The organism is Blastococcus sp. SYSU DS0510 (assembly GCF_054050835.1).
Map to the genome: position 1 here is coordinate 1 of NZ_JBJHAC010000030.1, position 48,288 is coordinate 48,288.

Sequence of the window (48,288 nt, forward strand, 5' to 3'; positions counted from 1 at the left end):
CCCCCCCCCCCCCCCCCCCCGCCCCGCCCCCCCCCCCCCCCCCCCCCCGCCCCCCCCCCCCCCCCCCCCCCCCCCCCCCCCCGCGCTCTGTGGTGCAGTACGGGGAGGTTCAGCGCGGGTTCTCGGCGCGCCGCGCGAGCAGCCGGCCGAGCACCGCGCCCAGGTCGTACCCGGCTGCCTCCACCGCCATGGGGAACATGGAGGTCTCGGTGAGACCGGGCGAGACGTTCACCTCGAGGAAGTGCACCTCGCCGTCCGGGGTGATGATCGCGTCGGTGCGCGAGAGGTCGGCCAGGCCGAGGACCTCGTGCACCCGGACGGCGACCTCGGCGGCGCGGGCTGCCGTCTGGTCGGGGATGCGGGCCGGTGCGTGGTACTCGGTGAGGCCCGGGGAGTAGCGGGAGCTGTAGTCGAAGACGCCGGACTCCGGCTCGATCTCGACGGCCGGCAACGCGATCGGCCCGTCGCCCAGGTCGACGACGGCGAGCGCCACCTCGACCCCCTCGACGTAGCGCTCGACCATCACGGTGTCGCCGTAGGCGAAGCAGCTGACCATCGCGGCCGGGAGGTCCTCGACGCGGCTGACTTTCTGCACGCCGAGCGCGGAGCCGCCCGAGGCGGGCTTGACCATCAGCGGCAGACCGAGGCGGGCCACCATCAGGTCCAGCACCGCGCCGGCCCCCAGCTCGCGGAACGTGCTGTGCGGGAGGGCGACCCAGTCCGGCGTGGTCACGCCCGCCGTGCGCACGACGGACTTGGCGGCCGGCTTGTCCCAGGCCAGCCGGCACGCGGCCGCCGGGGAGCCGACGTAGGGGACGCCGGCCAGGTCCAGCACCGCGCGGAGGGCCCCGTCCTCACCGGTGGCGCCGTGCAGCGCGATGAACACCGCGTCCGCCGGCGCGGCGGCGAGGCCGGGCAGCAGCTCGGCGTCGGCGTCACGGAGTTCGGCGTCCAGGCCGGCCCGGGTGAGCTCCTCCACCACCTGGGTGCCCGAGGAGAGGCTGACCTCCCGCTCGAAGGTCAGCCCGCCGGCGAGGACGATGGCCCGCAGCGGGTGGCGCTCCTGCGCTGCGCCGGGTTCTGCGGTGGGCGCGGTCTCGCTCATCGGCCGTCCTCGTACGTGTCGCTGTTCGCCGGACCGACCATCGACTCGGCGTCGTGGCCGGAGCCGGGGCGGATCGCCCGGAAGGTACCGGTGTCCACCTTGTCGAAGGTGGAGTGCAGGTCCAGCTCCGCCTCGACGACGCGGGACAGCCGGCGCACCCCCTCACGGATCTGGTCCGGCTCCGGGTAGCAGTAGGAGAGACGCATGTACTCCTGGCCGCTGCCATCGGCGTAGAAGCCGATGCCGGGGACGTAGGCGACGTGCGCGCCGACCGCTCGGGGCTGCATCAGCTTGGCGTCCAGGCCGGACGGCAGCCTCAGCCACACGTAGAAACCGCCGTCCGGGCGGGTCCACGTGGTGCCCGGCGGCATGAGCGCCGCCAGGGACTCCAGCGTGGCGTCGCGGCGCTCCCGGTAGAGCTCGGTGAAGAGCTTGATCTGCTCCCGCCACGGCTGGGTGTCCAGGTAGCGGGCGACCGCGTACTGGGTGAGCGACGGCGGGCAGAGCACCTGCGCCTCGGTGGCCAGGACCAGCTTCTCCCGGACGGCGAGGGGCGCGAGGACCCAACCCACCCGCAGCCCCGGCGAGAAGGTCTTGGAGAACGAGCCCAGGTAGATGACCCGCCGGGAGTCCCGGGCGCGCAGCGCGCGCATCGGCTCCCGGTCGAAGCCGAGGAGGCCGTAGGGGTTGTCCTCGATGATCAGCAGGTCCCAGCGCTCGGCGATCGCCATGATGGCCTCGCGGCGCGGTTCGGAGAGGGTGACACCGGCCGGGTTGTGGAAGTTCGGGACGGTGTAGAGGAACTTCACCCGGTCGCCGTTCGCCCGGCAGGCGGCCAGCGCCTCCTCGAGCGCCTCGGGGATCAGCCCGTCGTCGTCCATGGCGACGTGCCGGACCCGCGCCTCGGCGGACTGGAACACCCCGAGGGCGCCCACGTAGGACGGCGCCTCGGCGAGGATCACGTCACCAGGGTCGACGAAGACGCGGGTGACCAGGTCCAGCCCCTGCTGCGAGCCGACCGTCACCACGACCTCGCTCGGCGAGGCGTCGGTGATGCCTTCGAGCGCCATGACGTCGCAGATCCGCTCCCGGAGCCGCGGGTCCCCCTGGCCGGAGCCGTACTGGAGCGTCTGCGCGCCCATGCCGGAGACCAGGTCGCCGATCATCGAGCCGACGGCGTCCAGCGGGAGGGCGGTCACGGCCGGCATGCCACCGGCGAGCGAGACGACCTCGGGCCGGCTGACCACGGAGAAGAGCGCGCGGATCTCCGAGGTCTTCATCCCGTGGGTGCGTGCTGCGTAGCGGTCGGCCAGCGGGTCGAGCCGCGGATGACGCGGCGCGGGATGGGGGTGCGCACCCGGGTGCGCCCCCTGCTGTCCGGGACCGGCGGGGGAGCCGGGCGGGATGGTGGCCACCCCAGGAGTGTAGGCGCGGGCAGAACGGCGTTCGGGGAGACCACCGGAGTCGAGTGGACCGATCGGTCGCCTGCCCGCCAGGTGCTCTAGGCCTTCTCGGGGAGCACGAAGGTACCGGTCGCCGGGTCGGCCTCCGCCGGGAGGTAGAGCCGCTGCACGGCCGCCAGGACGCCGTGGGCGATGGCGCTGCGGACGCGGGCGTCCAGCAGCAGCAGCCGGTCCACGGGGTGGGAGAGGTAGCCGCAGTCGAGCCGGACGGCGGGCATGCGCGTCATGCGGAGCAGCTCCCACGTCTTCGGGTGGGAGCCGAGGTCGAGCATGCCGGTGCGGGCGACGGTCTCGCGGCGGACCAGGTTGGCGAACTGCTCGCCCACCGTGGAGGAGGCGCCGGACCCGGTGCCGTAGTAGTAGCTGGCCACCCCGCGGGCGTGCTCCGAGCCGTGGGCGTCCAGGTGCAGCGAGAGGAAGAGGTCGCCGCGGGCGTCGTTGGCGAAGGCGGTCCGCTCGGCGAGCGCCGGCCCCTGCCCGCGGCCCCGGGTGAGGTAGACGGTGGCGCCGGCCGCGGCCAGCCGCCCCTCGATGCGCGAGGCGAGATCGAAGACCAGGTCGGCCTCGGTGGTCTCGCCCACGGTGAAACCGGTGTCCTCGCCGCCGTGGCCGGCGTCGACGACGATGCGGCGGCCGATGAGGTGGGGACCGCTCTCGACGAAGGAGGCGCTCTGCCGCAGGAGCTGCGGGCGGCCGCCGGTGACCTTGCGGCCCAGCTGGCGCAGCGCGCGCAGCGTCGCCGGGCCGCAGGTGCCGTCGGAGGTGAGCCCGTAGTCGCGCTGGAAGGCCCGGAGCCCGAGCTCGGTCTCCGGGCCGAGGATCCCGTCGGCCCGTCCGGCGTCGTAGCCGAGCTCGAGCAGGCGCTCCTGCAGGTTGGTGACGTCGTCGCCCCGCATGGGCCGCTCGGGGTCGTAGCGCAGCAACCGGTCCCCCAGCGACCACCGGGCCTCGCTGAGCGCCCGGTAGGTCTCGTCCCCCACCCGGCCGTCGACCGAGAGGCCGCGGACCTGCTGGAAGTGGCGCACGGCGAGCTCGGTGGCGGAGTCGTACTCCGCCGACTCCAGCCCGGGGTCGAGGCCGTCCGGTGAGGCGGGGAGGAGACCCAGGCTGCGGAGCGCGGCGTGCACGTCGGCCACGGCCGGCCCGGAGTCCCCGCGCCTCAAGGGCTGCATGCGGCTGTCGGTTCCCATCACAGCTCCGCTGGGGAACTGGAAGGCTTCGCCGTTCTCATCATCGTGTCGCCGATTGTGGTCCCTCCCCGCCGGGACGGCGCACCGGGGGCGGGGGCGCGCCCTCCGGTACGACGCAGGCCCACCCGTCCGGTGGGACGGGTGGGCCTGGTGACGTGCTGGAACGGCTGGTGACGTGCTGGAACCGGCCTCTCTGCAGGGCCCCGCCGCGAGGGTGCGAGTGGTGGGGGGCCGAGAGGTCCTCTCAGAGGTAGTCGGCGAGGTCGTTCAGGATCGCGCCCTTGGGCTTGGCGCCGATGATGCTCTTGACCGGCTTGCCGCCCTGGAAGACCGTCATCGTCGGGATCGACATGACCTGGTAGTCACGGGCGATCTGCGGGTTCTCGTCGATGTTCAGCTTCGCGATGGTGAGCTTGTCGCCGTGCTCGGCGGCGATCTCCTCCAGCACGGGGGCGACCATCTTGCACGGCCCGCACCACTCCGCCCAGAAGTCGACGAGCACGGGCTTGTCGCTGCCCAGCACGTCGGTGGCGAAGCTGGAATCGGTGACCGTCACGGTGTTGCCTGCCATGGTCGTTCTCCCTCTCGGTCGACTGGCTCGTCGCTGGCGCTGACGAGATTGCCTGCCGGGACAACCGGCCGGACGGGCGGGTTATGCCCGGATCCGGCGCGCTCCCTGCAGGGCCTTGATCAGCGCTCGTCGAAGGTCTCGGCGAGCCACCGCTCGGCGTCGATCGCGGCGGCGGCACCCGTGCCGGCCGACGTGATCGCCTGGCGGTAGATGTGGTCGACGACGTCGCCGCAGGCGAAGACGCCGTCGATGTTGGTGCGCGTGGTGGGGTGGTCCACCTGGATGTAGCCCTCGTCGTCCAGCTTGAGCTGGCCGGCGAAGAGCTCGCTGCGCGGGTCGTGGCCGATGGCCACGAAGAGCCCGGTGACCGGCATCGTCTCGGTCGCGCCGGTGGTCGTGTCGGTGAGCTGCACCGCCGAGACGGTGGTGTCGCCCAGGACGTCGGTGACCTGCTTGCCGAGGGCCCAGCGGATCTTCTCGTTGTCCTGCGCCCGCTTCTGCATGATCTTCGAGGCGCGCAGCTCCTCGCGGCGGTGGACGACGGTGACGCTCTTGGCGAACCGGGTGAGGAAGGTGGCCTCCTCCATCGCCGAGTCACCGCCGCCGACGACGACGATGTCCTGGTCGCGGAAGAAGAAGCCGTCGCAGGTGGCGCAGGCGGAGACGCCCCGGCCGAGCAGCCGCTGCTCGTTGTCCAGGCCGAGGTAGCGGTACTTGGAGCCGGTGGCCACGATGACCGCGTGCGCGAGGTGCACCTCGTCGCCGACCTTGACGATCTTCGGCTCGGCGGTCAGGTCGACCTCGGTCACGTCCGACGGCACCAGCTCCGCCCCGAAGCGCTCCGCCTGGGTGCGCATGTCGTCCATGAGCTGGGGGCCCTGGATGCCCTCGGGGAACCCGGGGAAGTTCTCGACCTCGGTGGTGGTCATGAGGGCGCCACCGAACTGCGAGCCCTCGAACACCAGCGGGTGGAGGTTGGCCCGCGCGGCGTAGGTGGCCGCGGTGTACCCGGCGGGCCCGGAGCCGATGATGATCAGGTCACGGACGCCGTCGTGCTCGGCGGGCGGGATCACCGGCTGCGTCACCTCGCCGGTGGTCACGGCGGGGCCGGGGGTCGGCTGGTCTGCAGTCACGGGCGGCACAACCACGATCCTAGGGGCGCCATTCCCCGCGGCCCGTCCCGGCGGGGAGCAGGGTCCGCTCAGCCGGCGGTGCTGATCCCCACCTCGGCCAGCTGCGCGGAGAAGCCGTCCGGGCTGTCGGCCAGGCCGGTGATCCAGACGAGGACGTACCGGGCCGTCACGGGTTCGTCGAACGCGAGCTCGGTGCTCGGCTCGAGCGTCCCGGCGGCGGCGACGGCGAAGTCGTCGAGCGCGCCACCCTCGGCCTCGGCGGTGCGGATCTCGACGGTCGGGCCGGGCAGCGCCGTCTGGACGGTGACGCCGGAGAGGTCCTGGACGGAGCCCAGGTCGTAGAGGACACCGACGCCGGGCTTGAGGTTCCCGAAGGCAGGGGTGCCGCGGTAGGTGACGGTGGACCAGTTGGTGGCGGGGTCGCCGTCGTAGGAGAGCGGGACGTCGCCGTCGTTCTCCGGCTCGCCGTCGCCGAACGGGTCGAACACCTCCGCGGCGGTGATCGGGGCGACCGCTCCCGGTGCGGCGGCCGGGTCCTCGGCCGGCTCCCCGTCCGCGGCGGGGGCGCTGCTGGCCGGCGGGGTGGAGCCGCCGAGGTCCTCGTCCACCGCGTCGGTCACCGACAGGACGCTCGACCCGAACCACCACGCCAGTGCGATCACCACGAGCAGGGCGAGCAGCGGCAGGCCCACGACGACCAGCCGGTGCTTGCGGGCGCCGTCCTCCTCGTCGTACAGGGAGGCCGGCTCGGCGTACGGGTCGTCGTCGGAGCCCCCGCGGGCGCGCAGCACGCCGAAGGGCTCCTCCTCCTCGCCGGTGGGCCGGGCCGGGGGGAGCGCGTGGCCGGCCGCGATCGTGTCGCGGGCCGTGGGGGCCGCCGATGCGCCGTCGTCGGCGACCGGGCGCATCGGAGGGACCGGGGGCAGCGTGCCGGGCTCGCGCCGCACGGGTGCGGCGCCCTCTCCGCGGCGGTCCCGCGCGCGGCGGGAGCGCCGCCCGCCGTCGGGCTCCTCACCGCGGAGCGGGGCAGCCGAGGAGGTGGGCCCCGTCCGCGGCCGCTCGGCGAGCAGCGAGGCCATGGCGGCGACGCTGGACAGCCCCTGGCCCGGCTCGGTCGAGCGGGCCCGGCGGGCGAGCGCCACGAGGTCGGAGGGGCCGGTGACCGGCCGGGCGCCGGGACCGACGCCGGTGAGGCAGGCCTCGAGGAGCTCGCCGAGCGCGGTGATGTCGCCGTGCACCGTGCCGGAGGCCGCGGGCACCGCCCGCAGGCCGACCAGCCCGTTCGGGCGGAGGACGACGTTCTCCAGCGTCAGGCCGCCGACGGCCAGGCCCACGCGGTGCGCCTCGGCGACGCCCTCGGCGAGCCGGCGGAGCACCAGTCGCACGTCGCGCTCGGGCATCGGCCCCGAGCGCAGCCGCTCGGCCAGCGTCTCGCCGTCGATCCACTCGTTGACGACGTAGGCCGCGCCGCCCGGGGCGGCGTCCTCCCCCACCCGACCCACGCTGCCCTCGGAGGCGTCGTAGACCATCGCCAGCGCCGGGGTGGCCAGGCCGCCCGCGGTGAGCGCCCGGGTGATCCAGGCGTGCGCGGCGGGCCCGGCGGGGACGTGCACGCGGATGGCGACGTCGCGGTTCAGGACGCGGTCCTTGGCCCGCCAGCTCTGGATGACGCCGGTCGGCGTGGTCTCGTCGGGGCCGATCTGGTCCAGCGGGCGGTAGCGGTCGGGCAGTCCGGTGGTCGTGGACGCCATCGACACTGTCGACTCCCTGTGCTGCTCCGGCCGCCGAGGCGGACGCTCCGGCACGGTCGGCCCACCTGGCCGGTGCTCGGTCACCTGCGCCCCAGCCGGGCCCGCAGCGCAGCGACGGGCTCCCGGACCTCCGGAACGCGGGCCACCACCAGACCGGTCAGTGCGACGCCGCCGACGACCACGGTACCGATGACGACTTCGGCGAGCGAGCCTGCCGTCGAGCCTTCGCCCAGGTCGCCGGTCACGATCCGGACAAGACCGCCGGCCAGCCCGGCCACGATCGCGACCGCGGCGATCCGGGCCAGCGGCAGGAAGGTCTCGCGGGTGCGCAGCCCACCGAGCCGGCGGCGCAGCGCCAGGTCGCCGATGACCCACCCGGCGACGTAGGTGAGGCTGGTGGCGAGCATCAGCCCGGCCAGCACCAGGTCCGGGTCGACGACGACCGGGACGAGCAGGAGCAGCGGCACCCGGACGGCGACCATGCCGAGCTGGATGAGCGTCGGCGTGCGGGCGTCCTTCATCGCGTAGAAGACCCGCAGCTGCAGCAGGGTCACCGCCATCGGCAGCAGGCCGAAGGCGCCGACGGCCAGCGCGGTGCCGATGGCCCGGGCCTCGTCGGCCGACGTGTTGCCCCAGGCGAAGACCAGGACCCCCAGGGGAGGGCCGAGGACGGTCAGCGCGGCGGTCACGGGGAGCAGGCCGAGGGCCGAGAGCCGCGTGCCGAGGGACAGGTCCTGGACGACGCCCGGGACGTCGGAGCGCGCGGCGGCGCGGCTCATCCGCGGGACGAGGGCGGTCAGCAGCGCGACGCCGATGATCCCGTAGGGCATCTGGAAGAGCAGGCTCGCGTAGCCGAAGGCGGCAGAACCCAGGCCACCTTCGCGACCGGCCTCGTTGGCCACCCGGAGGGCCACCAGCACACCGGCCTGGCTCACGGCCACGTAGGCGATCACCCAGAGCCCGAGGGTGCCCGCCTCGCGCAGCCCGGTGTCGCGCAGGCCCCAGCGGGGTCGCAGCGGCACCCCGGCACGGCGCATGAGGGGCAGCAGCACGACCGCCTGCACGGCGATGCCCAGCACCGTGCCGACGCCGAGCAGCCACACGAGGCCGGCGGGGATGGTCGCCGGCGCCAGGGCGCCCGGACCGCTGGCCGCGAGGAACAGCAGCCCGGTGGCGATGACGACGACGTTGTTGAGCACCGGCGCCCAGGCCGGCGGGCCGAAGACCCCGCGGGAGTTCAGCACCGCCTGGGCGAAGGCGCCGAGCCCGTAGAAGACGATCTCGACCAGCAGGATGCGGGCCAGCCAGTTGGCCAGCCGGTACTGCTCCGGGTCCTCGTCGAGCCCGTACAGCGCGGTCAGCAGCGGTGCGGCGAGCACGGCCAGCACGGTCATCACCAGCAGGCCCGACAGCGCGATCGTGGCCAGCCGCTGGGCGTAGGCGACGCCGTCGTCGCGGTCCCGCTCCTGCGCGTGCACGAGCAGCGGGACGATCACCGACGTCAGCACGCCGCCCAGGAGCAGCTCGTAGACGATGTTGGGCAGCGTGTTCGCGGTGTTGTAGGCGTCGGCGACCAGCCCGACGCCGAGCGCCGCGGCGAGCACGATGGTGCGCAGCAGGCCGGTGATCCGGGAGACCAGGGTGGCGATCGCCATGGTCCCGGCGGCCCGCAGGATGCCCCCGCTGGCGCCGGGTGCGCCCTCGCGCCGCTCGACGTCCTCGTCGGTGTCCTGCTCGGCGCGGGGCACCGGCGGCAGGAGCGGCATGGGGAAGACCTGGGTGTCGTCCGCGGCCGGCACCCAGCGGTGCCGCAGCGGCGGCAGCGGCGGCACGGGGGCGGCCGGGCGCGCCGGCCGTGCGGGGGGCACGGGTGGCAACCGGGGCGGCGACGCCGGGGGGACGGCGCTGTCGACGACGGCCTCCGCGGGCCCCCCCTCGGCGGTGGGGGGCGCGGCGAAGACGGCGTCGCTCGGCGGCGTCGCCAGGTAGGGGGCCGGTGGCAGCGGCGCGGGCGACCCCCAGCTGCGGCGGCCCGGCGTCGCGCGGGTGGGCGCGGGCGGCGGGGGCAGCGGCAGCGGGCGGGGACGCTCGCCGTCCTCCGCGGCCTCGGGGCCGCCCTCGGTGGTGCCGGGTCGATCGCTCACACCGGGCTCCGGGTGGGTGCCGCGGAGAGACCGGGCGACGACGGGCCGGCGCCGGTGTCAGCCGGGACCGCGCCCCGCCGCCGGCGGAGCAGGAAGTGCACGAGCCGGCGCAGGAACAGCAGCGCGAGCAGCGACGCGGCACCGATGGTGATCGACAGCGAGATCGGCCCGTAGGCGGTGCTCTTCACCTGCATCTCCACGCGGTCCCCGAGGGGGCTGCCGGACGGGGTGGTGACCTGCGCGGTCACCCGGAACCCGCCCGAGCGCCGCAGCTCCGTCGGCACCTGGAGCGTCGTGCGCTGCTCGGGCGCCAGCGTCTGCACCCCGATGTCGCCGACGGTGAGGCCGCCGTTGGCCGGGGGGGCCACCTCCAGCCGGACGTCGACCGGGAACGGCAGGGGGTTGTCCACCGTCAGCACCAGCGGGGCGTCGCTCGAGGCGAGGCTGTAGGTGCCGTCCGCCGGGGCGACCACGCTGACCCGGTCCCGCAGGCGGTCGAAGGTGTCCTGCGCGTCGGCGGCGGCCGCCAGGAACTCCTCGGGGTCGTCGCGGTGCAGGACCGACGCGGCTCGGGCGATGCCGGCGTCGTAGGACTGCAGCGCCAGGTCGGCGTCCGCGGGGATCGCGCCGGCGAGATCCTCCCGGGCGGCCACGGCCTGGGAGAGGACCGCCAGCCCCGCGGGGTCCAGCGCGGTGTCCCGGTCCGGCTCGGCGAGCGTGCCGGCGTCGGCCGGCGGCGCGTCGCCGAGCGCGGCCACGCTGCCCGCCTGGAGCCAGGGCAGACCGGCCGTGTCGGCGATCATCGCGCCGGCGCCCTCCACCCCCACGTCGAGGTCGCGGGGCGGCGCGACGAGGACGGTCTGCCCGCTGCCGGGCGGCGCCTGCAGGGTCAGGGCGGCCAGCTCCGCCAGGTAGCGCTGCTCGGCGATCCGCGGACCGCCCTCCACCACCTCGGCGGTGCCGACGACGGCGCTCAGCGTCGGGTCGGCGACGAGCACGTCCAGCGCGCCGTCGCCGACCGGGACCGAGCTGCGGGCGATCGCGTCGGAGCCGTCCAGGCCCACGGCGGAGGCGCCGTCGGTGAGTGCGCCGCTGCCGAGGACGACCTGGTCGACGCCCCCGGCGCGCAGGGTGTCGAGGGTGGCGGCGTCGTAGGAGCCGTCCGGGGACCAGGCCAGGTCGGTGATCGGGGTGACGTCCAGGACGTCGGCGAGGATCGCCGCGCCGGCTCCGGTGCCGGAGGCGCCGGCCGGCTCGGCGGGTGCTGCCGGTGCGTCGACGGCCGGGTCGCCGGTGACCGGCGGGGGGCCGGGCGGGTCGTGCGCCGTGCCCTCCGGGGTGCCCGGCAGGCTGCGGGTGACGACGGCGGGCAGGCCTGCGGCGTGGAGGCTGTCGGCGTCGACGTCGCCGTAGGGCAGCGCCACCACCGGGCGCGTCGCCACCACCGCGCGCAGCCGGTCGAGGAACGCCCGCGCCGCCTCGGTGCCCGTTCCCGCGCCGGCCACCCCGTCGACGGCGTAGGGCCCGTCGGCCATGCGGGCCAGCTCCTCGACCAGGGCAGGGTCGATCGCCAGCGTGACCGGCAGCGGTGCGGTGGGCGCCGCCCCCGGCTGGGCCGCGGGCTGCCCGCCGGGCAGCCGCTCGATGACGGCCAGCGCGCGGTCGAGCCGGCCGCCCTCGCGCACGGCGTCGGCGAGCCCGTCGTCGAGGAAGGCGCCGGAGGCGTCGCGGTGGCTCGGCTCGGAGAGCGGCCACAGCCAGGCGACCGTCGTGCGCGAGGAGGGGACGACCGGCTGCTGGACCAGGAAGGTGGCCAGTTCGCCGACCCGGCGCTCCTGGTCGCCGTCCACGGTGCCGTTGACGTTGAAGAGGACCGGGTAGACGCCGTCCTGGTCCAGGCGCAGCTCGGCGGAGTCGACGGTGTAGCTGAACTCCACGCTGCCGCCGGGGGCGAGGACGCCGTCCACGGGGGCGAACTCCGGCTGCACGGTGGTCGCGGTGCCGGGGTCGCTGACCGCGGCGGCGAGGTCGGGGCGGTCGGTGAGCACGTCGCCGCGCTGCAGCCGGGCCCGGAGGCCGGTGATCGGGTCCGGGCCGGTGTTGGTCAGCGTGCCCGTGACCGTGATCAGCGAGCCCGGGGTCACCGTGCGGGGCTCGAAGCGGGCCACGTCGATGCGGACGGGCCGGTCGGCGGAGGTGGCCGCGTCCGAGGCGGTCGGGGCGGGGGCCGCCGCCGCGGGGGGAAGGGTGGTCGCGGGGGCGAGGAGCGGTCCGCCGAGCACCAGGGCGCCCGACAGCAGGGGGACGAGCGCGGCCGCACGCCGGACGGCGCCCTGCCGGGCGGGGGCGGCGGGGCGGCCACCGGCTCGGGTGGCAGCCGGCCGGGTCACGCGCTGTCGGCCAGGAGTCCGGGGGCGCGCTCGACCAGGGCGCGCTCGTCGGCGTACGCCAGCCGGGTGCTCAGCTCCTCCAGTGGCACCCAGGCGACCTCGGTGACCTCGACGTCGGCGTCCGAGAGCGCACCGCCGACCGCACGGAGCAGGAAGTGGTGCACGGTCTTGTGCACGCGGCGGCCCTCGGCGACGAACCAGAAATCGATGATCCCGAGCGGGGCGACGACCTCGCCGATGATGCCGGTCTCCTCGGCGACCTCCCGGACGGCGGTGTCCTCGGGGGTCTCGCCCGCCTCGATGTGCCCCTTCGGGAGCGACCAGAGCAGCCGGCCGCGGCGGTCGGTGCGGCCGATGAGGGCGGCACGGGGCCCGGTCACGCCGTCGTCGGCCACCACCAGGCCCCCGGCGGAGGTCTCGTCGACCCGGCGCAGCCGGCGGCCCGGGCGCCCTCGCCCGCCCGTCCCAGCCATGTCAGGAGGGTAGCGCGCCCCCGGCGTCGACTCCGGGAGCATCGCACCGTGAGGGCCCCGACGGGACGGAGCCCGGCCGGGTCGCTCCTCCGCCCGCACTACGCTGGCTCGTCGTGTCCGCCACCTCGCCGAGCCGGCCCGAGCCCGGGCCGGTGCCCCCGGCCGTCCAGGAGACCGTCCGCACGCTGGTGGACGTCTCGCCCGTGCTGATCGAGCTCGGGCAGCGGTTCGCCGCCGCCGGCTTCGAGGCCCACCTGGTCGGCGGCTCGGTGCGCGACGCCCTGCTGGCCGCCGCGGCCGGGGGCGGCCAGGTGGCCGGCGTGGTCCCCGGCGACCTCGACGTCACCACGGACGCCCGCCCGGAGCAGGTGCTCGACGTGCTGCGCGGGTGGGCGCGTTCCACGTGGAACACGGGCATCGCCTTCGGGACGGTGGGCGCCGATCTCGGCGGCGCGCGGGTCGAGATCACCACCTTCCGGGCGGACCGGTACGACCGCACCTCCCGCAACCCGGAGGTCGCGTGGGGCGACTCGCTCACCGACGACCTGGCCCGCCGGGACTTCACGGTCAACGCGATGGCGGTCTCCCTCGGCCCGGACCGCACGGTGACCGACCCCTTCGGTGGGCTGGGTGACCTGCTGGCGAAGCGGTTGCGCACCCCGGGCCCCGCGGTCGAGTCCTTCGCCGACGACCCGCTGCGCATGCTGCGCGCGGTCCGCTTCGTCGCCCAGCTCGGGCTGACGCCGGACGAGGAGGTGCTCGCCGCGATGTCCTCCCTCGCCGGCGAGCTCGCCCGGATCACCCCCGAGCGCGTGCAGGTGGAGCTGTCCAAGACGCTGCTGCAGGACGCGCCGCGGGCGGCGCTGGAGCTGTTCACCGCCACCGGCCTGGCCGACGTCGTGCTGCCGGAGCTCTCGGCGCTGCGCATGGAGATCGACGAGCACCACCAGCACAAGGACGTCTACGCCCACTCGCTGACCGTCCTCGATCAGGCGATCGCCCTGGAGAAGGCGGAGGGGCGGGCGGGGGAGGACGGAGCCCCGTCGCCCGACCTGGTCCTCCGGTTGGCCGCGCTGCTGCACGACATCGGCAAGCCCGCGACCCGCCGGCACGAGCCCGGCGGGCGGGTCTCCTTCCACCACCACGAGGTGGTCGGCGCCAAGCTGGTGCGCAAGCGGCTGATGGCGCTGCGGTACTCCAAGGAGGTCGTCGAGGCGGTCTCCCGGCTCACCTTCCTGCACCTGCGCTTCCACGGCTACGGGGACGGGCAGTGGACCGACTCCGCCGTCCGGCGCTACGTCACGGACGCCGGCGACCTGCTCCCCCGGCTGCACAAGCTCGTGCGGTCGGACTCGACGACCCGCAACAAGCGGCGCGCCGCCGCGCTGTCGGCGACCTACGACTCCCTGGAGCAGCGGATCGCCGAGCTCGCCGCGCAGGAGGACCTGGCGCGCGTGCGCCCCGACCTCGACGGCAACGCGATCATGGAGATCCTGGGTCTCGGGCCCGGTCCCGAGGTCGGTGCGGCGTGGCGCTTCCTGAAGGACCTGCGGCTCGAGCGGGGACCGCTGGACCGTGACGACGCCGAGGCCGCGCTGCGCGCGTGGTGGGCCGCCCGGCAGGGCTGACCGCCCCTCCGCTCAGCACCGGGCCATGCGGGCGTGCAGCAGCGCGGTGCCGACGTACCCCGCGCCGACGACGGTGAGCAGCGGCGGTGAGACCCCCGACTCGGGGAGGGTGAACGCCGCGGCGACGAGTGCGGCGACGTAGCCCACGTTGACGACGGTGTCGTAGACGGAGAAGACCCGGCCGCGGTGGTCGTCGTCGATCGACTCCTGCAGGGTCGCGTCGACGCAGATCTTCACGCCCTGACCCATGAGCCCGAGGACGAACCCGGCGAGCACGGCGGCCCAGGGCTGGAACAGCAGCCCGAGGCCGGCCTGGAGCAGCCCGCCCGTGGTCAGCAGGATGCCGATCCACGGCACCGTGCCGATGCGGCGCACGACGGGCGGGGTGGCGACGGCGGCAGTGAGCGTGCCGGCGGCGATCGCGGCGACGACCACGCCGAGCCCCACCAGGCCCCCGGGCAGCGGGCCGCTCCCGTCGACGAACGTGTTGCGGTAGAGCAGCAGGGTCATGAGCGTCAGCAGGCCGAACCAGACGCGGTGCAGGCCGATGGCGGTGAGCGCGGCGGCGGCCTGCCGGTGCGCCCACGCGTGCCGGGCACCGGAGGCCATGCCGGTCAGCACCTGCGCCGCCGACGTCCGCGCGGTGCGGGCCATGTGGTCGGGCCCGAGGTAGGCCCGCGTGAAGCCGGCGACGACCGCCGCGGCCGCGAGGTAGGGCACGGCGGAGGCGAGGGCCAGCGTGGCGTACCCGGCGTCGCCGGACCCGGTCAGCTGCAGCAGCGACAGCGCGGCTCCACCCCCGGCCACCGTGGCGACGGCGCCCGACGTCGTCGACAGGGCGTTCGCCGGGACGAGCGAGGACTCGTCGGTGGTGTGCGGGAGCCCGGCCGAGAGCGCGGAGAGCACGAACCGGTTCACCGAGAAGACGGCGAGCCCCGCGAGGTAGAAGGCCGGCCCCTGCACGCCGGCGAGCACGAGGGCGGCCACCACGGCCACGAGACCGGCGCGCAGCACGTTGGCGCGCAGGAGCACCTGCCGCCGGCTCCAGCGGTCCAGCCAGACGCCGGCGAACGGCCCGACGAACGAGTAGGGCAGCAGCAGGACGGCGAAGCCCGCGGCGACGTCGACGGGATCGGCGGCCCGCTGCGGGTTGAACAGCACCGTGCCCGCCAGCGCGGCCTGGAAGACGCCGTCCCCGAACTGGGAGAGCAACCGGGTGCCCAGCAGTCGGCGGAAGTCCCCGCGCACCAGAAGGCCGCGCACGGTCGTCCCCGCCCCCGCCACACGGCCAGCCTAGAGAAAGGACCCCGTGCCCCCCGCCACTCGCGAGCTCGCGGCGGGACCCTGCACGGGGCCGCCCGCGCCCCCCGCCACTCGCGAGCTCGCGGCGGGACCCTGCACGGGGCCGCCCGTGCCCCCGCCACTCGCGAGCTCGCGGCGGGACCCTGCACGGGGCCGCCCGTGCCCCCGCCACTCGCGAGCTCGCGGCGGGACCCTGCACGGGGCGCCCGCGCCCTCCGCGCGCAGGGCGGGCGGCCACCGGCGCCGACGTGGGGCACACTGAGAAGGATGTCGCCGGTGCCTCCCCCGCCCGAGCCCGAGTCCGGTCCGCCTGCACGGCCCGCGACCGGTCGCCGCCGTGCCGGCGCGGTCCCCCAGCTGTCGGTCGGCAGCCTGGACGACGTGCGGGCGGGCGCTCTCCTCGTGGCGATGCCGGCGCTCACCGAGCCCACGTTCGCCGGGGCGGTCGTCTACGTCCTGGACCACTCCGACACCGGCACGCTCGGCGTGGTGCTGGGTCAGCCCAGCCAGGTCCAGATCCGCGACGTGCTGCCCGGCTGGTGCGATCTGGCGGTGGAGCCGGGCGTCTTCCACGTGGGCGGGCCCTGCGAGACCGACACCGCGCTCTGCCTGGCGACGGCGGCGGTCGACGCCAGCGAACCCGGCCTGCGGTCCGTGGCCGGGGACGTCCACCTCGTCGACCTCGACGGGGACCCGGAGGCGCTCACCGGTCGCCTCTCGGGCCTGCGGGTGTTCGCGGGCTACGCGGGTTGGTCGCCCGGTCAGCTGGCCGGTGAGATCGCCGAAGGGGCGTGGGCCTGCGTGCCGAGCCGACCCGGCGACGTCCTCAGCGAGCTGTCCGGCCCCGAGCTGTGGCGGCGGGTGGTGGGCCGGCAGACCGGTCGCCTGGCCGTCCTCTCCTCCGCCACGCTGGACCCCACGGCCAACTGACGTCCCTCCCGGCTCGTGTCGGGCAGCGCGATCCGGCGTCGTCTGGTAGGAAAGAGCCCGGGAAGGGGCGGTCTGGGGAAGAGGCCGCCCCTTCCCGCTTCTCTGCGGTGACGACTCCCCGCCTCAGACCCCGAACGCCGCGGCGATCTCCGGGTGGTCCGTCGCCGCCGCCGTCTCCTCCGCCGTGGGGAGTGCCAGCCGGCGGGTGCCGTGCTCGGCGAGCGTGACCGTCACCTCGACGCCGCCCAGCGGGGTCCGGTACTGCACCAGCGTCCGGTCGGAGTCGTCCACCGCCACCGTGCGCTCCTCGCGGAGCCGGTACACCGTCGTCGGCCGGCCGTCGAGCGCCTGCTCCCCGTCCCACCGGTACGGGCCGTCCAGGAATGCCGACGGCGGGTCGGCCCGCTCCGCGGCGAGGTTCTGCAGCACCCGGACGAGCACGTCGAGCAGCGGCGGGTCCGCGGCGCCGGCCGGCAGGGTGCGGCGCAGGTAGGTCGCGTCCGGGGCGCCGTCGGCGGCGAGCGCCTCGGTCAGCCCGGGCACGTCGCCGGCCCAGAGGTCGTCGCGGTCGAAGAACAGGGTGCGGGTGTCCCGGTCCTCGCCCCCGACCGTCGTCACCGCCTGCGCCTGGCCGACCCCGCGGCGGAAATCGATCTGCCCGGTGAGGGTGAGCACCGCGTCGTCGGCGAAAGGGGCGGTGACGACGAAGTCCGCGCCGCCCTCCTGGTGGTTGCGGTGGAGCAGCTCGGCCAGGACGGCGGCGTCGTCCTCGGTGACCGGCTCACCGGCCTGCCGCTGGTCGCTGGTGCACCCGGCGAGGAGCAGGAGGGCCAGCCCGGCCGCGCCCGCCCGGGGGACGAGCTGTCGGCGGGCACGCATGCGGTGCAGCGTAGGCAGCCGATCGCCCCGGATCGGCGACGACGCGGCGGGGGCAAAGGAGGCTTTACCTGCGTCCTGGCCCCCAGGGACGTAGGTAAAGCCTCCTATGCCCGGTGGGGGCCTCAGCGCTCGATGTCGCCCCGGATGAACGCCTCGACGGCGTCACGGGCCTCGCTGTCGTCGTACTGCACCGGCGGGCTCTTCATGAAGTAGGAGGACGCCGACAGGATCGGGCCGCCGATGCCGCGGTCCTTGGCGATCTTCGCGGCGCGGACGGCGTCGATGATGATGCCGGCCGAGTTCGGGCTGTCCCAGACCTCGAGCTTGTACTCCAGGTTCAGCGGGACGTCGCCGAACGCGCGGCCCTCCAGGCGGACGTAGGCCCACTTGCGGTCGCTCAGCCACGGCACGTGGTCCGACGGGCCGATGTGCACGTTGCCCACGCCCATGTCGCGGTCGACCTGGCTGGTGACGGACTGGGTCTTGGAGATCTTCTTGGACTCCAGACGCTCGCGCTCGAGCATGTTCTTGAAGTCCATGTTGCCGCCGACGTTCAGCTGCATCGTGCGGTCGAGCTGCACGCCGCGGTCCTCGAACAGCTTGGCGAGCACCCGGTGGGTGATCGTGGCGCCGACCTGGCTCTTGATGTCGTCACCGACGATCGGCACGCCGGCGGCGGTGAACCTGTCCGCCCACTCCTTGGTGCCGGCGATGAAGACGGGGAGGGCGTTGACGAAGGCGACACCGGCGTCGAGCGCGGCCTGCGCGTAGAACTCGGCGGCCTGCTGGGAGCCGACGGGGAGGTAGCAGACGAGGACGTCGGCACCGGACTCGCGCAGGGCGGCGACGACGTCGACCGGCTGCTCGTCGGACTCCTCGATGGTCTCCCGGTAGTACTTGCCCAGGCCGTCGAGTGTGGTGCCGCGCTGCACCGTCACGCCCAGCGGCGGCACGTCGCAGATCGTGATGGTGTTGTTCTCGCTGGCCACGATGGCCTCGGAGAGGTCCCGGCCGACCTTCTTGGCGTCGACGTCGAACGCGGCGACGAACTCGATGTCGGAGACGTGGTACTCGCCGAACCGGACGTGCATCAGCCCCGGCACGGACGTCGTCTCGTCGGCGTCCCGGTAGTAGTGGACGCCCTGCACCAGCGAGGCGGCGCAGTTACCGACGCCGACGATGGCGACCTTGACTGACCCCATGACTCTCCTTCTCCCTGGACCGTTGGGCCCGTGTACGTGAACCGCGTGCGGTCCGGTGATGGCTGCGCCCGGGCGCGGAGGCCCCGGCGTGTTCAGGTGGTGATCGGCGGTGGCTTCGCCGCGATCGGGTCGGGCCGCGCGGTTCCGCCCGTCTCCTGTCGTGTCGTTCCTGGCTCCTGCGCCTCCGAGGACGCAGCTCCCGGCTCCGTCGCCTCCCGGCGCACCGCTCCCGGCTCCGTCGCCTCCCGGCGCACCGCTCCCGGCTCCGTCGCCTCCCGGCGCACCGCTCCCGGCTCCGTCGCCTCCCGGCGCACCGCTCCCGGCTCCGTCGCCTCCCGGCGCACCGCTCCTGGCTCCGTCGCCTCCCGGCGCTCGCTGTCGATGAGCTCCGACAGCCAGCGGACCTCCCTGTCCACCGACTCCAGGCCGTGCCGCTGGAGTTCGAGCGTGTAGCGGTCGAGCCGCTCGCGGGTCCGCGCCAGCGATGACCGCAGCCCCTCGCGCTGCCGCTCCACGGTGCGCCGGCGGCCCTCCAGGATCCGCAGCCGCACGTCGTGCGCCGTGTGCCGGAAGAAGGCCAGGCGGACGCCGAAGAACCCGCCGTCGTCGTAGGCCTCCGGGCCGGTCTGGCTGACCAGCTCGTGGAACCGCTCCTTGCCTTCCGCGGTGATCGTGTAGACCACCTTCCCGCGACGGCCGGTGAGCGGCGGTGCATCGGCCGGGAGCAGGGCGCGCGGGGTGGGCTCATCGGTGGAGATCAGCCCGGCGGCCTGCATCCGCCGGAGCGCGGGGTACAGCGATCCGTAGGAGATGCTGCGCAACCCACCGAGCACCGCGGCGAGCTGCTTGCGCAGCTCGTACCCGTGCATCGAGGCCTGGTGCAGCAGGCCGAGGATGGCGAACTCGAGCACGTCGCCCTCCCCGGGTGGTCCCTGTCGATCGATGTATCGGCACGATACATCGGGCAGTGCGCCCGTTCTACATGGAGGCGTGGGGCAGGTGGGTCACCCGGGGTGGGGAGGGCGCTCGGCGACCCCACGGACGCGGGCGCGGTGCGTACATTGGCCGCCGTGCCCGGACGTCGTTCCGTCGTGGACTACTCGCTGCAGCGGCGAGCCGTCCTGGCGGGAGTACATGCGGGCCGCACCGGGTTGTTCGAGGTGTGCGACGCGAGCCCGTACCTCTCACGGGCGGCGAAGTACCACGGAGAGCCGACCGACGCCGCGTGCCCGGTCTGCCGACGTGAGCGTCTCACCCTGGTGAACTACGTGTACGGCGAGCACCTCGGGCCGGTGGCCGGCCAGGCCAAGACCGAGGCCGAGCTCGCCCGCATGGACGCCGCCCAGGACGAGTTCTCCGTGTACCGGGTCGAGGTCTGCCGCGCCTGCGGCTGGAACCACCTCGACTGCTCGTACGTCCTCGGTGCCGAGCCCGAGCCGGGGCGCAAGCCCCGCGGCAGGCGCCGGACCGCTCCCGAGCGGTGACGGACGGGCCGGCTACCGGCCCCGACCGTGCCACCGGGCCCGCGACGGAGCGGGCCCGCTGCGCTGCCACAAGCTGAAGACGAAACGCTGCGTCCGGGCAGGTGCCCGGCGTCGCCCAGGACAGTCCAGGAAAGGGGTGTGCTCGTGCCCAGCCACGACGAGACCTCGCCCGTCGCACCGCGGGCCGGGTCGGTGCGCCGGCCGCCGGCCACCCGTAGCCGCAGCACCGGCGGCGGAGGCGGCGACGGGCGTCCCCCGGGCGGGCGCCCGTCGGGCGGCGGCCGCCCGCCCGTCTCGCGCGGCGGCACCACGGCGTCCCGTGGCGGTTCCGGCCGTCCCGCCGCGCGACCGGCCGCGGCCAAGGGCAAGGCGGCGCGCAGCAAGAAGCAGCGCCGCCAGCGCCGGCTGAAGATCACCGCCGCGCTGATGGGCGGGCTGATGGCCTTGCTGTTCGTCTTCGTCGGCGTCGTCTACGCCAGCACCCAGGTGCCCAGCCCCGACTCGGTCTCCACGAAGCAGACCACGGTCATCTACTACTCCGACGGCGTGACCGAGATGGCGCGGCTGGGCGACGAGAACCGCACCAACGTGCCCCTGTCGGCCATCAGCGAGCCGGCGCAGCGCGCGGTGCTCGCGGCCGAGAACCGCAGCTTCTACTCCGACCCGGGCATCTCCTTCACCGGCATCGTGCGCGCCGCCTGGAACAACCTGACCGGTGGCTCCACGCAGGGCGGCTCGACGATCACGCAGCAGTACGTGAAGAACGCCTTCCTGACGCACGACCAGACGTTCAGCCGCAAGTTCCAGGAGCTGTTCCTGGCGATCAAGTTGGACAACAACTTCTCGAAGGAGCAGATCCTCGAGAACTACCTCAACACCATCTACTACGGCCGCGGCGCCTACGGCATCGAGGCGGCGGCGAACACCTACTTCGGCATCCCGGCCGCCGAGCTGACCGCGCAGCAGGCCGCGGTGCTCGCCGTCCTCATCCGGAGCCCCTCGAACTACGACCCGGAGACCAACCCCGAGGGCGCGCAGGACCGCTGGGGTCTGGTGCTCGACGCGATGGTCGAGGAGGGCTGGCTGACGGCGGAGGAGCGCGAGGCCTCGGTGTACCCGCCGGTGCTCCCGAAGACCGACTCCACCCTGGGCATGCCGGAGGGGCCCGAGGGCCACATCGTCCGCCAGGTCACCCAGGAGATGCAGGAGCGGTACCGCTACGACGAGCAGCAGGTCAACGCCGGTGGCCTGCAGATCACGACCACGATCAGCAAGCCGGCGCAGGACGCCGCCGTCGCCGCCGTCCGCGAGGTCACGGCGCCGCCGGAGCCGCAGGAGCTGCGGGAGGCCCTCGTGGCCGTCGACCCGCGCAGCGGCGGGGTCGTCGCCTACTACGGCGGCGAGAACGGGGTCGGCACCGACTACGCGCAGGCCAAGCGCCAGCCCGGGTCGTCGGTCAAGCCCTACGTGCTGGCCACCGCCCTGGAGCAGGGCATCGGCATCCAGGCCCGGCGCGACGGCAGCGACGACCAGGAGTTCCCCGACCGGCCGGGGCTGCCGGTGACCAACTCCGGCGGCGCCAGCTGCTCCGCGTGCACGCTCACCGAGGCGATCACGCGCTCGCTCAACACGACCTTCTACGGCCTGGCCTACGAGGTCGGCCCGGAGAACGTGCGCGACACGATCCTCGCGGCCACCGGCCTGCCCGACACGTGGGGCGGCAGCGACTTCTTCGCGGGCAAGACCGTCCTGGCCAACTCCGACGGCCTCACCGGCTCGTCGATCGGCATCGGCGAGTACGAGCTGCGCCCGTTCGACCAGGCGCAGGGGTTCGCGACGCTCGCCGCCGGCGGGGTCTTCCGCGACGCCCACTTCATCGGGAAGGTGACCGACAGCGCGGGCACCGTGCTGGTGGACCAGACGGCGGCCGCCGCCGGCGAGCAGGTCCTGCCGGCCGACGTCGTCAACGACGTCACCGTCGCGCTCAAGGACGTCGCCTCCTACTCGCGCCGGGCGCTGGAGGGCGGCCGCGAGGTCGCCAGCAAGACCGGCACCCAGGGGCAGGGCGAGAACAACTCCGACGCGTGGATGGTCGGGTACACCCCCTCCATCGCGACCGCGGTCTGGGTGGGCAACGACTCCCCCAGCGACCCGATCGTCGACTCCCGCGGGCGGATCATCTACGGCTCGGGGCTGCCCGGCGCCATCTGGCAGCGGTTCATGGACGCGGTGCTCGCCGGTACCCCCGAGGAGGACCTGCCGGACCGGGCGCTGATCAAGGGCGACAGCGGCGAGGGTGTGCCCGCGCCCACGACCCAGGCTCCCGCTCCGGTGGAGACCCCGGCCGCGCCGTCGTCCCCGAGTCCGTCCCGGCCGAGCTTCCCGGACGCCAACGGCAACGGCGTGGACGACCGAACGGAGTTCCCGGACCGGAACGGCAACGGTGTGGACGACCGCACGGAGTTCCCGGACGCGAACGGCAACGGTGTGGACGACCGAACGGAGTTCCCGGACGCGAACGGCAACGGTGTGGACGACCGCACCGAGCAGCCCCAGTTCCCGGACCAGAACGGCAACGGCATCGATGACCGCACCGAGCGTCCTACACCGCCTTCAGCCGGCGGCACGCCCGGCCCCGTCGTCCCGCCGCCGGTCGACTGACCGATCACGCACACTGCTCGCATGAGCAGCACCCCCACGGGCCCGTCCGCCACCGCGGACGGGCCCGTGCTGGTTCCACGTGGAACCCAGCCGCCGTCCGCACCGGACCGCGTGGTGCCGTCCTGGACCGACCCCGTGGTGCGGCAGGCCAGCGAGGCCGTCGGTGGGCCGTGGGGCCGGTTCGCCGTCACCGGCCGGGCCCTGTTCTGGACGCCGCTGCGGGTGTGCCTCCTCTTCGCCACCCTGGCGCTGGCGGTCGCCTGGGTGAAGCAGGCGCCCTGCGCCGACGGGAACTGGGCCGGCTCGGTCCAGTACACGCACTTCTGCTACTCCGACACGGTGCCGCTGTTCGGGCTGCACGGCCTGGCCGACGGCGCGATCCCCTACCTCGACTCCGCCGTCGAGTACCCGGTGCTCACCGGCGGCTTCATGGCCCTCGCGGCCGCCGTCGCCGCCGGGTACGACCGCGCCGCGACGGCATCGGGCCTGCTGCCCGAGGTCGCGCCGGTGCTCAGCTACTACGTGGTGACCTGCCTGCTGCTCACCATCTGTGCGCTCCTCGTGGTGCGGGCCACCCTCGCGCTGGCCGGCCGCCGCCCGTGGGACGCGGCCATGATCGGGCTGTCCCCGCTGCTGGTGGTGCACGCCTTCACGAACTGGGACCTGCTCGCCGTCGCGCTCGCCACCTTCGGCATGTGGGCCTGGGCGAGACACCGCCCGGTGCTCGCCGGCGTCCTGCTGGGCCTCGGCGTCGCCGCGAAGCTCTACCCGGCGCTCCTGCTCGCCGGGCTGCTGCTGCTCTGCCTGCGGGCCGGACGGCTGGCCGTGTGGGCGAGGACGGCGGCCGCCGCGGCGCTGACCTGGGTCGCGGTCAACCTCCCCGTCGCGGTGCTCGCGCCGGAGAACTGGTCCCGCTTCTTCACCCTCAACAGGACGCGCCCGGCCGACCCCGACTCGCTGTGGAACATCGCCCTGCACGTGGCCGGTGACCAGCTGCTCGACGGCCCGCTGGCCGAGGGGCAGACGCCCACGGTGCTCAACGCGGCGGTCGCGGTCGTGCTCCTCGCCGCGCTCGGCGCGGTGGCCTGGCTGACGCTGGCCGCGCCGGTGCGGCCGCGGGTCGCCCAGATCGTGTTCCTGCTGGTCGCGGTCTTCCTGCTCACCAACAAGGTGTGGAGCCCGCAGTACTCGCTGTGGCTGCTCCCGCTCGCGGTGCTCGCCCGGCCTCGGTGGCGCTCCCTCCTGGCCTGGCAGGCCACCGAGGCGGTGCTCTGGGTCCCGCGCCTGCTCTGGTACCTGGGGACGGACAACCGCGGCATCGACGTGGAGTGGTTCTTCCTCGCCGTGACGCTCCGCGACGCCGCCGTCCTCGTCCTCGTGGCGCTGGTGGTGCGCGACGTCCTCTATCCCGACCGGGACGTCGTCCGCACCAGCTGGCCGGGGATGGACGACCCGGCCGGCGGACCGCTGGACCACGCCCCCGACCGGCGGGTGCTCCGGCGGTCAGCCGAGGGCGTCGCGTAGCAGCGCGATCTCGGCCGCGTGGCCGGCGGCGTCGCCGGGGGTCTCGAGGACCACCGGGCAGCCCGCCGCCCGCGCGACCTCCACCAGCACCTCGGCCGGGATCTCGCCGCCGGTCAGGGGTGCGTGCCGGTCGCGGCCGGAGCCCGCCTGGTCGCGGCTGTTGTTCAGGTGCAGCAGGTCGATCCGGCCGGTCACCGCCCGGACGGCGTCGACGACGGTGCCGAGGTCCCAGCCGGCGGCCCAGCCGTGGCAGGTGTCCAGCACGAAACCGGCCCCGAACTCGCCGACGGCCTCCCACAGGCGACCCAGCGCGTCCAGGTCGCGGGCCATCGCGTTGCCGCCACCCGCGGTGTTCTCGATCAGCACCGGCACCGGGAAGCCCCCCTGCTCGGCCTGGCGGGAGAAGGTCTTGCGCCAGTTGTCCACCCCGACCGCGGGGTCGACGCCGGCCAGGACGTGCCCGCCGTGCACGACCAGGCCGCGGGCGCCGATCTCCGCGGCGGCCCGGGCGTGCTTGCCCAGCAGCGTCCGGCTCGGGATGCGGATGCGGTTGTTCGTCGTCGCCACGTTGAGGACGTAGGGGGCGTGGACGTAGACGGCGACGTCCGAGCCGCGCAGCTCGTCGGCGTCGGACCGGGGCCCGGGCGCCTTCCACCCCTGCGGGTCGCCGAGGAAGACCTGCACGGCGTCGGCGTCCACCTCCGCGGCACGGGCCAGCGGGCCGCCCCGGTCGGGGTCGCCGTCGTCGGTGAGGCCGGCGCCCACGTGTACGCCGATCGGGTGACCACCCATGCTGACCTCCGGTTTCCCGTGATTTCCAGGTTGCCCGTATCGCGCGCGTCACATCATCGTTGAGGCTGTGACGGCGGTTACCCGCCGGTAGCGCTGGGGCGTCGACGTGGAGGTAGCAGAGCATGGCAACGGGTCGCATCGGTCGCACGGCCCGCCGGGGCATCGCCGTGGCAGTCCTGGGCTGGCTGGGCGTGGCGGCGGCCTCGGTGGCGGCCCCCGTCGCCACCGCCGCCCCGACGGCGACCGTGCCGATCCGGGACCTGACCCAGCTCGTGGTCTCGGTCGACCAGGGCGGGGCGGTGACCTTCGTCAACGAGCTGCAGGACAGGACGGTGCAGGTCGGCGGTGGTGGGCTGCTGCCCTCGCTGATCAGCGTCACGGCCAGCACCGAGGTCACGCTCACCCTGCCGTCGGGGCAGCGGGAGCTCGCCCCCGGCGCCGGCCACACCGAGCGCTTCGACCGCAGCTGCGTCGCCGGCTGCTGGCTGGCCTTCAGCTACTCGCTGGAGTCCGGCGCCGCGCTCACCCAGCCCCTGATCGACGCCACCACCGCGCTCCTGCCGCCGCTGCCCCGCCCCCAGCCCCTCGTGGTGAACACGCTCCTGCCGCTGCCGAACGTGCCCGGCGTCAACCTGCCCCAGCTGCCGCCGGTGACGCTGCCGGCCGCCCCGCCCCCGGCGGCCCCGAAGCCCGCACCGGCGCCGGAGGCCCCGCAGCCACCGGCCACCGGGCAGCCGGCCCCGGACGCCGCCCCGGCGCCGCAGGACGTGCCGGGCGACCAGTACACGTACGAGACCGGCTCCGGCGGGGCCGCGCAGCTCCTCCCCGGAGCCCGGGCCTCCGCCGCGGCGCTCGACCCGACCCGCTCCGTGGCCCCCGGCCGGTCCGGGGGTGGCGGTGAGCGCGACGGCTCCGGCGGTGTCACCGGCACCTACGACGGCGCCACCGTTCCCGAGTTCGGGCAGCTGGCCGGCCTCAGCACGCCGGCGCCCGGCGCGGACGGGGACGACGAGGCGGTCGCCTCCGGGGCGCAGCCGGTCACGCTGCCCGCCGCGGCGCTGGCTGCCGTCCTCGCGCTGGCCACGGTCACGGCCGCCCTGGTGCGCACCCTGCAGGCGGCCCGCGGGTCCCGCTGACGTCGGTCCTCGGTCTGTGGACAGCGCCTGGCCCGCCGGACCGGGCCGCTGGTAGCCTGGGGCCAGCGCGTTCCGGCTCCTGCCGGGGCGCGCGACGCGTGTACGACCCTCCTGCTGCAGATTCCCTGCAGCCGCGAAGACCAGAGGAGGTGGGGTTCTCCGTGCGTCACTACGAACTGATGGTCATTCTCGACCCCGACCTGGAGGAGCGCACGATCGCTCCCTCGCTCGACCGGTTCCTGACCGTCGTCACCAACTCCGGTGGCACCGTCAAGACCGAGATCTGGGGCCGTCGCCGCATGGCCTACGAGATCAAGAAGCACGTCGAGGGCATCTACGCCATCGTCGACATCGAGGCCGAGCCGGCCGCGGTGGCCGAGCTCGACCGGCAGCTGAACCTCAACGAGTCGGTCCTGCGCACGAAGCTGATGCGGCCCGAGGTCCACTGACCATGGCCGGCGAGACCGTCATCACCGTCATCGGCAACCTGACCGCCGATCCGGAGCTGCGCTTCACGCCGTCGGGCGCTGCCGTCGCGAACTTCACCGTGGCCTCCACGCCGCGGACCTTCGACCGCCAGTCGCAGGAGTGGAAGGACGGCGAGGCGCTCTTCCTCCGCTGCAACGTCTGGCGGCAGGCTGCGGAGAACGTGGCCGAGTCGCTGACCCGCGGGTCGCGGGTGATCGTGAGCGGTCGTCTGAAGCAGCGCTCGTTCGAGACGAAGGAAGGCGAGAAGCGCACCGTCGTCGAGCTCGAGGTCGACGAGATCGGCCCCTCGCTGCGCTACGCCACGGCCAAGGTCACCCGCGCCTCGCGCGGTGAGGGCGGCGGTGGCGGCGGCTTCGGCGGCGGCGGTGGCGGTGGCGGCGGTTTCGGCGGCGGCGGCGGTGGCGCGAGCGACCCGTGGTCGACCCCCGCCGGTCCGTCCGACGAGCCGCCCTTCTAAGAGGACCTCCTCGCCCCCCACACCTCGCTCCGCTCGGTGTGGGCCCCCGCGAGGAGGCCGTTCCATTCCCTCGATGTTCCTGATCTGACTACTGGAGAACTCCGGTGCCCAAGCCCCCTGTTCGCAAGCCCAAGAAGAAGGTCTGCCAGTTCTGCAAGGACAAGGCGACCTACGTCGACTACAAGGACACGACCCTGCTGCGGAAGTTCATCTCCGACCGCGGCAAGATCCGTGCCCGCCGCGTCAGCGGCAACTGCAGCCAGCACCAGCGGGACGTCGCCACGGCCGTGAAGAACAGCCGTGAGATGGCCCTGCTGCCCTACACCTCGACGGCGCGCTGATCATGAGCACGATGAAGCTGATCCTGACGCAGGAGGTCACCGGTCTCGGGTCCTCCGGCGACACCGTCGAGGTCAAGGGTGGCTACGGTCGCAACTACCTCCTCCCGCGCGGGCTGGCCATCGCGGCCACCCGCGGTGCGGAGAAGCAGGTCGAGTCCCTGCGCCGGGCGCGTGCCGCCCGCGAGGTGGCCTCCCACGAGGAGGCGCAGGCCGTGGCCGGCCGCCTGTCCGGGCTGACCGTCCGGGTGCCGGCGCGCGCCGGTGACGGCGGCCGCCTGTTCGGCCGGGTCACCACCGCCGACGTCGCCGCCGCCGTCACGGCCGCCGGCGGGCCGGAGCTCGACCGTCGCCGGATCGAGCTGCCCAGCAGCATCAAGACCACGGGTCAGCACACCGTCACCGTGCGGGTGCACCCCGAGGTCACGGCGCCGCTGACCATCGAGGTCGTCGCGAGCTGATCGGCCGCTGTCCCGCACGGGACAGCACCGCCCACGAGGGGCGTCGGACGGAAGTCCGGCGCCCCTCGTGGCGTCTCCGGGTGGGGCCGTCGGGACGACCTGGTCGGCGTGGTCCGACGTCGTGCCGTCCCTGCGGACGGCCGGCGGCTCGGGGGTCGAGCGCTGCCAGGGCGGTCGAGCGCTCCCAGGGCGGTCACACGCCCGCCCGGGGTGCCCCTCCCGCCCACCCGGTGCTCTCCGGCCCGTGCGGCCGCCCTGGGGGCGACGACGCCGGTCGTGCGTGGAGGCTCCCGCCACCCACGGGGCCTCGGCAGCCGGTCGGCGTCCCTCCGGGTGTGGCCGCTCCCCGGGGCCCCGAGCAGGCCCCTGACCGCTCCGGTCACCGCTGTGACTCGTGGTGCGACGCCGGGAGATTTCTTGCGATCTTTTCTCCGTCCACATCCGGTGCACGGCGTCCGTGCAGGTCAGCCGTGGTGGACCGGCCGGCGCGCGGTGACTGTCCCCCGACTCCTCCACATGTCGACACGCCTCCGTCCACCGACTTGTCCACAAGTTGTGCAGATCGGCGTGCACACCGGTGGTGGACGTGGCCTCCGCGGCTTCCTAACGTCCTGTCCGGCCCCCGAGCGGACGACGGATTGTCGGCCCCCTCCGGTAGGCAGGAGCCGAACACGTGTTCGGCACGGCGCCGTCCGCCGAGCTCGCGTACTTCCCCTGCGCGCGGTGGTGATGCGGGCGCGCCCGCAAGGAGATGGAGGTACCCCCGTGGCGGTGGCCGACGAGTTCAGCCGACCGTCCGCGTCGGCGCCGGAGTACGACCGGCAGCCACCGCAGGACGTAGCGGCGGAGCAGTCGGTGCTCGGCGGCATGCTGCTGAGCAAGGACGCGATCGCCGATGTCGTGGAGGTCTTGCACGGCAACGACTTCTACCGGCCGGCGCACCAGGTGATCTTCGACTGCATCCTGGACCTCTACGGGCGCGGCGAACCGGCGGACGCGATCACCGTCGCGGCGGAGCTGAACCGGACCGACCAGCTGTCGAAGATGGGCGGCGCGGTCTACCTGCACACGCTCATCCAGTCGACGCCGACGGCGGCGAACGCCGGCTACTACGCCGCGATCGTCGCCGAGCAGGCGGTGCTGCGCCGCCTGGTGGAGGCCGGCACCCGGGTGGTGCAGCTGGGCTACGGCGCAGCCGGCGGCAAGGGCGACGTGGACGACATCGTCGACCGCGCCCAGCAGGAGATCTACGACGTCACCGAGAAGCGCATGAGCGAGGACTACTCGCGCCTCGAGGACGTGCTCCAGCCGACGATGGACGAGCTGGACGCGATCGCCTCCCGCGGTGGCACCGCGCGCGGCGTCCCCACCGGCATCCGCGACCTCGACGAGCTCACCAACGGTCTGCAGGCCGGCCAGATGGTCGTCATCGCGGCCAGGCCTGGGGTGGGCAAGTCGACCCTGGGACTCGACATCGCGCGGTCGGCGACGGTGAAGCACCAGATGCCGGCGGTGATCTTCTCGCTGGAGATGAGCAAGCACGAGATCACCATGCGTCTGCTCTCAGCCGAGGCGAAGGTGCCGCTGCACCACATGCGCGCCGGCACGCTCTCCGACGAGGACTGGGCCAAGCTGGCCCGCCGCATGGGTGAGGTGGCCGACGCCCCGCTCTACATCGACGACTCACCGAACATGACGATGATGGAGATCCGGGCCAAGGCGCGGCGGCTCAAGCAGCGCAACGACCTCAAGCTCGTGGTCATCGACTACCTCCAGCTGATGACCTCGGGCAAGCGGGTCGAGAGCCGCCAGCAGGAGGTCTCGGAGTTCTCCCGTGCGCTGAAGCTGCTGGCCAAGGAGCTCGAGGTCCCGGTCATCGCGATGTCGCAGCTGAACCGTGGTTCGGAGCAGCGGCAGGACAAGAAGCCGATGCTGTCGGACCTCCGTGAGTCCGGCTCGATCGAGCAGGACGCCGACATGGTCATGATGATCCACCGCGAGGACATGTACGAGAAGGAGTCCCCGCGGGCCGGCGAGGCGGACATCATGCTGGTCAAGCACCGCAACGGCCCGACCGCCAACGTCACCGTCGCCTTCCAGGGCCACTACAGCCGCTTCGTCGACATGGCCAACTGAACACGGCTGAACGCCAGAGGCCCAGAACCGTCACGGTTCTGGGCCTCTGCCGTTCAGCGGCGCCGCTGGATCAGGCGGCGGCCTTCTGCTGCAGCGCGCGGCGGACCTTGGGCCCGCCGGTGGTCATCTTGTACAGCTTGGCGAGCTGCGCCGGGGCGTTCTTCGGCGTCGTCTCGGCCAGCCAGCCGTTCGGCAGCGAGAGCCGGATGACCTTGTGCCACGCGCTCGCGACCTGCTTGTACAGCGGGGCGGAGTGGTAGCTCAGGCCGTAGCGGTCGAAGATCTCCTTCACCCGCGGGGCGATCTCGGCGTACCGGTTGCTGGGGATGTCGGGGAACAGGTGGTGCTCCACCTGGTGCGACAGGTTCCCGGTCATGATGTGCATGGCCTTGCTGCCGGAGATGTTCGCCGAGCCCAGCATCTGGCGGACGTACCACTCACCGCGGGTCTCGCCCTCGATCGAGGTCTTCTCGAAGGTCTCGACGCCCTCGGGGAAGTGCCCGCACATGATGACCGAGTGCGACCAGAGGTTGCGCACCACGTTGGCGGTGAAGTTCGCGGCCAGGGTCGGTACGAACGACGGGCCCGACAGCAGCGGGTGGACGACGTAGTCCTTGGCGGCCTGGTTGCGGATCTTCTTCAGGACCTGCTTGGCGGCGGCGCGGAACGCGGGGTCCTTGCGACGCTTCTTGGTGGCCAGGTTCTTGCCCAGCTCCAGGTCGTACGCCGCGATGCCGTACTCGAAGAAGCAGGCGTTGATGAAGTTCCAGAGCGGCTGCGCCAGGTACATCGGGTGCCACTTCTGGTCCTCGTCGACGCGCATGATGCCGTAGCCGAGGTCGTTGTCCTTGCCGATCACGTTCGTGTACGTGTGGTGCAGCTCGTTGTGCGAGTGCTTCCACTGCTCGGCGGGGCTGGCCATGTCCCACTCCCACGTCGTGGAGTGGATCTTCGGGTCGCGCATCCAGTCCCACTGGCCGTGCAGGATGTTGTGCCCGATCTCCATGTTCTCGAGGATCTTGGCGACCGACAGCCCCGCGGTCCCGAGCACCCAGGCCGGCGGGAACTTCGAGAACAGCAGGACGGCGCGGCTGCCGAGCTCCAGCTTGCGCTGGACGTCGATGACCGTGCGGATGTACTTGGCGTCGTCCTCCCCGAGGCTGTCGCGCACCTCCTGGCGGATGGTGTCGAGCTCCTTGCCGATGAGCTCGATGTCCTCGGGGGTGAGGCGCTCGATCGGGTTGTCGGGCTTCTTCTGGATGACGGTCATGGGGAGCTCCTCTGCTCGGGCTCGGTCAGTGGTCGATGTCGCAGGCGCCGGCGGCGGCGCTGACGCAGGTCTGGATGAGGACGCCGTCACCGACGTCCTCGGCGGTGGTGATCTCGCCGTTGCGCAGGTCGCGGACCGCGCCCGCCCGCATGGGGAGCACGCAGCCGTAGCAGATGCCCATGCGGCACCCGCTCGGCATGAGGACGCCGGCCTCTTCGGCGGCGTCGAGGATCGGCGTGGCGCCGTCTGCCTCGAGGGTGGTCCCGTTCTTGGTGAAGGTGACCGTGCCGCCCTCGCCGGTGACGAGGATCCGCGGGCGGAAGCGCTCGGTGTAGAGCCGGTCGGCGATGCCCACCGAGGCCCAGTGCTCCTCCAGCGCCTCCAGCATGCCCACGGGGCCGCAGGCCCAGGTGGCGCGCTCGTGGAGGTCGGGCACCAGCTCGGCGATCGACCGGGCGTCGAGCATCCCGGCGCTGTCGGTGTGCTGCTCGATCAGCCGGATCCGGCCCTCGGCGGCCAGCTGCCGCAGCTCTGCACCGAAGACGACGTCGTCGGCGGTGGGCGCGGAGTGCACCAGCACGGTGTCGGCCAGTCGGTCGACCGAGTTGCGCAGGATGCCCATGACCGGGGTGATGCCGGAGCCGGCGGTGACGAACAGCGCCTTGGCGGGCACCTGCTCGGGCAGGCAGAACTCGCCGGTGGCCTGGTCCAGCTGGACGATCGTGCCCGGCTGCACGCGGTGCACCAGGTGGTTGCTCACCTTGCCGTCCGGGATCGCCTTCACGGTGATGGTGAAGCAGCCGTCGGCCCGGCCGAGCACCGAGGTGATCGAGTAGGCGCGCCACTGGCGGACGCCGTCGATGTCGATGCCGATGCGCACGTACTGGCCCGGGACGTGCGGCAGCCAGTCGCGACCGGGGCGGATCACGATGGTCGCGGCGTCGCGGGTCTCCCGCTGGACGGCCTCGATCCGGCCGCGCAGGGCCGCTCCGGAGCGGAGCGGGTCGAACAGGTCCAGGTAGTCGACCGGCAGCAGCGGGGTGGTCACCAGCTCGGCGAGCTTGAACACCCTGTCCCGCAGCGCCGTGCGCGACGGCGTGCGAGCCGCGGCGGGGCGCGGAGCGGTGGCTGTCATGCACATAGTTTTCCCAGTCCACCTGCCAAATACCTGTGCCGCTGACGTGAATCGGGCGGTAGCTTCTGTTCCCGGAGAACAAAGGAGGCACGATGTCGCTGGACGCCGCACCGTTCCCGGAGGCCGTGGCGGAGGCGATGCGCACCGAGCTGCCCGCGGTCGCCGAGCGCGCCGTCGAGGAGATCATCGTGGCCGTCCCGGGCTACGCCGACGCTTTCCTCGGGCCCATGGGACGCAAGATCTCAACCGCGGTCGAGCTGGCGCTGCGGGGTTTCCTCCAGCTGGCCGCCGTCGGGGGCAACGTGGACGCCGGCACGCCGGGCGGCCCCGTCGTCGAGGCGGCCTACGCCCTAGGCCGCGGCGAGGCGCGCAGCGGCCGCTCGATGGACGCGCTGCTGGCCGCCTACCGGGTCGGCGCGCGGGTGTCGTGGCGGGACATGAGCGCCACCGCCGTCCGCGCGGGCCTGGACCCCATGTCGCTGGCGCGGTTCGCCGAGCTCGTCTTCGCCTACATCGACCAGCTCTCAGCCGCGAGCGTCGCCGGGCACGCCGACGAGCTGGCCTCCAGCGGCCGGGTGCGCCAGCGCCAGCTGGAGCGGCTGGCGCGGGGCCTGCTCATCGGCAGCCCGCACAGGGAGCTGGCCGAGATGGCGGAGCGGGCGGAGTGGACCCCGCCGCGCACGCTGACCGTCGTGCTGCTGCCCGAGGGCAGGGTCCGCGGGGTGATGGTCTCCCTCGACCCGCGCACGCTCGTGACCGCCGAGGACCTGCCCGGGCTGGACCCCGCCGACGAGCTGGCGGCGCTGCTCGTGCCGGACGCCGAGGGCGCGGCGCGCGGGGCGCTGCTGCGCGGCCTGGCCGGCCGCCGGGCGGTGGTCGGGCCTGCCCGGCCCTGGTGGGGCGCCCAGGCCTCCTACGGCCGCGTGGTGCGCGCCCTCCGCCTGGGCATGGCAGCGGTCGAGGACGCGCCCCTGGACACCGACGCCCGGCTCGCCGAGCTGGTGCTGCGGGCCGACGAGGAGGCGCTGGCCGACCTGCGGGCGCGGGCGCTGGCCCCGCTGGAGGAGGTGGGGGAGAGCGCCCGGGAGAAGCTGACCGAGACGCTGCGCTCCTGGCTGCTGCACCACGGCCGGCGTGACCAGGTCGCCGCGGCGTTGTTCGTGCACCCGCAGACCGTGCGCTACCGGATGACCCAGCTGCGCCAGCTCTACGGCCCCCGCCTGGAGGACCCGCGGACGGTGCTGGAGCTGACCGTCGCGCTCGGCGTCGCGCCGGCGCCCCCGGCGCCCGGTGGGCCGGGGTGACCCTCGGGTCGGGCGCGGCCCGGCTGGTCGAGGAGGTGCGGACGGCGGTCGGCGTCGACCGGCACGACGTGGCGCCGGTGGTGCACGGGCGCACCGGCCTGGCCGGCCCCCTCGACGTCCCGGGGCTCGCGGTCGGTGCGGTCGCCGCCCAGCTGCTCGCCGCCCGGGCGCTCGACGGCGGTGCGCTCGACGGCGGTGCGCTCACCGACGGTGCGCCGGCCCCGGTCCAGATCGACGCCGGGCACGTCGCCGCCTCCTTCGCCGGCGAGCGGCACGTCAGGTTTCACGGGAAACCGGCCGGTGGCGGGTTCGCCCCGCTCTCGCGCTTCTGGCGGACCGCCGACGGCTGGGTGCGGCTGCACGGCAACTACCCGCGCCACCGCGCCGCCGTCCGGGTGGTGCTCGGCGAGGAGGTGGCGTCGGCCGCGCTGGAGTGGCGCGCCGAGGAGCTGGAGACGGCGGTGGTGGCGGCCGGCGGTGCGGCGGCCGCCGTCCGGAGCGCGGCGGCCTGGGCTTCGCACCCGCAGGCGGCGGCGCTGCACGGGCAGCCGCTGGTGGTGGTGACCCGGACGGCGGAGCACCCGGGACGCCGGGTGCGGCTCCGCGGGTTGCGGGTGCTCGACCTGACCCGCGTCATCGCCGGCCCCGTCGCCACGCGGGCGCTGGCCGCGCAGGGTGCGGACGTCCTCCGGGTCGACTCCCCGCGCGCACCCGACGACCCGGGGCTGCTGCTCGACACCGGCGCGGGCAAGCGGCACGTGCTGCTCGACCTCGCGCACCGGCACGACCGCGGCCGGGTGGAGGAGCTGCTGGCCGGGGCCGACGTCGTCGTCCAGGGATACCGGCCGGGAGCGCTCGACGCGCACGGTCTCGATCCCGGGTCGCTGGCCGGGCGCCACCCGCACCTGGTGGTGGCCCGCCTGTCGGCGTGGGGCACCCGCGGGCCGTGGGGGAGCCGTCGGGGGTTCGACTCGCTGGTCCAGGCGGCGACCGGCATCGCCGTGCTCTACGGCGACGGCGGCGCGCCCGGTGCGCTGCCCGTGCAGGCGCTCGACCACGCGACCGGGCACCTGGCCGCGGCCGCCGTCCTCGGCCTGCTGCGTCGCCAGCGCGACGAGGGCGGCGGCTGGTGCGCCGAGCTCTCCCTCGCCGCCACGGCGCACCACCTGCTCGCGGCCGGGCCGGCCGACGAACCGCCGGGGCCGGCACCGGATCCGGGGCCGTGGCTGGTCGAGCTCCCGTCGCCGGCCGGGCCGGTGACCGTCGTGGCGCCACCGGGTGCACCTGCACGGCCGACGGGGGCGCTGCTGCCGCCCCACGCCCGGCCGCGCTGGCTCCCCTGACGACCCGGCCGCCGATCCGCCAGGCTGACGCGGTGACCGTCGACCTGACCGCCGCCGCAGGGTTCCTCGCCAGCGCCGGGCGGGTGCTGGACCGCCGCCGCTTCGAGTTCCTGTTCGACGGGGGGCCGCTGGAGCCGGTGCTCGCCGCCGTCGAGGGCTACCGCAACGCCGACGGCGGCTACGGGTGGGGGCTCGAGCCGGACCTGCGCTCGGCCACCAGCCAGCCCGGCGGGGCGTTGCACGCGCTCGAGGTGTTCGCCGACGTCACGCCGGCCACCACGGCGCGGGCCCGCGAGCTCTGCGATTGGCTCGCGGCGGTGAGCCTGCCCGACGGCGGGCTGCCCTTCGCGCTGCCGGTCCCCGATCCGGCCGCCTGCGCCCCGTTCTGGACCGGCGCCGACCCGACCCGGTCGTCGCTGCAGATCACCGCCGTCGTCGCCGCGACCGCGCACCAGGTCGCGGCAGGGGACCCGGCCGTGGCCCGGCACCCGTGGCTGGACCGGGCGACCGGCTACTGCCTCGACGCGATCGGTGAGGTGGACGGCGGCACCCACGCCATGGAGCTGGCCTTCGCCGTCCGGTTCCTCGACGCCGCCGCCGCGGCCCGGCCGGAGGCGGCGGGGCTGGTGGAGCGGCTGTCCGCCTTCGTCCCGGACGACGGCCGGCTGCACGTGGCCGGGGGCGCCGTCGACGAGTACATGCGGCCGCTGGACTTCGCGCCCCTGCCCGGCGGCCCGGCGCGGACCCTGTTCGGCCCCGGCGTCGTGGACGCCGAACTCGACCGGCTGGCCGAGGGGCAGCAGGCCGACGGCGGGTGGGCGGTGGACTTCGGCAGCTTCTCCCCCGCGGCGGCGCTCGAGTGGCGGGGTCACCGGACGGTGCAGGCCCTCGTGCTGCTGCGGGCCAACGGGCGGCTCTGAGCGCCCCGGAGGCAGCTGCCATCCGCCGGGCGGCCGACGTGCGAACACCGGGTACGCCGTGCGGCCCGCCGATGACCCTGGCCGGCCGCACGGCGCTCCCCGCGGGATCAGGCGGGGCGCAGCAGCGCGACCAGGAACTCCGAGTCGGGCGTGAACGGCCGCAGGTCCCAGGTGGAGAGCAGCAGGTCGGGCGCCCAGCCCGCCGCCTGCGCGTCGGCGAGGAACTCGTCGAAGTCGTAGCCGCGTCCGGCACCGAAACCGATCGCGGCGCGGCCCTCGGGGGCGACGTGGGCGCGCAACCGCCGCAGCACCGCCCCGCGGGTCGACGGCGCGAGGAACGCCATGACGTTCCCGGCGCTGACGATCGCGTCGAAGGGCTCGTCGATGCCCTGGGCCGGCAGGTCGAGCTCGGCGAGGTCGCCGACCAGCCACCGCGGGCCCGGGTGGTCCTCCTCGGCCGCCGCGATGAGCACCGGGTCGACGTCGACCCCCACCACCCGGTGCCCCACCTCGTGCAGGTACCCGCCGACCCGCCCGGGGCCGCAGCCGGCGTCGAGCACTCGCGATCCGCGCGGCAGCATCGCGTCGACCAGCCGCGCCTCCCCCACCAGGTCCATCCCCTGCTCGGCGAGCGTGCGGAACCGCTGCACGTAGGCCGTCGAGTGCGAGGGGTCCTCCTGGGTCATGCGGGTCCAGGCGCTGGGTTCGGGGCGTGCGGCCATGGAGCCGTTCTACAGGTCGGGGTGCCCGGTGCGCAGGACCGGGCGGGCGTCATGCGGGAGGTCTCCAGTCGGGCGGGTCGGTGGGCCGCAGCGCCGGGTCGTCGGCGGCCAGCGTGCGCACCGGCCCGGGCGGCGTCAACGGCCCCTCGAAGCGCACCGTCACCCGGCCCAGGCCGCGGCCCCACACCCAGCCGGCGCCGAGTTCCTCGTGCCGCACGTCCTGGCCGGGCCACCACCGCTTCTCGACCGGCAGCGGCGGCTCCGCGGTCGCCTGCGGCTCGGGCGCCGCGGCCTCCTCACCGGTCTCGTCGTCCTCGGCGGTGAAGAGATCGCCCTGCGCGTAGAGCGAGAGCCCCGAGACCCCGACGCCGAGCAGCCGCAGCCCGCCGCTGGTGCCGGCCTCGGTGAGCAGCCGTCGGGCGGTGGCGCCGATCAGCCGGGCGTCGTCGGTCGGCTGCGGCAGCGTCTGCGAGCGGGTGATCGTGGTGAAGTCGTACCGGCGGAGCTTGAGCGTGACCGTGCGCCCCGAGTAGGCCGACGCGCGGAGCCGGCTCCCCACCCGGGCCGCCATCGAGTCGATCTCGCGGTTCAGCACGGCGAGGTCGGTGAGGTCCCGCTCGAAGGTCTCCTCGTGCGACACCGACTTCACCTCCCGGTCGGGGACGACGGCGCGGTCGTCCTCGGCGCGGGCCAGGGCGTGCAGCCCCGCGCCGTGCGCGCGGCCCGCCAGCGCCACGAGGTCGGGGAGCGACTTGGCGGCGAGGTCGCCCACCGTCCGCACGCCGACCTGGTGCAGCCGCTCCGCCGTCGCCGGGCCGACGCCGCCGAGCCGGGTGACCGGCAGCGGGTGCAGGAGGTCGAGCTCGCCGCCCGGGGGCACGACGACGAGGCCGTCGGGTTTCTTGAGGTCGGAGGCGATCTTGGCCATCAGCTTTGAGCTGCCGATGCCGACCGACCCGGTGACCCCGCCGGTGGCAGCGGCTATGCGTTCCTTGAGCCTCTCGGCCAGTTCCGTCACACCGGAAACCGAGAGGTCGTGCCCGGGCCCCGCGGCGAGGTCGACGTACGCCTCGTCGATCGAGACGGGTTCCACCAGGGGCGAGAGCTCGCGCAGCAGATCCATGACGACGTCGGAGGTGCGGCGGTAGGCGGCGAACCGGCCGCCGAGGAAGGCGGTGCCCGCGGGGCAGCGCCGGCGGGCCTCCGCCGTGGACATCGCCGAGCGCGCGCCGTACGCCCGCGCCTCGTAGGAGGCGGTGGCGACGACGCCCCGGCCGCCCACGCCGCCGACGACGACCGGCCGGCCGCGCAGCGAGGGCTTGTCCCGCTGCTCGACCGCGGCGAAGAAGGCGTCGAGGTCCAGGTGCAGGATGCTCGCCTCCCGCCTCATGCCACCGATGATCGCCCGGCCGGCGCCCGCGGGGGCATCCGGCCCCGTCGGACCGACCCGGCTCAGCCCTCGGTCAGGGCGGCGGCGGGCAGCCAGTCGGCGTCGAGCAGTTCGGCGATCTCCCGCAACGAGGAGGTGTCCGCGCCGGCCGTGGAGCCGCTCACCGCGAGCCGCTCCACCATCACCCGAGCGACCTGCTCCTCCACCGTGTCGGCGGCGAAGGCCACCCGCCACGGCGAGGAGCGCCCGTCGCGGTGGGTGCGCCCGGTGACCTGCCGGGCCTGGATGCCGGAGAAGCGCGGCTGGTGGAACAGCCCCACGCGCGGGATCTCCGAGGCCGTGGACCCGTCGGGCAGCAGCTCCCCGGCGTGCAGGCTGATCGACGCGGTGACGGTGAAGACGCAGACCGCGGCGTCCCCCCGCTGGAAACGCAACCGTTCGGCCTCGACGTCGAACCGGTCGCGGCCGTAGATCCCGGCCACCGGGATCCCCGCGTCGAGCAAGGCCTGACGGATCGGGTCGGCCGCCGTCTCCACGAACTCCACCGACACCGCGACCTGCCGCTCGGCCTCGACCTGCGCCTTGATCCAGTCGACCGTGGCCTGCACACGGATCAGCCCGGCCTTCTGGCGGAACCGGAGCAGGGCGGCCCGGCCTCGCGCGGTCTGCCGGCTGCGCCGCGCCAGCTGCATCTCCGCCCGGAACTCCGACCACTCCGCCTCGTACTGCGTCCGCTCGGCCGGGGTGAGCAGCACCGGGGTGCCGGTCACCGACACCGGCCCCCACGGCGCGGGACGGTGCAGCGTGGCGGGCGGATCCGCGTCGGCGAGCCAGGACTGCAGGCGGGCCAGGTCCGCCCGGCGCGCGTCGGCGTCCTCGGTCCACTGCCAGCCGTAGCGGCCGCGTTCCACGTGGAACGTGTGCCGCTCCAGCGCCTTCGGGAGGTCGGCCCACTCCTTGATCGACTCCCCGTGCCGGGCGGCGAACTCGGGCCCCAGGTAGGGCAGCTCCAGCGGCGTGTGCGCCGGCGTCGCGGTCGCGGCGAGCACGTACGGGGTGTCCTTGACCCGGGCGGCGCCGGAGACGGCCTTCCAGTGCTTCCAGCGCTGGGTGGTCGTGTGCCGCACCATGTGCGCCTCGTCGGCGACGACGACGTCGAACCGCAGCCTGGCCACCTTGCCCAGTCGATCCCAGGTGGTGACGCACCAGCGCAGCCCGCCGTCGCCGAACCCGGCGATGGAGCGCGCCCAGTGCGGGATGGTGATGGCGGCCGGCCGGTCGGCGATGACCAGCACCGTGCGCACCGGTCGCTGCGCGGCGATCTCGTGCACCGCCAGGATCGCGGTCCCGGTCTTGCCCACGCCCGGGTCGTCGCCGAGGAGGAAGACCCGCCCGCCCGCGGCGGCGTGCGCGGCGACGACGACGGCGCCCTCCTCCTGCTGGGGGCGCGGGACGAGCGCGGGGGTGACCGGCAGCGGACGCGGCGCATCGTTCAGCTCGTCCTCGAGGAAGCGCTCGAGGCTGTAGGCGGGCGGGTCGTACGGCGCGAGCTCGGGCGGGAGCGCCCGGCCGACCCACACGTGCGCCTGCAGCCCGGCGTGCCAGACGGCTCCCGGAGCCGGGGCGCGGAACGGCACGGCGAGCACCCACACCCGTTCGCCCGGACCGGCCGTGGGCAGCTCGGGAGCGGTCTTCTTCGGCGCCGGCCTCCGTGGGGAGGCCTTCCGGGTCGCCGTCGTCCGGCGCGTGCGCGTGCTGCCGCCCGTGCTGCGGCTGCTGCCCGCGCTCCGGCGTCGTCCTGGCATGGCCATCCCCCCGTCGATCCTCCGGCACCGTAGAGGCCGGGGGTGACGGCCCCGGGCAGGCGGCCAGCGCGCCGTCCTCGGATCGTCACGCGATCGACATGCCACCGGGCTGCCCGGATGCGGTAGACCGGTCGGTGACAGCAGCCGGCGCTCGATCGGTCTCCCGTCGTCCGCCGGTCCGGATGCGACGCCTGGGCAGCGATGCCCGCGCGGGAGGACCCGATGACCAGAGCCCTGCGTCTTCTGCTCGCCGCCCTCGTCGCCGTGGCGGCCGTGGTGCTGCAGCCCGCCGTCGCCTCGGCCGCGGAGCGGACCGTGACCTACACGGTGTCCACGCGCGGCACGGTCGTCGGCGACCTGGGCCACTTCGCCACCGTGGCCCGCGATGCGCTCAACGACCCGCGAGGGTGGAGTCTCGGTGGCACCGTGGCGTTCGAGCAGGTGGGCTCGGGCAGCGAGTTCGACCTCATCCTGGCGTCGCCGTCCGTGATCGCCGCCGCCTCCCCGGGATGCAGCGCCCAGTGGAGCTGCCGGGTGGGGCGCTCGGTCTACATCAACGACGAGCGGTGGCGCTTCGGCACGGCGTCGTGGCCGCACGGCATCGACACCTACCAGCGCTACGTCATCAACCACGAGGTCGGGCACTGGATCGGCTTGGGGCACACCGACTGCCCCACCGCCGGCCGGACGGCGTGGGTGATGCAGCAGCAGTCGATCTCCCTGCAGAGCTGCCGGGCCAACGTGTGGCCCGTCATCGCCGAGCGCGAGCGGGCGGGCTCCCTGCTGGGGGTCTCCGTCGGCTGGTCGGCGATCGAGGCGCACTACCGGGCTCTGGGCCAGGAGGGCGGGATCCTGGGTGTGCCGGTGGACTGGGAGCAGCGCTCGCCGGACGGCGTCGGCGCGTATCAGAACTTCGCCCGCCCGGCGACGATCTACTGGAGTCCGGCGACAGGGGCGCACGAGATCTACGGGGCCATCCGCGGGCACTACGGGTCGCTGGGGTACGAGCTCGGGGTGCTGGGCTACCCGACGACCGGCGAACGCGGCTCACCGGACGGCGTCGGGCGGTACCAGAACTTCTCGCGCCCGGGGACCATCTACTTCACGCCGGCGACGGGGGCGCACGAGATCTACGGCGCGATCCGGGGGCACTACGGGTCGCTGGCGTACGAGCTGGGTCCGCTGGGCTACCCGATCACCGGCGAGCGGGGCTCACCGGACGGGGTGGGCCGGTACCAGAACTTCTCCCGGCCTGGCGGTGCCTCGATCTACTTCACGCCGAGCACGGGGGCGCACGAGGTCTACGGGCCGATCTGGTCCCGCTGGGGGGAGACCGGCTGGGAGCTGGGGCAGCTCGGCTACCCGGTGAGCGGTGTCTACGACGTCGCCGGCGGCAGCCGGACGGACTTCCAGGGCGGTCACATCACCCTGGACGACGCGACCGGCGAGACCGAGGTCGTGTTCGACTGACCGCGGAGCCGCACGGCACCGCACGCTCTGGTGGAATCGCCGGGTGACGGAGAACCCCGAGGAAGTCCTGCACGCCCGGACGCTGGGCGAGGCCGGCCCGCGCGTGGTGTTCGTCCACGGTCTGTTCGGCCAGGGCAAGAACTGGACGACGATCGCGAAAGGCCTGGCCGACGACCACCGGGTGACCCTCCTGGACCTGCCCAACCACGGCCACTCCCCGTGGACCGAGCGGGTGGACTACGTGGACATGGCCGAGATGCTCGCCGCCGAGCTGGAGTCGTTCGGCGAGCCGGCCACGCTCGTCGGGCATTCCATGGGCGGCAAGGTCGCGATGCAGCTGGCGCTGCGCCGGCCGGAGCTGCTGCGGGCGCTCGTCGTGGTCGACATCGCACCGGTCGAGTACCCGCTGCAGGGCGGCCGCACCGAGGACCCCGACGAGGAGGCCTCGCCGTTCGCCGCGTTCATCGCCGCGATGCGGGCGGTGGACCTGGAGGCGCTGGGGTCCCGCGCCGACGCCGAGGCCGCCCTGCGCGCCGCCGTCCCCAGCCGGATGGTGCGCAGCTTCCTGCTGCAGAGCCTGAGCCGGGAGGAGGAGGGCGACGGCTGGCACTGGCGGCTGAACCTCGAGCTCCTCGAGCGGGACCTCGGCGAGCTGCGCGGCTTCCCCGAGCCCCCGCCCGGCGCGACCTTCGACGGGCCGGTGCTCTGGATCGCCGGGGCGAACTCCCACTACGTGCTCCCGGAGGACCGGCCGCACATGGATGCGCTCTTCCCCTCCACGCGCCTGGTGAAGGTGAAGAACGCCGGGCACTGGGTGCACTCCGAGCAGCCCGACATCTTCCTCGCGACGCTGCGTCGGTTCCTCGAGGCGGTGGAGTGACCGTCACCCGGTCGCTCCTGCTGTTCGCGCTGGCGGCGGTCGCCGAGATCGGCGGTGCCTGGCTCGTCTGGCAGGGGGTGCGTGAGCACCGCGGCTGGCTGTGGATCGGCGCGGGGGTGATCGCGCTGGGGCTCTACGGCTTCGTCGCCACGCTGCAGCCCGACGCCCACTTCGGCCGGATCCTCGCCGCCTACGGCGGTGTCTTCGTGGCGGGCTCGCTGGCCTGGGGCATGGTCGTCGACGGGTTCCGCCCCGACCGGTACGACGTCGTGGGTGCGCTGATCTGCCTCGTCGGCGTCGCGGTGATCATGTACGCCCCGCGCGGCGCATAGCGGTCAGCGGCGGTGCCGCCGGTGAGTCAGGGGCCGGCGCGGCTGAGGATCTCGGTGCCGTCGGGCCGGTAGGTGCGCCACTGGCTCGTGCCGGGATCCCGGCGGAGGGTGAAGCCGCCTTCGTGGCAGCTGGTGTGGTGCCGTTCGCAGAGCAGCGCCCCGTTGTCGCAGCTCGTCGGCCCGCCGTGCGCCCAGTGGACGACGTGGTGGACGTCGCACCACTCCGGCGGGGCGTCGCAGCCGGCGAAGACGCAGTGCCCGTCGCGGACCTCGACGGCCCGGCGGATCGCCGCCGACGCGGTCCGCTGCGCGCGCCCGACGTCCAGCGGCAGCCCGTCGGGGCCGGTGATGACGCGGGCGACGCCGGCGTCGCAGGCCAGCCGGCGTGCCGTCTCGGGGTTGATGGGACCGGCCCAGCCCAGGGATCCGCCGGCCACGCCGGGAGCGCCGCGGGCGGCGCACAGGGCGAACCAGTCGATCGTCACGCGCACGTGCGGCCGTTCACCGCGGACGTCGGGGAGCAAGCCGCCGTCGAGAGCCCCGCGAGCCAGCGCGACCAGCGCATCGGCCTGCCGCTCGGCGTGGGAGCGGAGGTCACCGGCGGGGCGGTCGCCGTTCATGAGTGCGGTGAGCGCGCTGTGCAGGTACTCACCGCCGACGGCATCGAGGTCACCGCGCAGGTGCACCCGCCCGTCGAGCCCCGACGCCATGGTGAACCGGCGGCGGACGTCGGCGGCGTCGTCCAGGGTCCCGTCGGGATCCACCCCGGCGACCCACTCCTTGACGCCCCGAGCGGTCTCGTTCGGGGCGGTGGCCCGGGCCAGGTCGGCCAGGATGCCGTCGGTCTCGCCGAGGTCGATACCGATCTCGGCGGCCTTGGCGATCCGGCCAGGCGTCATGGCCTTCGTGATCACCCGGGCATGCGCCGCACTGATCGCCCCGGCTGCGAACGCTGCCGCGGTCTCCGGGAGCTGTTCGAGCCGCCGGCCCGTCGAGACCGTCGTCGTGGCTTGCTCGGGGGCCATGCGGCAGCTACCCCGCAGCCAAGCCTTCATGGAGACGGCGCCGTCGCGGCGGTAGGCCTCCCGGCGATCGGCCGCGCGCACGGCGGTGGTCAGCGCCGCGGTGACCCGGTTGACCGCGGTGCTCAGCTCACCGACCAGGTCCAGCAGCGTGTCATCCGACAGCCCGCCCAGGTCGATCGACGCCAGCTCGTCCAGGGCAGAACGCAGCTCGGACACCGGCTGCCTCCCTCCCGCCAGGACCTCCTCCGACACCCCGACACTAGGCCGGGGGTACGACAGAAACCGCAGGTCAGAAGGTGTGTGCCGCTCACGCGCCTCGTCCGGGCGCTCCCCAGTCGGGGTGGTCCTGCCGCGCGCCGAACCCGCAGCGTCACCGCCGACCGCCACGATGGTGCGACCGCCGGGGACGTGCTCCCGGCGCGGCAGCCACAGGAGCGAGCAGATGACGTACCCCGGTCCGACCCACCCCGGCGCCGACGACCCGTACCGGCCGGCCCCGGCGGCGTGGGGCCAACAGCCCGCTCCCCACGGCGGCCCGCCGCCGTCCGGCGGTGGGACCTACGGCCCGCCCGCCCCCGGTCCCTACGGCCAGCCGTACCCCGGCCCCTACGCGCAGCCCTACGGCCAGCCCCCCTACGGCGGGTACCCGTACGCGCCGCCGCAGCGCACCAACGGCATGGCCATCGCGTCGATGGTGCTGGGCATCCTCTGGCTGTACTGGATCGGCAGCATCCTGGCGCTCGTCTTCGGCTACCTCGCCAAGCGGCAGATCCAGGAGCGCGGCGAGGCCGGCGGGGGCATGGCGACGGCGGGGATCGTCCTCGGCTGGATCGGCGTGGCCTTTTTCGCCCTGTTCCTGGTGTTCGGGATCGCGTCCACCGCCGGCTACTGAACCCGGCGGAGCCCTGGAACCCGGACCGCTCCGCTGCCATCCTGGCCGGGTGCGGCAGGAGTCGGTGGTGCACCGCCCGCACCCGGCGCTGCGCCCGTACGTGGCTGCGGCGGTCGGCTACCGGCACGAGGGCTTCCCGCCGGGGGAGCACCTGGGCCTCCCCTCCCCCTGGCTGACCGTCGTCCTCACCCTCGACCACCCGCTGGAGCTGGCCGCGCACCCGGATCCCGCGCAGCCCCCCGGCCGGTTCGACGCCCTCGTCGGCGGGCTGCACACCCGCCCGGCGCGGATCGTCCACCCCGGTCGGCAGGCCGGCATCCAGCTCTCCCTCAGCCCGCTCGGCGCCCGGGCCCTGCTGGGGGTGCCGGCCGGCGCGCTCGCCTCGGTGGACGTCGCCCTGGCGGACCTGCTGGGCCCCGCCGGTGCGGAGCTGCTCGCCCGGGTCCGCGCCGCCGAGGGCTGGGCGGCGAGGTTCGCGGCTCTGGACGACGGACTGCTGCGCCGGCTGCGGGACGACGACGCCGGCCCGGTCGAGGTGGCCGAGGCATGGCGGCTGACCACGGCGGGCGGCGGGCGGCTGCTGGTCTCGCAGGTGGCCGACCGGGTCGGCTGGTCCACCCGGCACCTCGAGCAGCGGTTCCGCGCCGAGACGGGGCTGGGGCCCAAGGAGGCCGCCCGCGTGGTGCGCTTCGACCGGGCTCGCCGCGGGCTCGCCCGGCGCGCCTCCCGCGGCCTGTCGCCGGACCTCGCCGGGCTTGCCGTCGCCACCGGGTTCAGCGACCAGGCGCACCTGACCCGGGAGTGGCGGGCGTTCTCCGGGCTGGCGCCGACCCGCTGGCTGGCGGCGGAGTTCGGATACGTGCAAGACACCTCCGCGCTGGACTCGGCACTCTCGGGCGCATGACGAACCCGATGACCACCGCAGAGACACCCGGCGCGGGCCAGGCCCCGCCGCCCCAGGTGTGGCCCGCCTTCCGCGCCCGCGACGCCCGGGCGCTCATCCGCTTCCTCGTGGACGCCTTCGGCTTCGAGGAGACCGCCACCTACGGGGACGGCGAGCGGGTCGACCACGCCCAGCTCGACTGGCCCGAGGGCGGCGGCGTCATGCTCGGCTCGGTCCGTGACGACGGCGGGCAGTGGCCGGTGGAGTCCACCGGCTGCTACGTGGTCACGGCCGACCCGGACGCCGTGCACGCCCGCGCGGTCGCCGCCGGAGCCGAGATCGTCCGGCCGCCGTACGACACCGACTACGGGTCGCGCGACTTCGCCGTCCGCGACCCCGAGGGCAACCTCTGGCAGTTCGGCACCTACCGCGGCGAGCCCCGCCGCACCGGCTGAGCTCGCGCGGGACCGGCGCGGACGCCAAGATCACCGGTATGAGCGACGCCCGCGCCGGACAGCCCGCCCAGCCCGCCGACCTGATCGACGTGGCGTCGCTGGTCAGCGCGTACTACACCGTCGAGCCCGACCCCGCCGAACCCGCGCAGCAGGTCGTCTTCGGCACCTCCGGGCACCGCGGGTCGTCGCTCGACGCGGCGTTCAACGAGGCGCACATCCTCGCCACCACCCAGGCGATCTGCGAGTACCGCGCCGCGCAGGGGTTCGACGGGCCCCTCTTCCTCGGGCGCGACACCCACGCGCTCTCCGAGCCGGCCTGGACGACGGCGCTGGAGGTGCTGGCGGCCAACGACGTGACCGTCCTGGTCGACGCCGGCGGCCGGTACACCCCCACCCCGGCCATCAGCCACGCGATCCTGCGGGCCAACCAGGGCAAGGAGTCGGGCCTGGCGGACGGCGTCGTCGTCACCCCGTCCCACAACCCGCCGCGCGACGGCGGGTTCAAGTACAACCCGCCCAGCGGCGGGCCCGCCGACACCGACGCCACCGGCTGGATCGCCGGGCGGGCCAACGACCTGCTGCGCGCCGGCCTCAGCGGCGTCCGCCGCGTCCCGGTGGAGCAGGCGCGCGCCGCCGCGCAGAGCTACGACTTCCTGGGCACCTACGTCGACGACCTCCCTGGCGTCGTCGACCTGGACGCGATCCGCGAGGCCGGCGTCCGGATCGGCGCCGACCCCCTGGGCGGCGCCAGCGTCGACTACTGGGCGGCGATCGCCGAGCGCCACCGGCTCGACCTCACCGTCGTCAACCCGCTGGTCGACCCCACCTGGCGGTTCATGACGCTGGACTGGGACGGCAAGATCCGCATGGACTGCTCGTCCCCGCACGCGATGGCCTCGCTGGTCGACCGCCGGCACGAGTTCCAGATCGCCACCGGCAACGACGCGGACGCCGACCGGCACGGCATCGTCACCCCCGACGGCGGGCTGATGAACCCCAACCACTTCCTCGCCGTCGCGATCGCCTACCTGCTCAGCCACCGCCCCGGCTGGGCCAAGGAGGTCGCCGTCGGCAAGACCCTGGTGTCCAGCTCGCTCATCGACCGGGTGGTGAAGGACCTGGACCGGCGGCTGGTCGAGGTCCCAGTCGGCTTCAAGTGGTTCGTGCCGGGCCTCCTCGACGGGTCGGTCGCCTTCGGCGGCGAGGAGTCGGCCGGCGCCTCCTTCCTGCGCCGCGACGGCGGGGTCTGGACGACGGACAAGGACGGCATCCTCCTCGCGCTGCTCGCCGCCGAGATCCAGGCCGTGACCGGGCGGTCGCCGTCCAGGCTGCACAAGCAGCTGACCGACCACTTCGGGGAGTCGGCCTACGCCCGCATCGACGCCCCGGCGAGCCGCGCGGAGAAGGCGGCCCTGGGCAAGCTCTCGCCGGAGGACGTCTCGGCCACCGAGCTGGCCGGCGAGCCGATCACCGCCAAGCTCACCCGCGCCCCGGGCAACGACGCCCCGATCGGCGGCCTCAAGGTGACGACGGAGAACGCCTGGTTCGCCGCCCGACCGTCGGGCACCGAGGACGTCTACAAGATCTACGCGGAGTCCTTCCGCGGCCCCGAGCACCTGGCGCAGGTGCAGGAGGAGGCCCGCGCCGTCGTGGCGACCGCGCTCGGGAGCTGACGCCGGGCCCGCCGGTCAGCGGGTGAGCAGCCCGCCGACCACCGTCATCGCGAGGAGCAGCACCGGGACGCCGGCCAGGAGGGCCACCTGCCCGCGGGTGAACGGCGCCATGTCGGCGCCGGTGCGCGGGTCGAGGACCGGGTCGGCGTCCTCGCCCCGCCGTGCGGCGAGGACGAAGCGCGCGGTGCAGGCGGCCAGGACCAGGGCACCGGCCGCGGCGACCGCCCAGGCGGGGAGCCCCAGCAGCGACGCGTCACCCGCGGCCAGTGACCACAGCCCGTCGGCGAGGGCGAACCCGCCCAGCCCGGTGAGCAGCGCCACGAGCACGTCCCAGCCGGTCAGCGTCCCCCGCAGCGTGGCGAGCGGGCCGGCGGGGCGGATGCCCAGGGCTGCTGCCACCTCGTCGGCGTACTGCTTCGGGCTGCCGAAGGCCTCGCGCGGTGCTCCCCGGTCTCGGCGACGTGGCTCTGCACCTCGGCGAGCACCTCACCGATCCGCGTGCCCGGCACGTCGCGCAGGCGCAGGCGCAGCAGCAGGTCGTCGCACCAGGCCTGCTCGGTGCCGTTCAGCAGCTTCCCCATGGCGGGCTCCTCAGACGGGGACGGACGGGGACGAGAGCAGGCCGGTGGCCCGCTCGGTGAACACGCGCCACTGGCCGGCGCGCTCCTGCAGGGCCTGCCCACCGGCGGCGGTCAGCGTGAAGAACTTGCGCCCGGGGCCGCCGTCGCCGGCCGCCCAGGAGGAGGAGACCAGCCCCTCGGCCTCCAGCCGGGTCAGGATCGGGTACAGCGTGCCGCCCTTCACCGATCCCAGCCCGGCCTCGGCGAGGCGCGCGGCGATGGCGTAGCCGTACGTCGGCCCGTCGGCGACGACGCGCAGCACGCACAGCGAGAGCACGCCGCGCAGCCACTCCCCGGGCCAGCGCTCCTCCGTCACGCGGTGGACGGTACGGACGACTAGTCAGGCGCGCAAGCTACTCAGGGCGCGACCCACGGGGGGGGGGGGGGGGGGGGGGCGCCCCCCCGGCGGGGGGGGGGGGGGGGGCCCCCCCGGCCCAGCCGAGCGCCGCGGCCCGCCCGGAGAGCTCCTCCGAACGCTCGCCCCGCACCAGCGCGTCGACGACGAGAGCCTCCAGCCGCGCGTCCCAGGC

At 74.6% G+C, this 48,288-nt stretch carries 44 protein-coding genes; 21 read left to right on the forward strand and 23 right to left on the reverse strand.

The genetic code is table 11. From position 1 onward, the window contains the following. Positions 1-109: 109 nt before the first annotated feature. The 9 genes from ACI79P_RS19515 to ACI79P_RS19555 form a co-directional block, all read right to left on the reverse strand. The gene (locus ACI79P_RS19515) at positions 110-1,105 is read right to left on the reverse strand and encodes a D-alanine--D-alanine ligase family protein (protein WP_456582720.1); all 996 of its coding nucleotides are present in this window, start codon (positions 1,103-1,105) and stop codon (positions 110-112) included. Next, positions 1,102-2,520, reverse strand: a complete 1,419-nt coding sequence (locus ACI79P_RS19520) for an aminotransferase-like domain-containing protein (protein WP_456582721.1) — start codon at positions 2,518-2,520, stop codon at positions 1,102-1,104. The genes ACI79P_RS19515 and ACI79P_RS19520 overlap by 4 nt, the downstream gene beginning before the upstream one ends. 86 nt (positions 2,521-2,606) lie before the next feature. After that, a complete protein-coding gene (locus ACI79P_RS19525; RefSeq protein ID WP_456582722.1) occupies positions 2,607-3,758 on the reverse strand; it encodes an N-acetylmuramoyl-L-alanine amidase in 1,152 nt (383 codons plus the stop codon). A 244-nt stretch (positions 3,759-4,002) separates the two neighbouring features. Beyond that, positions 4,003-4,329: a thioredoxin gene (gene trxA, locus ACI79P_RS19530; protein ID WP_091930864.1), complete on the reverse strand. Its 327-nt coding sequence runs from the start codon at positions 4,327-4,329 to the stop codon at positions 4,003-4,005. A 119-nt stretch (positions 4,330-4,448) separates the two neighbouring features. After that, positions 4,449-5,462 carry a thioredoxin-disulfide reductase gene (gene trxB, locus ACI79P_RS19535; protein WP_456582723.1) on the reverse strand — a complete coding sequence of 338 codons (1,014 nt, stop codon included), beginning with the start codon at positions 5,460-5,462 and terminating at the stop codon, positions 4,449-4,451. Positions 5,463-5,530: 68 nt separating this feature from the next. Then, the gene (locus ACI79P_RS19540; RefSeq protein WP_456582724.1) at positions 5,531-7,213 is read right to left on the reverse strand and encodes a hypothetical protein; all 1,683 of its coding nucleotides are present in this window, start codon (positions 7,211-7,213) and stop codon (positions 5,531-5,533) included. Between the two features lie 80 nt (positions 7,214-7,293). Further along, complete coding sequence (gene murJ / locus ACI79P_RS19545; protein ID WP_456582725.1) at positions 7,294-9,357, reverse strand: murein biosynthesis integral membrane protein MurJ; 2,064 nt, start codon at positions 9,355-9,357, stop codon at positions 7,294-7,296. After that, complete coding sequence (locus ACI79P_RS19550) at positions 9,354-11,747, reverse strand: DUF6049 family protein (protein WP_456582726.1); 2,394 nt, start codon at positions 11,745-11,747, stop codon at positions 9,354-9,356. The genes murJ and ACI79P_RS19550 overlap by 4 nt, the downstream gene beginning before the upstream one ends. Then, positions 11,744-12,220: an NUDIX hydrolase gene (locus ACI79P_RS19555; protein ID WP_091930860.1), complete on the reverse strand. Its 477-nt coding sequence runs from the start codon at positions 12,218-12,220 to the stop codon at positions 11,744-11,746. Before ACI79P_RS19555 ends, ACI79P_RS19550 begins: the two co-directional genes overlap by 4 nt. A 113-nt stretch (positions 12,221-12,333) precedes the next feature. Between ACI79P_RS19555 and ACI79P_RS19560 the strand changes: the two genes are divergently transcribed. Next, positions 12,334-13,848, forward strand: a complete 1,515-nt coding sequence (locus ACI79P_RS19560) for a CCA tRNA nucleotidyltransferase (protein ID WP_456582727.1) — start codon at positions 12,334-12,336, stop codon at positions 13,846-13,848. Between the two features lie 12 nt (positions 13,849-13,860). Here the strand turns inward: ACI79P_RS19560 and ACI79P_RS19565 are convergent, their stop codons facing one another. Beyond that, complete coding sequence (locus ACI79P_RS19565) at positions 13,861-15,111, reverse strand: MFS transporter (protein ID WP_456582728.1); 1,251 nt, start codon at positions 15,109-15,111, stop codon at positions 13,861-13,863. A 315-nt stretch (positions 15,112-15,426) separates the two neighbouring features. Between ACI79P_RS19565 and ACI79P_RS19570 the strand changes: the two genes are divergently transcribed. Next, positions 15,427-16,080 (forward strand): YqgE/AlgH family protein, encoded by a 654-nt coding sequence (locus ACI79P_RS19570; RefSeq protein WP_456582729.1) that lies wholly within the window; start codon positions 15,427-15,429, stop codon positions 16,078-16,080. A 123-nt stretch (positions 16,081-16,203) separates the two neighbouring features. Here the strand turns inward: ACI79P_RS19570 and ACI79P_RS19575 are convergent, their stop codons facing one another. The 3 genes from ACI79P_RS19575 to ACI79P_RS19585 form a co-directional block, all read right to left on the reverse strand. Next, positions 16,204-16,959 (reverse strand): hypothetical protein, encoded by a 756-nt coding sequence (locus ACI79P_RS19575; protein WP_456582730.1) that lies wholly within the window; start codon positions 16,957-16,959, stop codon positions 16,204-16,206. Between the two features lie 122 nt (positions 16,960-17,081). Next, positions 17,082-18,161 (reverse strand): inositol-3-phosphate synthase, encoded by a 1,080-nt coding sequence (locus ACI79P_RS19580; protein WP_456582731.1) that lies wholly within the window; start codon positions 18,159-18,161, stop codon positions 17,082-17,084. 92 nt (positions 18,162-18,253) lie between these two features. Next, positions 18,254-19,072, reverse strand: coding sequence for a helix-turn-helix transcriptional regulator (locus ACI79P_RS19585; protein ID WP_456582732.1), 819 nt, complete (start codon positions 19,070-19,072; stop codon positions 18,254-18,256). Positions 19,073-19,231: 159 nt separating this feature from the next. Here ACI79P_RS19585 and ACI79P_RS19590 point away from each other — a divergent pair, with 159 nt between their 5' ends. The 3 genes from ACI79P_RS19590 to ACI79P_RS19600 all read left to right on the forward strand — a co-directional run bounded on the left by ACI79P_RS19590 (position 19,232) and on the right by ACI79P_RS19600 (position 23,830). Further along, on the forward strand, positions 19,232-19,645 hold the full coding sequence (locus ACI79P_RS19590; protein WP_456582733.1) for a DUF5318 family protein: 414 nt from the start codon (positions 19,232-19,234) through the stop codon (positions 19,643-19,645). 144 nt (positions 19,646-19,789) lie between these two features. Then, on the forward strand, positions 19,790-22,306 hold the full coding sequence (locus ACI79P_RS19595; RefSeq protein ID WP_456582734.1) for a transglycosylase domain-containing protein: 2,517 nt from the start codon (positions 19,790-19,792) through the stop codon (positions 22,304-22,306). A gap of 21 nt (positions 22,307-22,327) precedes the next feature. Then, complete coding sequence (locus tag ACI79P_RS19600) at positions 22,328-23,830, forward strand: glycosyltransferase family 87 protein (RefSeq protein ID WP_456582735.1); 1,503 nt, start codon at positions 22,328-22,330, stop codon at positions 23,828-23,830. Here ACI79P_RS19600 and ACI79P_RS19605 read toward each other — a convergent pair. Beyond that, the gene (locus ACI79P_RS19605) at positions 23,810-24,622 is read right to left on the reverse strand and encodes a deoxyribonuclease IV (protein WP_456582736.1); all 813 of its coding nucleotides are present in this window, start codon (positions 24,620-24,622) and stop codon (positions 23,810-23,812) included. The two genes, ACI79P_RS19600 and ACI79P_RS19605, sit on opposite strands and share 21 nt — an antisense overlap. 122 nt (positions 24,623-24,744) lie before the next feature. On the opposite strand from ACI79P_RS19605, the gene ACI79P_RS19610 reads away from it, so the two are divergent. The 6 genes from ACI79P_RS19610 (at position 24,745) to dnaB (ending at position 29,639) form a co-directional block, all read left to right on the forward strand. Beyond that, entirely contained in the window at positions 24,745-25,758 is a 1,014-nt protein-coding gene (locus ACI79P_RS19610) for a hypothetical protein (protein WP_456582737.1), read from the forward strand. A gap of 161 nt (positions 25,759-25,919) precedes the next feature. Next, the gene (gene rpsF, locus ACI79P_RS19615; protein ID WP_456582738.1) at positions 25,920-26,207 is read left to right on the forward strand and encodes a 30S ribosomal protein S6; all 288 of its coding nucleotides are present in this window, start codon (positions 25,920-25,922) and stop codon (positions 26,205-26,207) included. Between the two features lie 2 nt (positions 26,208-26,209). Further along, positions 26,210-26,704, forward strand: a complete 495-nt coding sequence (locus ACI79P_RS19620) for a single-stranded DNA-binding protein (protein ID WP_456582739.1) — start codon at positions 26,210-26,212, stop codon at positions 26,702-26,704. Between the two features lie 104 nt (positions 26,705-26,808). Next, positions 26,809-27,045 (forward strand): 30S ribosomal protein S18, encoded by a 237-nt coding sequence (rpsR, locus tag ACI79P_RS19625; RefSeq protein ID WP_014378671.1) that lies wholly within the window; start codon positions 26,809-26,811, stop codon positions 27,043-27,045. Between the two features lie 11 nt (positions 27,046-27,056). Next, a complete protein-coding gene (rplI, locus tag ACI79P_RS19630) occupies positions 27,057-27,503 on the forward strand; it encodes a 50S ribosomal protein L9 (protein WP_456582740.1) in 447 nt (148 codons plus the stop codon). 765 nt (positions 27,504-28,268) lie between these two features. After that, positions 28,269-29,639 carry a replicative DNA helicase gene (gene dnaB, locus ACI79P_RS19635; protein WP_456582741.1) on the forward strand — a complete coding sequence of 457 codons (1,371 nt, stop codon included), beginning with the start codon at positions 28,269-28,271 and terminating at the stop codon, positions 29,637-29,639. Positions 29,640-29,709: 70 nt separating this feature from the next. Here dnaB and ACI79P_RS19640 read toward each other — a convergent pair whose 3' ends face one another. Next, complete coding sequence (locus ACI79P_RS19640) at positions 29,710-30,909, reverse strand: fatty acid desaturase family protein (protein WP_456582742.1); 1,200 nt, start codon at positions 30,907-30,909, stop codon at positions 29,710-29,712. 25 nt (positions 30,910-30,934) lie between these two features. After that, the gene (locus tag ACI79P_RS19645; RefSeq protein WP_456582743.1) at positions 30,935-32,044 is read right to left on the reverse strand and encodes a ferredoxin reductase; all 1,110 of its coding nucleotides are present in this window, start codon (positions 32,042-32,044) and stop codon (positions 30,935-30,937) included. 92 nt (positions 32,045-32,136) lie between these two features. Here ACI79P_RS19645 and ACI79P_RS19650 point away from each other — a divergent pair, with 92 nt between their 5' ends. From ACI79P_RS19650 to ACI79P_RS19660, 3 genes are read left to right on the forward strand one after another with little or no spacing between them, the layout of a single operon-like run. Beyond that, positions 32,137-33,348: a PucR family transcriptional regulator gene (locus ACI79P_RS19650; RefSeq protein WP_456582744.1), complete on the forward strand. Its 1,212-nt coding sequence runs from the start codon at positions 32,137-32,139 to the stop codon at positions 33,346-33,348. Beyond that, positions 33,345-34,691 carry a CoA transferase gene (locus tag ACI79P_RS19655; protein ID WP_456582745.1) on the forward strand — a complete coding sequence of 449 codons (1,347 nt, stop codon included), beginning with the start codon at positions 33,345-33,347 and terminating at the stop codon, positions 34,689-34,691. The genes ACI79P_RS19650 and ACI79P_RS19655 overlap by 4 nt, the downstream gene beginning before the upstream one ends. Before the next feature lie 32 nt (positions 34,692-34,723). Then, positions 34,724-35,611: a hypothetical protein gene (locus tag ACI79P_RS19660; protein ID WP_456582746.1), complete on the forward strand. Its 888-nt coding sequence runs from the start codon at positions 34,724-34,726 to the stop codon at positions 35,609-35,611. Between the two features lie 107 nt (positions 35,612-35,718). On the opposite strand, the gene ACI79P_RS19665 is transcribed toward ACI79P_RS19660, so the two are convergent. The 3 genes from ACI79P_RS19665 to ACI79P_RS19675 form a co-directional block, all read right to left on the reverse strand. Continuing rightward, complete coding sequence (locus tag ACI79P_RS19665; RefSeq protein WP_456582747.1) at positions 35,719-36,333, reverse strand: class I SAM-dependent methyltransferase; 615 nt, start codon at positions 36,331-36,333, stop codon at positions 35,719-35,721. 49 nt (positions 36,334-36,382) lie between these two features. Continuing rightward, positions 36,383-37,723, reverse strand: coding sequence for a DNA polymerase IV (locus ACI79P_RS19670; protein WP_456582748.1), 1,341 nt, complete (start codon positions 37,721-37,723; stop codon positions 36,383-36,385). 62 nt (positions 37,724-37,785) lie between these two features. Continuing rightward, on the reverse strand, positions 37,786-39,528 hold the full coding sequence (locus ACI79P_RS19675; RefSeq protein WP_456582749.1) for a helicase: 1,743 nt from the start codon (positions 39,526-39,528) through the stop codon (positions 37,786-37,788). Between the two features lie 222 nt (positions 39,529-39,750). Between ACI79P_RS19675 and ACI79P_RS19680 the strand changes: the two genes are divergently transcribed. The 3 genes from ACI79P_RS19680 to ACI79P_RS19690 are packed head-to-tail and all read left to right on the forward strand — an operon-like array spanning position 39,751 to position 42,210. Continuing rightward, on the forward strand, positions 39,751-40,998 hold the full coding sequence (locus tag ACI79P_RS19680; protein ID WP_456582750.1) for a DUF3152 domain-containing protein: 1,248 nt from the start codon (positions 39,751-39,753) through the stop codon (positions 40,996-40,998). Positions 40,999-41,041: 43 nt separating this feature from the next. Then, positions 41,042-41,878, forward strand: coding sequence for an alpha/beta fold hydrolase (locus ACI79P_RS19685; protein WP_456582751.1), 837 nt, complete (start codon positions 41,042-41,044; stop codon positions 41,876-41,878). Beyond that, on the forward strand, positions 41,875-42,210 hold the full coding sequence (locus tag ACI79P_RS19690; RefSeq protein WP_456582752.1) for a YnfA family protein: 336 nt from the start codon (positions 41,875-41,877) through the stop codon (positions 42,208-42,210). The genes ACI79P_RS19685 and ACI79P_RS19690 overlap by 4 nt, the downstream gene beginning before the upstream one ends. A gap of 26 nt (positions 42,211-42,236) precedes the next feature. Here ACI79P_RS19690 and ACI79P_RS19695 read toward each other — a convergent pair whose 3' ends face one another. Then, positions 42,237-43,451: a DUF222 domain-containing protein gene (locus ACI79P_RS19695; RefSeq protein WP_456582753.1), complete on the reverse strand. Its 1,215-nt coding sequence runs from the start codon at positions 43,449-43,451 to the stop codon at positions 42,237-42,239. 226 nt (positions 43,452-43,677) lie between these two features. Between ACI79P_RS19695 and ACI79P_RS19700 the strand changes: the two genes are divergently transcribed. The 4 genes from ACI79P_RS19700 to pgm are packed head-to-tail and all read left to right on the forward strand — an operon-like array spanning position 43,678 to position 47,138. Next, on the forward strand, positions 43,678-44,127 hold the full coding sequence (locus ACI79P_RS19700) for a DUF4190 domain-containing protein (protein WP_456582754.1): 450 nt from the start codon (positions 43,678-43,680) through the stop codon (positions 44,125-44,127). A gap of 49 nt (positions 44,128-44,176) precedes the next feature. Then, positions 44,177-45,031 carry a helix-turn-helix domain-containing protein gene (locus ACI79P_RS19705; protein ID WP_456582755.1) on the forward strand — a complete coding sequence of 285 codons (855 nt, stop codon included), beginning with the start codon at positions 44,177-44,179 and terminating at the stop codon, positions 45,029-45,031. Next, complete coding sequence (locus tag ACI79P_RS19710) at positions 45,028-45,465, forward strand: VOC family protein (protein WP_456582756.1); 438 nt, start codon at positions 45,028-45,030, stop codon at positions 45,463-45,465. Before ACI79P_RS19705 ends, ACI79P_RS19710 begins: the two co-directional genes overlap by 4 nt. Positions 45,466-45,503: 38 nt before the next feature. Further along, on the forward strand, positions 45,504-47,138 hold the full coding sequence (gene pgm, locus ACI79P_RS19715; protein ID WP_456582757.1) for a phosphoglucomutase (alpha-D-glucose-1,6-bisphosphate-dependent): 1,635 nt from the start codon (positions 45,504-45,506) through the stop codon (positions 47,136-47,138). A gap of 15 nt (positions 47,139-47,153) precedes the next feature. Here pgm and ACI79P_RS19720 read toward each other — a convergent pair whose 3' ends face one another. From ACI79P_RS19720 to ACI79P_RS19730, 3 genes are read right to left on the reverse strand one after another with little or no spacing between them, the layout of a single operon-like run. After that, on the reverse strand, positions 47,154-47,537 hold the full coding sequence (locus ACI79P_RS19720) for a hypothetical protein (RefSeq protein WP_456582758.1): 384 nt from the start codon (positions 47,535-47,537) through the stop codon (positions 47,154-47,156). Beyond that, a complete protein-coding gene (locus tag ACI79P_RS19725) occupies positions 47,477-47,719 on the reverse strand; it encodes a hypothetical protein (RefSeq protein ID WP_456582759.1) in 243 nt (80 codons plus the stop codon). Before ACI79P_RS19725 ends, ACI79P_RS19720 begins: the two co-directional genes overlap by 61 nt. Positions 47,720-47,729: 10 nt before the next feature. Beyond that, positions 47,730-48,074 (reverse strand): PadR family transcriptional regulator, encoded by a 345-nt coding sequence (locus ACI79P_RS19730; protein ID WP_456582760.1) that lies wholly within the window; start codon positions 48,072-48,074, stop codon positions 47,730-47,732. Positions 48,075-48,288: the final 214 nt, after the last annotated feature.

What these genes read in the sequence shown, in the direction of transcription:
- ACI79P_RS19515 (WP_456582720.1), bottom strand. Translation starts at nt 1,105, where the DNA reads ATGAGCGAGACCGCGCCCACCGCAGAACCCGGCGCAGCGCAGGAGCGC.
- ACI79P_RS19525 (WP_456582722.1), bottom strand. Translation starts at nt 3,758, where the DNA reads ATGGGAACCGACAGCCGCATGCAGCCCTTGAGGCGCGGGGACTCCGGG.
- trxA (WP_091930864.1), bottom strand. Translation starts at nt 4,329, where the DNA reads ATGGCAGGCAACACCGTGACGGTCACCGATTCCAGCTTCGCCACCGAC.
- ACI79P_RS19540 (WP_456582724.1), bottom strand. Translation starts at nt 7,213, where the DNA reads ATGGCGTCCACGACCACCGGACTGCCCGACCGCTACCGCCCGCTGGAC.
- ACI79P_RS19555 (WP_091930860.1), bottom strand. Translation starts at nt 12,220, where the DNA reads ATGGCTGGGACGGGCGGGCGAGGGCGCCCGGGCCGCCGGCTGCGCCGG.
- ACI79P_RS19575 (WP_456582730.1), bottom strand. Translation starts at nt 16,959, where the DNA reads ATGCGTGCCCGCCGACAGCTCGTCCCCCGGGCGGGCGCGGCCGGGCTG.
- ACI79P_RS19580 (WP_456582731.1), bottom strand. Translation starts at nt 18,161, where the DNA reads ATGGGGTCAGTCAAGGTCGCCATCGTCGGCGTCGGTAACTGCGCCGCC.
- ACI79P_RS19600 (WP_456582735.1), top strand. Translation starts at nt 22,328, where the DNA reads ATGAGCAGCACCCCCACGGGCCCGTCCGCCACCGCGGACGGGCCCGTG.
- ACI79P_RS19605 (WP_456582736.1), bottom strand. Translation starts at nt 24,622, where the DNA reads ATGGGTGGTCACCCGATCGGCGTACACGTGGGCGCCGGCCTCACCGAC.
- ACI79P_RS19610 (WP_456582737.1), top strand. Translation starts at nt 24,745, where the DNA reads ATGGCAACGGGTCGCATCGGTCGCACGGCCCGCCGGGGCATCGCCGTG.
- ACI79P_RS19620 (WP_456582739.1), top strand. Translation starts at nt 26,210, where the DNA reads ATGGCCGGCGAGACCGTCATCACCGTCATCGGCAACCTGACCGCCGAT.
- rplI (WP_456582740.1), top strand. Translation starts at nt 27,057, where the DNA reads ATGAAGCTGATCCTGACGCAGGAGGTCACCGGTCTCGGGTCCTCCGGC.
- ACI79P_RS19640 (WP_456582742.1), bottom strand. Translation starts at nt 30,909, where the DNA reads ATGACCGTCATCCAGAAGAAGCCCGACAACCCGATCGAGCGCCTCACC.
- ACI79P_RS19645 (WP_456582743.1), bottom strand. Translation starts at nt 32,044, where the DNA reads ATGACAGCCACCGCTCCGCGCCCCGCCGCGGCTCGCACGCCGTCGCGC.
- ACI79P_RS19650 (WP_456582744.1), top strand. Translation starts at nt 32,137, where the DNA reads ATGTCGCTGGACGCCGCACCGTTCCCGGAGGCCGTGGCGGAGGCGATG.
- ACI79P_RS19665 (WP_456582747.1), bottom strand. Translation starts at nt 36,333, where the DNA reads ATGGCCGCACGCCCCGAACCCAGCGCCTGGACCCGCATGACCCAGGAG.
- ACI79P_RS19670 (WP_456582748.1), bottom strand. Translation starts at nt 37,723, where the DNA reads ATGAGGCGGGAGGCGAGCATCCTGCACCTGGACCTCGACGCCTTCTTC.
- ACI79P_RS19675 (WP_456582749.1), bottom strand. Translation starts at nt 39,528, where the DNA reads ATGCCAGGACGACGCCGGAGCGCGGGCAGCAGCCGCAGCACGGGCGGC.
- ACI79P_RS19680 (WP_456582750.1), top strand. Translation starts at nt 39,751, where the DNA reads ATGACCAGAGCCCTGCGTCTTCTGCTCGCCGCCCTCGTCGCCGTGGCG.
- ACI79P_RS19700 (WP_456582754.1), top strand. Translation starts at nt 43,678, where the DNA reads ATGACGTACCCCGGTCCGACCCACCCCGGCGCCGACGACCCGTACCGG.
- ACI79P_RS19710 (WP_456582756.1), top strand. Translation starts at nt 45,028, where the DNA reads ATGACGAACCCGATGACCACCGCAGAGACACCCGGCGCGGGCCAGGCC.
- pgm (WP_456582757.1), top strand. Translation starts at nt 45,504, where the DNA reads ATGAGCGACGCCCGCGCCGGACAGCCCGCCCAGCCCGCCGACCTGATC.
- ACI79P_RS19725 (WP_456582759.1), bottom strand. Translation starts at nt 47,719, where the DNA reads ATGGGGAAGCTGCTGAACGGCACCGAGCAGGCCTGGTGCGACGACCTG.